Here is a 54,925-nt window from a genome sequence, read left to right as displayed (position 1 = left end):
CATGGGCTCGGAGTCGGGCGTGCTGCCGATTCCTGAGAACAAGATCGTGCGCAAGTGGCGCCTGCAGCCCGGAAAGATGTTCCTGATCGACCTGGAACAAGGCCGCATGATCGACGACGATGAGCTCAAGGCCAACGTCGTCAACACCAAGCCCTACAAGCAGTGGATTGAGAACCTGCGCATCAAGCTCGACAGCATCGACGCGGGTGACACCGCCGCCGCTGCGGCGCCTGCCGACCTGCCCTTGCTGGACCGCCAGCAGGCCTTTGGCTATACCCAGGAAGACATCAAGTTCTTGATGGCACCTATGGCCAAGAACGGCGAAGAAGGCATCGGCTCTATGGGCAACGACAGCCCGCTGGCCGTGCTCTCGGGCAAGAACAAGCCGCTGTACAACTACTTCAAGCAGCTGTTCGCCCAGGTGACGAACCCGCCGATCGACCCGATCCGCGAAGCCATCGTGATGTCGCTCAACAGCTTCATCGGCCCCAAGCCCAACCTGCTGGACATCAACCAGGTCAACCCACCCATGCGGCTCGAAGTGAGCCAGCCCGTGCTCGACTTTGCCGACATGGCCAAGTTGCGCGACATCGAACGCTACACGAACGGCAAGTTCAAGAGCGTCACCATCGACATCACCTACCCGCTGAGCTGGGGGCGTGAGGGCGTGGAAGCCAAGCTGGCCTCGCTGTGCGCGCAAGCCGTGGATGCCATCAAGGGCGGCGCCAACATCCTCATCATCAGCGACCGTGCCGTGAGTGCTACGCAAGTGGCCATCCCCGCGCTGCTGGCGCTGTCGGCCATCCATCAGCACCTGGTGGGCGCAGGCCTGCGCACCACGGCCGGCCTGGTGGTCGAAACGGGTACCGCGCGCGAAGTGCACCACTTCGCCGTGCTGGCGGGCTACGGCGCAGAAGCCGTGCACCCCTACCTGGCCATGGAAACCCTGGCCGAAATGCACAAGGACCTGGGCGGCGACCTGTCGGCAGACAAGGCCATCTACAACTACGTCAAGGCCATCGGCAAGGGGCTGTCCAAGATCATGTCCAAGATGGGCGTGAGCACCTACATGAGCTACTGCGGCGCCCAGCTGTTTGAGGCTATTGGCCTGAATACGGAAACCGTGGGCAAATACTTCACCGGCACCGCCAGCCGTGTGGAAGGTATCGGCGTGTTCGAGATCGCCGAAGAAGCCATCCGCATGCACAAGGCTGCCTTTGGTGACGACCCCGTGCTCGAAACCATGCTGGACGCCGGTGGCGAGTACGCCTGGCGCGCCCGTGGTGAAGACCACATGTGGACACCTGACGCGATTGCCAAGCTGCAGCACAGCACTCGTGCCAACAACTGGAACACCTACAAGGAATACGCGCAGATCATCAACGACCAGAGCAAGCGCCACATGACGCTACGCGGCCTTTTCGAGTTCAAGATCGACCCCTCCAAGGCGATCTCGATTGATGAGGTCGAACCTGCCAAGGAAATCGTCAAGCGCTTTGCTACGGGCGCCATGTCGCTGGGTTCCATCTCCACCGAGGCCCATGCCACGCTGGCCGTGGCCATGAACCGGATTGGCGGCAAGAGCAACACCGGTGAAGGCGGCGAGGACGCGGCACGCTACCGCAATGAACTCAAAGGCATCCCGATCAAGAAGGGCGATACGCTCAAGAGCGTGATTGGTGCCGAGAACGTTGAAGTCGATCTGCCCCTGCAGGACGGCGATTCGCTGCGCAGCCGCATCAAGCAAGTGGCGTCGGGCCGGTTCGGTGTGACGGCGGAGTACCTGTCGTCCGCCGATCAGATCCAGATCAAGATGGCCCAGGGTGCCAAGCCCGGGGAGGGGGGGCAGTTGCCCGGCGGCAAGGTCTCCAACTACATCGGCAAGCTGCGCCACAGCGTGCCGGGTGTGGGCCTGATTTCGCCCCCGCCGCACCACGACATCTACTCCATCGAGGACTTGGCCCAGCTGATCCACGATCTGAAGAACGTGGCACCGCATGCTGGCATCAGCGTCAAGCTGGTGTCCGAAGTGGGAGTGGGAACCATTGCGGCTGGCGTTGCCAAGTGCAAGAGCGACCACGTGGTGATCGCCGGGCATGACGGCGGCACGGGTGCTTCGCCCTGGTCGTCCATCAAGCACGCGGGCGGTCCGTGGGAAATCGGCCTGGCCGAAACCCAGCAGACCCTGGTGCTGAACCGCCTGCGCGGCCGCATCCGTGTGCAGGCAGACGGCCAGATGAAGACCGGCCGTGACGTCGCCATCGGCGCGCTGCTGGGCGCGGACGAGTTCGGCTTTGCCACGGCACCGCTGGTGGTCGAGGGCTGCATCATGATGCGCAAGTGCCACCTGAACACCTGCCCCGTGGGCGTGGCCACGCAAGACCCTGAGCTGCGCAAGAAGTTCTCGGGCAAGCCAGAGCATGTGGTGAACTACTTCTTCTTCATCGCGGAAGAAGTGCGCCAGATCATGGCGCAGCTGGGCATTCGCAAGTTCGACGACCTGATCGGCCGCACCGACCTGCTCGACATGCGCCAGGGCCTGGAACACTGGAAGGCACGCGGCCTGGACTTCAGCCGCCTGTTTGCCCAGCCCAACGTGCCCTCTGATGTGCCGCGCTTCCATGTGGATGTGCAGGACCACAACATCGAGCACACGCTGGACCGCAAGCTGATCGAGCGCAGCAAGCCTGCCATTGAAAAGGGCGAGCGCGTGCAGTTCATCGAGGTGGCGCGCAACGTGAATCGCTCGGTCGGCGCGATGCTGTCCGGCGCGGTCACCCGTGTGCACCCCGAGGGCTTGCCTGACGACTCCATCCGCATCCAGCTGGAAGGCACGGGCGGCCAGTCGTTCGGCGCGTTCCTCACGCGCGGCATCACGCTGTATCTGATCGGAGACGCCAACGACTACACGGGCAAGGGCCTGTCGGGTGGCCGTGTCATCGTGCGCCCCAGCATCGACTTCCGGGGCGAAGCGGTGCGCAACACCATTGTGGGCAACACCGTGATGTACGGCGCCACGACGGGTGAGGCCTTCTTCAGCGGCGTGGCCGGTGAGCGTTTTGCCGTGCGTCTGTCGGGCGCCACGGCAGTCGTCGAAGGCACGGGCGACCATGGCTGCGAGTACATGACCGGCGGTACCGTGGTGGTGCTGGGCAAGACCGGCCGCAACTTTGCAGCGGGCATGAGCGGCGGCGTAGCGTATGTGTACGACGAAGACGGCCAGTTCGACACGCGCTGCAACCTGTCGATGGTGACGCTGGAGCGCATCCTGCCCGCCACCGAGCAGGAATCCACGGTGCCACGCTCGATCTGGCACAACGGCCAGACGGACGAGGCCCAGCTCAAAAAGCTGCTGGAAGATCACAACCGCTGGACGGGTAGCAAGCGCGCACGCGAACTGCTGGATAACTGGGCCGCATCGCGCAGCAAGTTCGTCAAGGTCTTCCCGACCGAGTACAAGCGTGCTTTGGCTGAAATTTATGAACGAAAAGTGCTGGAAGAGTCCGCTACACCTGCGGTAGCTGCTACCAAAAAAGAGGTGGCTCCCGCCAAGTAAGGCGACGCCATCCCCCTTCGCACAGCATTCATAGACAAGGACATCGTCATGGGAAAAACTACCGGCTTCATGGAATACGAGCGCATCGAAGAGGGCTACAAGCCTGTGCCCGAGCGCCTGAAGCACTACAAGGAATTTGTCGTCGGGCTCGATGAGAGCCAGGCCAAGGTGCAAGGCGCGCGCTGCATGGACTGCGGCACACCGTTTTGCAACAACGGCTGCCCGGTGAACAATATCATTCCGGACTTCAACGACCTCGTGTACCACGCGGACTGGAAGAGCGCGATCGAGGTGCTGCACAGCACCAACAACTTCCCCGAATTCACCGGCCGCATCTGCCCCGCACCTTGCGAGGCAGCTTGCGTGCTCAACGTGAACGACGACGCAGTGGGCATCAAGTCCATCGAGCACGCGATCATCGACCGCGCCTGGGCCGAGGGCTGGGTGCAGCCGCGCCCTGCCAAGCACCAGACCGGCAAGAAGGTGGCCGTGGTGGGTTCCGGCCCTGCAGGCCTGGCCGCCGCGCAGCAACTGGCCCGCGCTGGCCACAGCGTCACCCTGTTTGAAAAGAACGACCGCGTGGGTGGCCTGCTGCGCTACGGTATCCCCGACTTCAAGATGGAGAAGTCGCACATCGACCGCCGCGTCAAGCAGCTCGAAGCCGAAGGTGTGGTGATTCGCACCGGCGTGTTTGTGGGCGCCGCCAAGGACGGCCTGGGCAAGGACTCCAAGGTCACCAACTGGGCCAAGGAAACCGTCACGCCCGAGCAGTTGAACAAAGAGTTTGATGCCGTGCTGCTGACCGGTGGCGCCGAGCAATCGCGCGACCTGCCAGTGCCAGGCCGCGAGCTCGACGGCATCCACTTCGCCATGGAGTTCCTGCCTCAGCAGAACAAGGTCAACGCGGGCGACAAGCTCAAGGGCCAGATCATGGCGACGGGCAAGCATGTCATCGTGATCGGTGGCGGCGACACTGGCAGCGACTGCGTGGGCACCAGCAACCGCCATGGCGCGGCCAGCGTGACCCAGTTCGAGGTGATGCCCCAGCCCCCCGAGGTGGAAAACCGCCCCCTGACCTGGCCTTACTGGCCGCTCAAGCTGCGCACCAGTTCCAGCCACGAAGAGGGTTGCGTGCGCGAGTTCGCGATCTCCACCAAGGAGTTCACCGGCGAAAAGGGCAAGGTCAAGAGCCTGACTACGGTACAGGTTGAGTTCAAGGACGGCAAGCTGGTCGAAATTCCGGGCACCGAGAAGCACTACCAGGCCGATCTGGTGCTGCTGGCCATGGGTTTCGTGAGCCCGGTTGCGCCGGTGCTGGACGCCTTCGGCGTCGATAAGGATGCCCGAGGCAATGCCCGTGCTACGACTGATTTCGACGGCGGTTATGCCACCAACGTACCCAAGGTGTTTGCGGCGGGTGATATCCGCCGGGGTCAGTCCCTGGTGGTCTGGGCCATCCGTGAAGGCCGCCAGGCCGCCCGGGCGGTGGACGAGTTCCTGATGGGATATTCGGACCTGCCACGCTGATCCTCCGCATTGCGCACCCTCCAAGTAACGGCGCCCTCGGGCGCCGTTTGTGTTGACAGGGGGCTTTGACGGTGGGGCAATGGCCGGGCGTCAGCCTTCTGAGCGCTTTGTTGGCACAATCAGAGGTTCTGTCAATCCGGGCTTGCCTCGGTCTCGCTCGATCGGGACCAATGGCTGTTGTGCTTTTTCTTTACAAACATACATGAATGTATGTTTGTGTCTTCGGCTACCATCTGCGCTCCATTTTCCGGGGGCAGGTGCCGTTTTGGCAGGCCGGAGTTCCGACACCCATTTCTTGCATGGCCGAATCCACATTTCTTGCCGAGTTGCGCAACGTCACGTTTTCGTACGGTGACCGCGCGATCCTGCGCGATGTGACGCTGGCGGTGCCGCGCGGCAAGGTCACGGCGCTGATGGGCGCGTCGGGCGGTGGCAAGACCACCGTGCTGCGCCTGATTGGAGGTCAACACAGGGCCCAGAGCGGCCAGGTGTTGGTCAACGGTCAGGATGTGGGGCGCATGGATGTGCAGGCTTTGTACGCTGCGCGCCGGCGCATGGGCATGCTGTTCCAGTTCGGTGCGCTGTTCACCGACCTGAGCGTGTTTGAGAACGTGGCGTTTCCGCTGCGTGAGCACACCGATTTGTCCGAAGACCTGATCCGCGACGTGGTACTCATGAAGCTGCATGCGGTGGGTCTGCGCGGCGCACGCGATCTGATGCCCAGCCAGATCTCTGGTGGCATGGCGCGCCGCGTGGCGCTGGCTCGCGCGATTGTTCTGGACCCTGAACTGGTCATGTACGACGAGCCCTTTGCGGGCCTGGATCCGATCTCGCTGGGCACAGCGGCGCAATTGATCCGCCAGCTCAACGACGCCATGGGGCTCACCAGCATCGTGGTCTCGCACGACTTGGAGGAAACCTTTCGGTTGGCAGACCACGTGATCATCCTGGGTGAAGGCGTGGTGGCTGCGCAGGGCACACCCGACGAGGTACGAGCCAGCCGGGATCCCCTGGTGCACCAGTTCGTCAATGCCCTGCCCACGGGGCCGGTGCCGTTCCATTACCCAGGCCCGGCAGTGGCGGAGGATTTCGGGCCGGTGGGAGGGCGCACGCTGTGAGTTGGTACAAGCCCGCCGATGTCGGCTTTGCGGTGCGTCACAAGCTGGCGGATATCGGTATGGGCGCCCGGCTGTTTGGGCGGCTGGTGCGGCTGGTGGGCGCGACCTTTCTGCGGCCCTCGCTGGTACGTGACCAGGTGCATTTTCTGGGTAACTATTCGCTGGCCATCATCGCCGTTTCGGGCCTGTTCGTCGGATTCGTGCTGGGGCTGCAGGGGTACTACACGCTGCAGCGCTACGGCTCGTCAGAGGCTCTGGGCCTGCTCGTTGCCTTGAGTCTCGTTCGCGAGCTGGGGCCCGTGGTCACGGCGCTGCTGTTTGCGGGCCGCGCGGGCACTTCGCTCACGGCTGAAATCGGCCTGATGCGCGCGGGTGAGCAGCTCAGCGCCATGGAGATGATGGCGGTGGATCCGGTGCAGCGCATTCTGGCGCCCCGCTTCTGGGCCGGGGTGATCACCATGCCACTGCTGGCGGCCGTGTTCAGCGCGGTGGGTGTGATTGGTGGCTGGGTTGTGGGCGTGCTCATGATCGGCATCGACCCCGGGGCCTTCTGGAGCCAGATGCAAGGCGGGGTCGATGTGTGGAAGGACCTGGGCAACGGCGTGCTCAAGAGTGTGGTCTTCGGCTTTACGGTGACTTTCGTGGCGTTGCTGCAGGGCTATGTGGCCAAGCCCACCCCCGAGGGCGTGTCGCGCGCGACCACGCGCACCGTGGTCATGGCGTCGCTCGCAGTGTTGGCACTGGACTTCGTGCTCACTGCGCTGATGTTCAGTATCTGAGGCCGGCAGCGCTGGCACTTCAAGGATTCAAGGTATGCAACGCTCCAAAAACGATCTGTGGGTAGGGCTCTTCGTGATGCTGGGCGCGGTGGCCCTGGTGTTTCTGGCGCTGCAGTCGGCCAACCTGCTGAGTCTCAAGTTCCAGGCGGGTTACCGCGTCACCGCGAAGTTTGACAACATAGGCGGTCTCAAGCCCCAGGCCGCGGTGCGCAGTGCTGGTGTCGTCGTCGGGCGTGTGGAGTCCATCACCTTTGACGACAAGACCTTTCAGGCGCGGGTCACGCTGGCCATGGAAGACCGCTATGCGTTCCCCAAAGACAGCTCCCTCAAGATACTGACCAGCGGCCTGCTGGGCGAGCAGTACATCGGGATCGAGGCCGGTGCCGACGAGAAGAACCTGACGGCGGGCGACACGATCACGTCCACCCAGTCGGCGGTGGTGCTCGAGAACCTCATTGGACAATTTCTTTACAGCAAAGCCGAAGACGGCGGAAAGCCTGCTGGGACAGGTGGCAAAAAATGACGAATTCACTCCATTCATTCCGCGCCAGCATTGCTGGCGACAGGTTGTCGATTTTCCGCCTGGCAGCTGGCTTGGCATGGCTGCTGGGGGCTTTATTGCTCACAGGATGCGCCACCGTGGCCAATCCCGACCCCCGTGATCCGCTGGAGTCTTACAACCGTAGCATGACCAACTTCAATGAGCAGGTCGATGCCATGGTGCTCAAACCTGTGGCGACGGCCTACAAGGAGGTCACGCCCGCACCGGTGCGCACCGGGGTCAGCAACTTTTTTGCGAATCTTGGCGACGTCTGGTCGTTCGTGAACAACGTGCTGCAGCTGCGGGGCGAAGCTGCAGCATCCAGTTTCATGCGCGTCAACGTGAACACCTTCATGGGTCTGGGTGGTGTGCTCGACATCGCCAGCGAGCTGGGCATTGACCGCTACAAGCAGGACTTTGGCCTGACCTTGGGGCGCTGGGGCGTGGGTACCGGCCCCTACCTGGTGCTTCCCATCCTGGGGCCCTCCACCGTGCGCGACACCTTTGCTTTGCCGGTGGACATGAAGGGCAACGTGGTGAGCTACGTGGACCCGGTTTCGGCCCGCAACTCGCTGTACGCCCTGCGCGCCGTCGAGGTGCGCTCCAACCTGCTGCGCGCGGGCTCGGTGCTCGACAGCGCCGCCCTGGACAAGTACAGCTTTACGCGCGATGTATACCTGCAGGTGCGCAGCCATGCGGGTGATGCGCAAAACGCGGACGTCAAGGACGACACCAATTCGAGCAACGGCGTGCTGCCTGAAGAGCCGGCCCGCTGATGCGAGGCCGGGCTGGGCACGATGCTCTGCCCCGGGGCATGGTGCTGTTGCACTTGCTTGCAATCCGCAACCGCCGCGACGCATGCCAGCCCGCACCGACCTCCACAATGATTTGACGGGCACGAGCCCGCACCGATGAAAGCCAAGAAGATGATGAACCGACGTTCCCTGGGGCGCACTGCCCTGAGCCTGGCAGCCAGTGCCATGTTGAGCCTTCCGCTGTCCGCCCTGGCGGCCGACGAGGCGCCTGACGCCCTCATCAAGCGTCTGTCATCCGATGTGCTCACTACGGTGAAGTCCGACAAGGCCATCCAGGCCGGCGATCTGAGCAAGGTGATTGCGCTGGTCGATAAAACCGTGATGCCGAACGTCAACTTCCGCCGCATGACGGCAGCCGCCGTGGGCCCCGGCTGGCGCCAGGCCACGCCCGAGCAGCAAAAGCGGCTGCAGGACGAGTTCAAGATCTTGCTCGTGCGCACGTATGCCGGTGCGCTGGCCCAGGTCAATGACCAGACCATCCAGGTCAAGCCCCTGCGCGCGGCGGCAGAAGACAAGGATGTGCTGGTGCGCACCGAGATCGTGGGCCGTGGCGACCCCATCCAGCTCGACTACCGCCTGGAAAAAACCCCGGGCGACGGCGCGGGCTGGAAGATCTACAACCTCAACGTGCTGGGCGTCTGGCTGGTGGAAACCTACCGAGGCCAGTTCGCGCAGGAGATCAATGCCAAGGGCATCGACGGCCTGATCGAGACCCTGGTCGCGCGCAACAAGACCAATGCGGCTTCTGCCAAGGGCTGAGAGTCCTAGCGACCATGCTGGTGCTACCCCCCGAACTCACCCACCGCCAGGCTACGGCCTGCCTGCACATGCTCAAGCAGGGGCTGCGGGCGCACCGCGACAGCGCGGTGGTGGTCGATGCCCATGCGCTCACGGTGTTTGATACCTCGGCCCTCGCTGTGCTGCTGGAATGCCGGCGCGAAGCCTTGTCCGACGGCAAGCAATTTGCGGTGCAAGGCATGCCTGACGCCTTGGCGGGCATGGCGGGGCTGTACGGGGTGGACGCCCTACTGGCTCCGACGCATTGACCGCCTTTGTGAGCGACAAGGCGCGGAGGCGTTGCCAGCGCCTTTGACCCGGGCTGGGGTAGATGCCAAAGGCCATTGCACCAGCCGTCCAGCCCGCCAAGGGCGCAGGCCTTAAAATGGAAGGCTTCATGCCCGCCGTCTCCTTCCAAGCCATCTCCAAGACCTTTGCCACGCCCAAAGGCCCTTTTCAGGCACTGAACCAGGTCAATCTGGACATTGAGGAGGGCGAGTTCTTCGGGCTCCTGGGCCCCAATGGTGCCGGCAAGACCACCCTGATCAGCATCCTGGCTGGCTTGGCGCGTGCCACCAGCGGCCGTGTGCTGGTGCAGGGCAGCGATGTGCAGGCCCAGTACGCCGATGCCCGCCGCAAGCTGGGCATCGTGCCGCAAGAGCTGGTGTTCGACCCCTTTTTCAATGTGCGCGAGGCGCTGCGCATCCAGTCAGGCTACTTTGGCGTGAAGAACAACGACGCCTGGATCGACGAGCTGTTGGAGAACCTGGGGCTGGCCGACAAGGCCAACGCCAACATGCGCCAGCTCTCGGGCGGCATGAAGCGCCGCGTGCTGGTGGCGCAGGCGCTGGTGCACAAGCCGCCCATCATCGTGCTTGACGAACCCACTGCGGGCGTGGACGTGGAGCTGCGCCAGACGCTGTGGCATTTCATCGCCCGCCTGAACAAGGAAGGGCACACCGTGTTGCTCACCACCCACTACCTCGAAGAGGCCGAGGCCCTGTGTGGCCGCATTGCCATGCTCAAGGCGGGGCAGGTGGTGGCGCTCAACCGCACCAGCGAGCTGCTCAAGGCTGCCTCGGGCAGCGTGCTGCAGTTCAAGACCGATACGGCGCTGCCGTCCGCGCTGGCTGCCATGGCGCGGGTCACTGGCCGCATCGTCCAGTTGCCTGCCCACGACGCAGCAGAGATCGAAAACCACCTGGCCGCGTTGCGCGTGGCCGGGGTCGAGGTGCAGGACATGGAGATTCGCAGGCCTGATCTGGAGGATGTGTTCTTGCAGGTGATGTCCGGTACATCGGCGTCCAACATCCCACTCGAAGGTGTCGCGCTATGACCGGCTGGCAGACCCTGTTCTACAAGGAAGTCCTGCGGTTCTGGAAGGTCAGCTTCCAGACCGTTGCGGCTCCCGTGCTCACTGCCGTGCTGTACCTGCTGATCTTTGGCCATGTGCTCGAAGACCATGTGAAGGTCTACGACCGCATCAGCTACACCGCGTTTCTGGTGCCGGGCCTCGTGATGATGAGCGTGCTGCAAAACGCCTTTGCCAACAGCTCGTCCAGCATCATCCAGAGCAAGATCATGGGCAGCCTGGTGTTTGTGCTGCTCACGCCGCTGTCGCATTGGGCGTGGTTCTGCGCCTACGTGGGCTCGTCCATCGTGCGAGGGCTGGTGGTGGGTCTGGGCGTGTTCATCGTTACGCTGGCGTTTGCGAGGCCGGAGTTTGCGGCGCCGCTGTGGATTTTTGCGTTTGCCCTGCTGGGGGCGGCGCTACTCGCCACGCTGGGGTTGATCGCGGGGCTCTGGGCCGACAAGTTCGACCAAATGGCCGCGTTCCAGAATTTCATCATCGTGCCCATGACCTTCCTGTCGGGCGTGTTCTATTCGATCCAGTCGCTGCCGCCGTTCTGGCAGGCTGTGAGCCACCTCAACCCGTTTTTCTACATGATCGACGGCTTCCGCTACGGCTTCTTCGGCCAGAGCGACACCTCGCCCTGGCTCAGCCTGGGCATCGTAGGCATCGCCTGGCTGGCCGTGAGCGCCCTGGCCGTGCACCTGCTGCGCACGGGCTACAAAATCCGTAACTGATTCCGAGCGCCCCACCATGACCGCTGACCAACTCAAAGACCTCATCGCTGCCGGCCTGGCCTGCGAACACATCACGCTCGAAGGCGATGGCCGCCACTGGTATGCCACCATCGTCTCGGCCGAGTTCGAGGGCAAGCGCGCCATCCAGCGCCACCAGCGCGTGTATGCCACGCTGGGCTCCAAAATGCACACCGACGAAGTGCACGCGTTGTCGATGAAGACCTTCACCCCGGCCGAATGGGCTGCCCAGGCGCAGTAGCGCCTGTTTACTCACTTTTTGATAGCTGCTGGCGCATGTTTCACTAGCGCAAGCGGCACTTTTGACTCCTATAGTGGTGATTTGAGATGGACAAACTCCTGATTCGCGGCGGACGCAGCTTGCAAGGCGAGGTGCTGGTCTCCGGCGCCAAGAACGCCGCCTTGCCGGAGTTGTGCGCCGCCCTGCTCACGGCCGAACCCGTGACCCTGCTCAACGTGCCCCAGCTGCAGGACGTGAGCACCATGCTCAAGCTCATCCGCAACATGGGCGTGGCGGCCGAACGGGCCGACGACGGCACTGTGCGCATTGACGCCAGTGCGCTCAGCACGCCCGAAGCCCCGTACGAACTGGTCAAGACCATGCGCGCCTCTGTGCTGGCCCTGGGCCCGCTGCTGGCGCGCTTTGGCGAGGCCACGGTGTCGCTGCCCGGTGGATGCGCCATCGGTTCGCGCCCGGTGGACCAGCACATCAAGGGCCTGGCCGCCATGGGCGCCGAGATCGTGGTCGAACACGGCTACATGATCGCCAAGCTGCCCGCCGGCTGGAAGCGCCTGAAGGGCGCGCGCATCACCACTGACATGGTCACGGTGACGGGCACCGAGAACTTCCTCATGGCCGCCGCGCTGGCCGAGGGCGAGACGGTGCTGGAAAACGCCGCGCAAGAGCCCGAGATTTCGGACCTGGCCGAGATGCTGATCGCCATGGGCGCGAAGATCGAAGGCCACGGCACCAGCCGCATCCGCATCCAGGGCGTGGACCAGCTGCACGGCTGCACCCACCGCGTGGTGGCCGACCGCATCGAGGCTGGCACCTTCCTGTGCGCTGTGGCAGCCACGGGCGGTGATGTCGTGCTGCGCCATGGCCGCGCCGACCATCTGGACGCCGTGATCGAAAAGCTGCGCGAGGCCGGCGCAACCGTGCAAGCGTTGGACGGCGGCATCCGCGTACAAAGCACCGGCGGCGCCGCGCTCAAGGCCCAGGGCTTTCGCACTACCGAATACCCCGGTTTCCCCACCGACATGCAGGCCCAGTTCATGGCGCTCAACTGCATCGCCCAGGGCACGGCCACGGTGACCGAGACGATTTTTGAAAACCGCTTCATGCACGTCAATGAACTGGTTCGGCTGGGCGCAAAGATCCAGACCGATGGCAAGGTGGCCGTGATCGAAGGCGTGCCACGCTTGTCCGGCGCCACCGTGATGGCCACCGACCTGCGCGCCTCCGCCAGCCTGGTCATCGCGGGCTTGGTGGCGGACGGCGAAACCGTGGTGGACCGCATCTACCACCTGGACCGTGGCTATGACTGCATGGAAGCCAAACTGCGCGGCATTGGTGCCGACATCGAACGAGTAAAAGCATGAGCAGCAGCAACATGATCACCCTGGCGCTTTCCAAGGGCCGCATTTTTGACGAAACCCTGCCGCTTTTGGCTGCCGCAGGCATCGAGGTGCTCGAAGACCCCGAAAAATCGCGCAAGCTCATCCTGCCCACCAACCAGCCCAACGTGCGCGTGGTGCTGGTGCGCGCCACGGACGTGCCCACCTATGTGGAATACGGCGGCGCCGACATCGGCGTGACTGGCAAGGACACCCTGATCGAACATGGCGGCCAGGGCCTGTACCAGCCGCTGGACCTGCGCATTGCCAAGTGCCGCGTGAGCGTGGCCGTGCGCAACGACTTTGACTACGCCCAGGCCGTCAAGCAGGGATCGCGCCTGAAGGTCGCCACCAAGTACACCGGCATTGCGCGCGACTTCTTTGCCAGCAAGGGCGTGCATGTGGACATGGTCAAGCTCTACGGCAGCATGGAACTGGCGCCGCTGACCGGCCTGGCCGATGCCATCGTGGACCTGGTGTCCACCGGCAACACGCTCAAGGCCAACAACCTCATCGAAGTCGAGCGCATCATGGACATCAGCTCCTACCTGGTCGTGAACCAGGCCGCGCTCAAGCTCAAGCAGGCACCGCTGCGCCGCATCATCGATGCGTTTGCATCGGCCATTCCCGCCGAAAAGAACTGATCCTAACCTTAAACGTACTATGACTTTGGTAGCTGCTCCCGCCCGTCTGTCAACCGCTGCAGCCACTTTTGAGGCTGATTTTGCAGCCCGCCTGCATTGGTCTGCCGACACTGACGCGGCCATCGAGCAGCGGGTGGCCGACATCCTGGCCGATGTGCAAAAGCGCGGCGACGCGGCCGTGCTGGAGTACACCGCCCGCTTCGACGGCCTCAGTGCCCCCAACATGGCGGCGCTGGAGCTGACCCAGGCCGACTTCAAGGCCGCGTTCGACGCCATCCCCCAGGCCCAGCGCGACGCGCTGCAGGCCGCCGCCAAGCGTGTGCGCAGCTACCACGAAGCGCAGAAGAAGGCCTCGGGCGAGAGCTGGAGCTACCGCGACGAAGACGGCACTTTGCTGGGCCAGAAGGTCACGCCGCTGGACCGCGTGGGCATCTATGTGCCCGGCGGCAAGGCGGCATACCCGTCCAGCCTGCTGATGAACGCCATCCCGGCCCACGTGGCGGGGGTGCAGGAAATCATCATGGTCGTGCCCACGCCCGTGCGCGGCAGCGTGGCGACAGGCGGAACGGGCGAGGGCACGTCGACGAAGGGCGAGCGCAACGAGCTGGTGCTGGCCGCTGCCTACGTGGCGGGCGTCACGCGCGCCTTCACCATCGGCGGGGCGCAGGCCGTGGCCGCGCTGGCCTACGGCACGGCCACCGTGCCCAAGGTCGACAAGATCACCGGCCCCGGCAACGCCTACGTGGCCAGCGCCAAGAAGCGCGTGTTCGGCACCGTGGGCATCGACATGATTGCGGGCCCGAGCGAAATCCTGGTGCTGGCCGACGGCACCACGCCGCCCGACTGGGTGGCCATGGACCTCTTCAGCCAGGCCGAGCATGACGAGCTGGCGCAGAGCATCCTGCTGTGCCCTGACGCCGCCTACCTCGACGCCGTGCAGCGCGAAATCGACCGCCTGCTGCCCACCATGCCGCGCGCCGAGATCATTGCCAAGAGCCTCACCGGCCGGGGCGCGCTGATCCTCACCAAGGACATGGAAGAAGCCTGCGCCATCAGCAACCGCATCGCACCGGAACACCTGGAGGTGAGCAGTACCGACCCGCACCGCTGGGAGCCACTGCTGCGCCACGCCGGTGCGATCTTCCTGGGGGCCTACACCTCTGAAAGCCTGGGCGACTACTGCGCAGGCCCCAACCACGTGCTGCCCACCAGCGGCACGGCGCGCTTCTCGTCGCCGCTGGGCGTGTACGACTTCCAGAAACGCAGCAGCCTCATCGAGGTGAGCGAGGCCGGTGCCCAGGTGCTGGGCATCATCGCCGCCGAGCTGGCCTATGGCGAGGGCCTGCAGGCCCACGCACAAGCCGCAGAGATGCGGCTGACAACGCCGGTCAAGCCGCGCTGATTGCGCCCCGGGGCAGGGTACCCCGTGTGGGTGCCGGTGCCTTGGGTTGAGAAGCTGAGGCGGGTGCAGCGGGTGCAGGTGGATAGGCTGCGCCTGCAACCGCCCGGTGCTGCGCCCAGATCAGCCGCGCCGGCCGGTGGCCTTCGGCGCTGACGCGCAGCCGCACGGGTCCGGCGAACGACAGGCGCTGTCCGGCCTCCAGAAAATAATCCTCCAGCAGACCATCACAGGTCACCCAGACGCGGCCCTGTTCGACTTCGAGCAGGGCAATCTCGCCCGCGCGGAAGTCCAGCACCTGGACCGCCTGTAGCGGCGGCAGCGGCTGGCGCTTCCATTGCAGGGTGAGGGGAACCGCAGGCTGGGTGGGCAGCGTGGGCGACGGCGGGGTGGGGATGTGCAGCGAGTTCATGCCTTCACTGTGCGGCCGCCTGCCGCACGCCACCAGCCACAGGTCTGGACGATCTGGGCCAGTACAGAACAGCGAACGAACCCATCTGTACTGTACGTACTGGGATGCTTCTGTACTGTCTATCGACCAAAGTGCCAGTACAGAATGCAGCATGGCCGCCGATGACGCACCCCCGCTGTACCTTCAAATCGCCGAACAGCTCGCGCAGCTGATCCGCAACGGCACCCTGGCGCGCGGCGAAAAGCTGCCCTCGGTGCGTGAGCTGGCGCGCCAGCACGGAGTGGCGCAGACCACGGTGGTGCAGGCCTACCACTGGCTCGAAGATGCGCGCCTGATCACCGCGCGCCCGCGCTCCGGCTTTTTTGTGGCGGCGCGGCCGGTGAGCCTGCCCGAGCCCAGCACACCGCGCCCGATGCGCCGCCCGCGCGAGGTGTCGGTGGACTGGCTGGGCCAGCGCATTCTGGGACGCAACCAGCCGGTGGACATGATCTCGTACAGCAGCGGCACGCCCGGCCCCGAGCTGTTCAACCCCGACCGCGTGCGCCGCGCCGTGGTGCGCGCGGCGCAGCGGCACCGCAATCTGCTGTGCACCTACCCCGGTTCGTCGGGCCATGAGGACGCGCGCCGCGCCCTGGCGCGCTACGCCGTCAGCCTGGGCTGCAGCCTGGACCCCGAGAACATCGTGATCACCGGCGGCTGTATGGACAGCATTGCGCTGTGCCTGCGCGCGGTGACGCAGCCGGGCGACGTGGTGGCGCTGGAGTCGCCCACGCACTTTTCGTTTCTGGAGGTGTTGCAGGGCCTGCACCTCAAGGCGCTGGAGATTCCCACCCACCCGCGCAACGGCCTCTCGCTGGATGCGCTGCAACTGGCGTTGGACACCCAGCCCGTCAAGGCTGTGATGGTGGTGCCCACGCTCAGCAACCCGCTGGGCAGCTGCATGCCCCAGGCCGAGCGCAGGCGCCTGGTGCAGATGGCGGCGCGGCACGGCATGGCGGTCATCGAGGACGCGATCTACAACGACCTGGTCGAGGTGGACGAGATGCGCCGCACCGTCAAGTCGTACGACACCACCGGCCATGTGATGCTGTGCGACTCGTTCTCCAAGACGTTGGCGCCGGGCCTGCGCCTGGGCTGGCTGGAGGCCGGCCGCTGGGCCGACAAGCTGCGCGCCATCAAGGACCTGCAGGCGGGCGGCCAGTCCGCCGTGCTGGAGCTGGCCCTGGCCGACCTCATCACCCAGGCGGGCCACGCCGCCGCCATGCGCCAGCTGCGCGCGGCGGTGGCGGCGCGCATGGACGAGGTGCGCCATGTGATTGCCGCGCACTTTCCGCAGGGCACGCGCGTGAGTGACCCGCCCGGCGGCCTGCTGCTGTGGCTGGAGCTGCCGCGCGCGCTCGATTCGGTGCAACTGCACGAGGCCTGCCTGGCCCGGCAGATCCTGATCGCGCCCGGCACGGTGTTCAGCGCCAGCGGACGGTTCCGCAATTGCCTGCGCATTGGCGTGGGCGGCGACTGGTCGCCTGCCCACCTGGAGGCGCTGCGCACCGTGGGTGACATGGCGTGCCAGATGCTGCAAAGCGGGGCAACCCGCAAGGCAGCTTGAATGTGGTGTTTTAATCAACACGAAGTTCGTGGTGCACGAAGTTCGTGTAATATTTAACCCATGAAAAACATCACCGTGACCATGGACGACACCGTTGCCGAATGGGTGCGTGTGGAAGCCGCCAAGCGCGGCAGCAGCGTGTCCCGCCTGCTCGGTGAATGGCTGGCCGAAAAGATGCGCCAGGAAGACGCCTACGCCCAGGCCATGCGCGAGGCGCTGAGTTTTGAAAGCTGGGGTGCTTCGAGCGGGCCCTATGTGCCGCGCGAAACCCTGTTTCTGCGCTGAACGGGGCAGAACACATGGCCACCGTCCCCATCTTTGTCGATACCGAAATCCTGCTCGCCAGCGTGGACGACCGCGATGCCGCGCGCCAGGCGCGGGCGCGCGAATGGATCAGCTTTTGCTGGCAGACGCGCAGCGGCCGCATCAGCTCGCAGGTGCTCAACGAGCTGTACAACCAGGCCATCCAGCGTTTTGATGGCCCCCACGTGCTGCAGCAGGTGCGCGCCCAGGTGCGCCGCCTGCGCGTGTGGCTGCCGCCGCACCTGGACTCATACACCGTGGACGGCGCCTGGGACTTGCAGGACCGGTACCGCCTGGGTTACTGGGATGCACTGATCCTCTCGTCCGCCCACCAGCAAGGCTGCCGCTACCTGCTGACCGAGGCACTGCCGCACGATCAGCCGATGGACGCCGTGCGCCCCATCAACCCTTTTCTTGTCACCCCCAACGAACTGGACACCACCGAATGACTACTCCCGCGTCGTCCCCCCTCCAGGCCCTGGCCCGCATCCGCCCTGACGTGTGCGCGATGCATTCCTATGTCGTGCAGCCCTCCACCGGCATGCTCAAGATGGACGCGATGGAGAACCCCTTCCGCCTGCCCGCGCATTTGCAGGCCGCGCTGGGCCAGCGCCTGGGTTCGGTGGCACTCAACCGCTACCCCGGCGACCGCATTGCCGACCTGAAGGCGGCCCTGGCGCAGTACGCGGGCATGCCCGAGGGCTATGGCATCGTGCTGGGCAACGGGTCGGACGAACTCATCACCCTGCTGGCCCTGGCCTGCGCACAGCCCGGCACGGGCCAACGCGCCACCATGCTGGCACCCATGCCCGGTTTTGTGATGTACCCGCTGTCGGCGCAGCTGCAGGGCCTGGACTTTGTCGGCGTGCCGCTCACTCCCGACTTTGAACTGGACGAGCCCGCCATGCTGGCCGCCATCGAACAGCACCGCCCGGCCATCACCTACATCGCCTACCCCAACAACCCCACGGCCACGCTGTGGGACGAGGGCGCGGTGCAGCGCATCATCGACGCTGCGGGCGCGCAGGGCGGCATCGTGGTCATGGACGAGGCCTACCAGCCCTTTGCCAGCCGCACCTGGATCGACCGCATGCGGGCCGAGCCTGCGCGCAATGCGCACGTGCTGCTCATGCGCACGCTCAGCAAGTTTGGCCTCGCGGGCGTGCGCCTGGGCTACCTCATCGGGCCCTCGGCGTTCGTGAGCGAGATCGACAAGGTGCGCCCGCCCTACAACGTGAGCGTGCTCAACTGCGAAGCCGCCCTGTTTGCGCTGGAACATGCCGAGGTTTTTGCCGCCCAGGCCGCCGAGATCCGTGTCGAACGCACCACGCTCATCGCCGCGTTGCGCCAGATGCCGGGAGTCGAAAAGTGCTGGGATAGCGAGGCCAACATGGTGCTGATCCGTGTGGCGGATTCCGCCAAGGCCTACGAGGGCATGAAAAACCGCAAGGTGCTCGTCAAGAACGTTTCTACAATGCACCCATTGCTGGCCAACTGCCTGCGCCTGACGGTAGGCAATGCCGAAGACAACGCGCAGATGCTGGCCGCACTCCAAGCCTCCCTATGACTTCCTCCGCACTCGTACCTTCCGCCCCATCGGCCGACCCGATGGCCGACCGCATTGCCGAGGTCAGCCGCAACACCGCCGAAACGCGCATCAGTGTGCGCATCAACCTCGACGGCACCGGCCAGGCCAAGCTGCACACCGGCATCGGCTTCTTTGACCACATGCTCGACCAGATCGCCCGCCACGGGCTGATTGACCTCGACATCGACTGCGAAGGCGACCTGCACATCGACGGCCACCACACGGTGGAAGACGTGGGCATCACCCTGGGCCAGGCCTTTGCGCGTGCCGTGGGAGACAAGAAGGGTATCCGCCGCTACGGCCACGCCTACGTGCCGCTGGATGAAGCGCTGTCGCGCGTGGTGGTGGATTTCTCGGGTCGCCCCGGCCTGCACATGGATGTGAAGTTCACCGCCGGCAGCATCGGCCAGCTCGATACGCAACTGGTCTACGAGTTCTTCCAGGGCTTTGTGAACCACGCGGGCGTGACGCTGCACATCGACAACCTCAAGGGCGTCAACGCCCACCACCAGTGCGAGACCATCTTCAAGGCGTTTGGGCGCACGCTGCGTGCGGCGCTGGAGCGTGATCCGCGCTCGGCCGGTGTCATCCCCTCCACCAAGGGTTCTCTGTGAATTTTTCAGTCAAATCAGGCGCAAGCGCCTGATTTGTATGCGCTAGCAGCTATGAATATGGAAGCAAAAACAGTGGCGGTCGTGGACTACGGCATGGGCAATCTGCGCTCGGTGTCGCAGGCCGTGCAGGCCGCCGCCGAGGGCACGGGCTGGACCGTGGTCGTCACCCAGCGCCCCGAAGACGTGCGCGCCGCCCAGCGCATCGTGCTGCCAGGGCAGGGCGCCATGCCCGATTGCATGCGCGAGCTGCGCGAGTCCGGCCTGCAGGAATCGGTGCTCGAAGCCGCTGCCACCAAGCCGATGTTTGGCGTGTGCGTGGGCATGCAGATGCTGCTGGACCACAGCGCCGAAGGCAACACGCCTGGCCTGGGCCTGATCCCTGGCGATGTGCTCAAGTTTGACCTGGCAGGCCGCACACAGCCCGATGGCAGCCGTTTCAAGGTGCCCCAGATGGGCTGGAACCAGGTGCGGCAGATGCCCCACGCCCACCACGGCGGCGGCGTGCACCCGGTGTGGGCCGGTGTGCCCGACAACAGTTACTTCTACTTCGTGCACAGTTTCTACGCTGTGCCGCAAAATCCTGCCCATTGCGCCGGGCAGGCCGACTACGGCGGTTTGTTTGCTGCCGCGGTTGCACGCGATAATATTTTTGCCACCCAGTTTCACCCGGAGAAGAGCGCGGAGCACGGCCTGGCCCTGTACCGCAATTTTCTGCACTGGAATCCCTGATCCCTTAACCCCCACCCGTTCGGGCCGAGCTGCGTCTCGCCCTTTTTCACCCGAACTTCACCACCATGCTGCTCATCCCCGCCATCGACCTCAAAGACGGCCACTGCGTACGCCTCAAGCAAGGCGATATGGACCAATCCACCACCTTTGGTGAAGACCCCGCCGCCATGGCGCGCAAATGGGTGGATGCCGGCGCACGCCGCCTGCACCTGGTGGACCTGAACGGTGCGTTTGCGGGCGTGCCCAAGAACTACAGCGCCATCAAGTCCATCCTGAAAGAGGTGGGTGACGACATCCCCGTGCAGTTGGGTGGCGGCATCCGCGACCTGGACACCATCGAGAAATACATCGACGGCGGCCTGCGCTACGTGATCATCGGCACGGCGGCCGTGAAGAACCCCGGCTTCCTCAAAGACGCCTGCAGCGCGTTCGGCGGCCACATCATCGTGGGGCTCGACGCCAAGGAGGGCAAGGTGGCTACCGACGGCTGGAGCAAGCTCACCGGCCACGAGGTCGTGGACCTGGCCAAGAAGTTCGAGGACTGGGGCGTCGAATCCATCATCTACACCGACATCGGCCGCGACGGCATGCTGTCGGGCATCAACATCGACGCCACGGTGAAGCTGGCCCAGGCTTTGAGCATCCCTGTGATCGCCTCGGGAGGCCTGTCCAACATGGCCGACATCGAGCAGCTGTGCGCCGTGGAAGACGAGGGAGTGGAGGGTGTGATCTGCGGCCGCGCCATCTACAGCGGCGATCTGGACTTTGCGGCGGCACAAGCACGTGCCGACGAACTGAACGGCTAAGGACCGCATGCTCGCCAAACGCATCATCCCTTGCCTGGACGTCACCGGAGGCCGTGTGGTCAAGGGCGTCAATTTCGTCGAGCTGCGCGACGCAGGCGACCCGGTCGAAATTGCCGCGCGCTACAACGCGCAGGGCGCTGACGAGCTCACCTTCCTCGATATCACCGCCACCAGCGATGGCCGTGACCTCATCCTGCACATCATCGAGGCCGTGGCCAGCCAGGTGTTCATTCCGCTCACCGTGGGTGGTGGCGTGCGCACTGTGGACGATGTGCGCCGCCTGCTCAATGCCGGCGCGGACAAGACCAGCTTCAACTCGGCCGCCATTGCCAACCCTGAGGTGATCAACGCGGTGTCGGCCAAGTACGGCGCGCAGTGCATCGTGGTGGCCATCGACGCCAAGCGCCGCTCTGCCGAGGACGCCTTGCGCCTGGGTGCCAACGGCCAGCCCGTGGGTGCGGGCTGGGACGTGTACAGCCACGGTGGGCGCAAGAACACCGGCCTGGACGCCATTGCCTGGGCCACCGAGATGGCGCAGCGCGGTGCGGGCGAGATCCTGCTGACCAGCATGGACCGCGACGGCACCAAGGCGGGTTTTGACCTGGAACTGACCCGCGCGGTGAGTGACGCTGTCAGCGTGCCCGTGATCGCCTCGGGCGGTGTGGGCAACCTTGACCACTTGGCCGACGGCATCCAGACCGGCGGCGCCGACGCGGTGCTGGCCGCCAGCATCTTCCACTACGGCGAATACACCGTGGGCCAGGCCAAGCAGCGCATGGCAGAGCGCGGCATCCCCGTGCGGATGTGATCGGCATTTACTCCTGATTTGATAGCTGCAAGCGCATGTAATACTTGCGCTTGTAGTCAAAAACACTTGAAAAGTGCAGGTGCGCGCCCTGGTTGGCACTGGCGCGCCACACGGATCACCGACAATGGCCCCCATGAACTGGCTCAACGAAGTGAAATGGGATGCGCAGGGTCTGGTGCCCGTGATTGCGCAAGAGCAGGGCACGGGCGACGTGCTGATGTTTGCGTGGATGAACCGCGAGGCCCTGGCGAAAACCGCTGAACTGGGCCGCGCCGTGTACTTCAGCCGCTCGCGCAAAAAGCTGTGGTTCAAGGGCGAAGAGTCCGGCCACGTGCAGACGGTGCATGAGATCCGCCTGGACTGCGACAACGACGTGGTGCTGCTCAAGGTCACCCAGCAGGGCCACGAGCCCGGCATCGCCTGCCACACGGGCCGCCACAGCTGCTTTTTCAGCGTGCTCAAGGACGGTGCCTGGCACGCGGTCGATCCGGTCTTGAAAGACCCCGAATCCATCTACAAGTAATGGCAATGGACGACAAGAGCATGAGTTCCCACGATTCCCTGGCGCGCCTGGCCGCCGTCATCGAAAGCCGCAAGCCCGCCAATGGCGGCGACCCGGCCACCAGCTACGTGTCGCGCCTGCTGCACAAGGGGCCCGATGCCTTCCTGAAGAAGATCGGTGAAGAAGCCACCGAGGTGGTCATGGCCGCGAAGGATGTGGACCATGGCGCCGACAAGTCCAAGATCGTCTATGAAGTGGCCGACCTGTGGTTCCACACCATGGTGGCGCTGGCCCATTACGGGCTCACGCCTGCCGATGTGGTGGCCGAGCTGGAGCGCCGCGAAGGCACCAGCGGCATCGAGGAAAAGGCCCTGCGCAAGGTGGCGGAACGCGCTGCCGAAGAAGGCACGCCGTGAGCGACATCATTGACGTGCAGACCAACGACCAGAAGGCCGAGGACCTCAAGGCCATCGGCTGGGTCAGCTATGTGCTGCACCTGATCGTGGCGCTGGGGGCGGTCATCCCGGGCGCGCAGCCCGGCGCTGCGCTGCTGATCGTGGCGCTGGTGATCGACCTGGTGAAAAAGGGCGATGCCGAAGGCACCTGGCAGGCCAACCATTTCTCATGGCGCATCCGCACCGTGATCTGGGCCGGCGTGCTCTACATCGTCACGGCGCCGCTGTGGCTGCTGTTCTTCCTGCCCGGCTGGATCGCCTGGGGCCTGATCTCCATCTGGTTCCTGTACCGCATCGTGCGCGGCATGGTCGCCATGAACAAGAGCCAGACCGTGGATGCATGAAGCAGTCCGTCCCCGCCCGCGTCTGAACCTGGCGCTGCAGGGCGGCGGCTCGCACGGCGCGCTCACCTGGGGCGTGCTGGATGCGCTGCTGGAAGACGGTCAGTGGCAGTTCGACGGTGTCAGTGGCACCAGCGCAGGCGCCATGAACGCGGTGGCCCTGGCGCACGGGTTTGCGCAGGCCGCGCAGCAGCACAAGGACCCCGAAGACGCCCACCTCGCAGGCTGCACCCTGGCCCGCGAGTCGCTCACCCGCCTGTGGGAAGGGGTGGGCGCGCTGGGCAGCCTGACCTGGGGAACGCCGTTGTCTGCCGCCAATCCGCTGGTGGGCATGATGTCGCAGTGGTTCTCGCCCTACCAGACCAATCCGCTGGGGATCAACCCCCTGCGCAAGCTGCTGGAGCGCGAGGTGGATTTCAGCCTGCTGTGCTCCGCCCGCACCGGCGTGGTCGGCCCCAAGGTGTTTGTGTGTGCCACCAATGTGCGCACCGGCCGGGGCGAGATTTTCTTCGGGCCCCGGCTGAGCGCCGATGCGGTGATGGCGTCGGCCTGCCTGCCCATGCTGTTCAAGGCGGTCGAGATCGAGGGAGAGGCCTATTGGGACGGTGGCTATTCGGGCAACCCTGCGCTGCATCCGTTGATCTACCAGACCGACACATCGGACATCCTGCTCGTGCAGATCAACCCCGTGGAGCATCTGGACGTGCCCAGCAGCGCCTCCGAGATCATGGAGCGCATGAACGAAGTCACCTTCAACGCCAGCCTGCTGGCCGAGCTGCGTGCCATCGAGTTCGTTCGCCGCCTGCTCGCCGAGGGCAAGCTCGACGCCCGCCGCTACAAGAGCGTGCGCATGCACCGCATCGACGGCGGCTCGGTGCTGGCACCCTTCGGCGCCGACAGCAAGATGCGCGCAGACCTGTCGTTTGTGCGCCAGCTTTTTGCGCTGGGCCGCACAGCGGGGCAGGACTGGCTGCATGCGCACCGCAAGGACGTGGGCGTGCGCCCCAGCATCAAGATCGCTGACAATGCCTAGCTCAGGCGCGAAGTGTCCTTAGCGTTCTTCCGCGCCTGCAAAACTGATTCCCTTTGCGCCGATCCCTCCCATGCACGATCCGAACTGCCTTTTCTGCAAAATCATCGCGGGCCAGATTCCTTCGAAGAAGGTTTATGAGGACGAAGAAATCTTCGCCTTCCACGACATTCACCCGTGGGCACCAGTGCATTTCCTGATGGTGCCCAAGCTGCATATCCCTTCCATGGCACAGGTCACCCCGGAGCACGCCGGGGTGCTAGGGCGCATGATGGCGCTGGCGCCCAAGCTGGCACTGGAGCAGGGCTGCAACCCGTACCCGGATGGTGGCTTTCGCGTCGTGGTAAACACGGGGCTTGAAGGTGGGCAGGAAATCCACCACCTCCATATCCACGTGATGGGCGGTCCCCGTCCGTGGCTCAAAGGCTGAACCAGGCTGACGATCGTGCCAGATGGAGTTGTGCCGGCATGCCCCGGCACTGAACTCTTGTCACGCCCCCCGTCTAAAATGATTGCAATTCGTTAGGAGATATTTCATGGGCTCTTTTTCCATCTGGCACTGGCTGATCGTGCTGTTGATCGTTGTGATGGTGTTTGGTACCAAGAAGCTCAAGAACATGGGCTCTGACCTGGGGGGCGCCGTCAAGGGCTTCAAGGACGGCATGAAGGACGGCTCTTCGGACTCCGCAGCTGCTGCCACGCCACCCGCTGGCCAGGTGGCCAACAGCCAGGCCGCCGACAAGACCACCATCGATGTCGAAGCCAAGCAAAAGAGCTGAGCTGGTGTTGCTGACCTGCAGCCTTTGCCTTCCTCGCACGGGCGCCTGATCCATGATTGATATTGGTCTGTCCAAAATGGCGTTGATCGGCGCCGTGGCGTTGATCGTCATCGGCCCCGAGAAGCTGCCCCGTGTGGCCCGTACCGTCGGCACCTTGCTTGGCAAGGCGCAGCGCTATGTGTCCGACGTGAAAGCGGAGGTCAACCGGTCCATGGAGCTTGATGAGCTCAAGAAGATGAAGGACACGGTGGAGAACGCCGCGCGCGACGTGCACAACACCATCCAGACCAGCGCCAGCGAGTTCGAGAAAGACTGGACCGATGCCATCGATTCCAGCAACAACGCCGACCTGCGGGAGCAGGCGGCCGTGGTGCCTGCCTACAAGCACCCCGGCAAGAACTGGCGCCTCAAGCGTGGTGCGGTGCCCCAGTGGTACAAGGCCCGCAGTGGTGTGCGCACCAAGGCACAGTCTGGCGCAGCCCGCGTAGCACGTTACCGCCCCCAAAAATTCCACTGACGCAGCCTGCGGCGCCCCGTGCGCTGCATGGGCGGCCCTGACGCCCACGAAAACCCACCATGTCCGAAACCCCCACCAAAGAAGACGAACTGGCCGGCACCGAGCAGCCGTTCGTACAGCACCTCATGGAGCTGCGCGACCGCCTGGTCAAGGCCATGATCGCCATCGCCATTGCGGCAGCGATCCTGTTCTTCTTCCCGGGTCCCGGCGCGTTGTATGACTTTCTGGCCGCCCCTCTGGTAGCCCACCTGCCCAAGGGGGCCACGCTGATCGCCACTTCGGTGATTTCGCCGTTCATGGTGCCGCTCAAGATCTTGCTGATGTCGGCGTTCCTGCTCGCGCTGCCCTTTGTGCTTTGGCAGATCTGGGCTTTTGTGGCGCCCGGTCTGTATTCGCACGAGAAAAAGCTGGTGCTGCCGCTGGTGGTGTCCAGCACGCTGCTGTTCTTCATCGGGGTGGCGTTTTGCTACTACCTGGTGTTTGGCCAGGTGTTCGCGTTCATTCAGAGCTTTGCTCCCAAGAGCATCACGGCCGCGCCTGACATCGAGGCCTACCTGAGTTTTGTGCTGTCCATGTTCCTGGCGTTCGGCATGGCGTTTGAAGTGCCGATTGCCGTGGTGGTGCTGGCCCGCATGGGCATCGTGAGCGTGCAAAAGCTGCGCGAGTTTCGCGGCTATTTCATCGTGCTGGCCTTCGTGGTGGCCGCCGTCGTGACACCGCCCGATGTGGTGTCGCAGCTGTCGCTGGCCGTGCCCATGTGCCTGCTGTACGAGGTGGGCATCTGGGCCGCGCAGATCTTTATCAAGCACACCCAGGCGCCCGAAGAGCCCGGGGAATCCGCTTCCGCATCCTGACCTGCCATCCCCGCAGGCTGGTGGGGTTGCGTTGGGGGTGATGCACAGATCGCGTCCGTGGGGCTCCACCTGGGCGATGAGACAGAAAAAACAATAAAAATAGCTGCAAGCGCTAGTGCGATATGCGCTGGCAGCTATGTTTTTTATAGTGATATGAGGACTGCAGCCCGTCAGAGGAAGGGACACTCCTCACCCACATCTGGCCCCTTCCGGCTGGCCTGTTCTTCACCCCGGCTTGGCCGTGCCAGAGGGGCCCCAAAGCCGACGACCTTCGCCTGCTTCGCCCCCAATCGGCAGTGGTGACGGCTTGTACCCGCCTGGCGATGACCGCGTAGAGCCGGGCTCGCTGAAGGCTCAGCGCCTCACATTGCGCTGAGGTCGGGGGCGTACGCCCGGGTTGATGCTCAGTTCGACCCGCTTGTCGGCCCGCTGCACATCGAACGCCGCAGCCTGGCCCGGCTTGAGTGCCGCCACGGCTGTCAGCAGCTGTGACACATTGCTCACGGTCTTTCCATCCACCTGCACGATCACGTCACCGGGCCGCATGCCGGCCTGTGCGGCGGGGCCGTCCTGCAGCACGCCGGTGATGATCACGCCCTCGGTGGCCTTTTTCACGCCAAAGGTTTCTGCCAGTTCGGGCGACAGCTCATTGGGCTCGACGCCAATCCAGCCGCGTGTGACCTGGCCGTCCTTGACGATGCCGTCCAGCACCATGCGGGCTGTGGAGACCGGAATGGCAAACCCGATGCCCATGCTGCCACCCGAGCGCGAGTAGATCGCGGTGTTGATGCCCATGAGGTTGCCGTTCACATCCACCAGCGCACCGCCCGAATTGCCAGGGTTGATGGCAGCGTCAGTCTGGATGAAGTTTTCAAACGTGTTGATGCCCAGCTGACTGCGGCCCAGTGCGCTCACGATGCCGCTGGTCACGGTCTGCCCCACGCCGAAGGGGTTGCCAATGGCCAGTACCTGGTCGCCCACGTCCAGTGCGTCGGAGTTGCCAAGGACGATGACGGGCAGCTTGTCCAATTCGATCTTGAGGATGGCCAGGTCAGTGTCGGGGTCGGTGCCGATCACACGCGCACGGGCGCGGCGGCTGTCGGTGAGGGTGACTTCGATCTCGTCAGCACCTTCCACCACGTGGTTGTTGGTCAGGATGTAGCCATCGGGGCTGACGATCACGCCGCTGCCCAGACCCGCCTGCGCCTGACTGCCCTGGTCGCCAAAGAAGAACTGGAACCAGGGGTCGTTGCTGCGCGGGTGGCGCACTTCCTTGCTGGTGTTGATGCTGACCACGGCTGGCGCGGCCTTGCGCGCTGCGCTGCTGAAGCTGCCCGCTGCGGGCTGCGACGGGGGTGTGGCGGGCGCCTCCAGCAGCGCAATGCCCGCCCCGGAGCGTGTGGTACCCCGGCCCAGCCATTCGGGCTGGAGCGTGGCGACAACAAAGTAGGCCGCAACGAGGACCGTCACGGACTGGGAAAAGAGGAGCCAAATGCGCTTCATGGTGTCTTGGGGTGACTGAGGGGAAGGACTCAGAGAGGAACGGTTGCCGTGTTGGGCAGCTCGCCAACGATTGTCGCTGAACCGCCGTCCCAGCCGTGCGCCGGTGGAAAACTGGCTGCGGAGTGATATTTGGTGGCTGTGAATTTTTTTTCACGGTCTTTGCAGGTTTCGTCATGGATCGGATGGTGGAAACCCTGTAGGGCTGGCTGCCGCCATGCCGACAATGAAATTGCAACAAAAGATTGCATCAACATCACGGAGACATTCATGACGCATAGCAACACCCCACGCCGTCGCAGCCTGCTCAAAGGCGCCGCCGTCGCTGCAGGCGCATTGAGCGCGCCCATGGTCGCCACCGCGCAGACAACGAGTCTGCGCTTTCAGAGCACCTGGCCGGCCAAGGACATCTTCCACGAGTACGCACAGGATTTCGCGAAGAAGGTGAACGACATGGCGGGCGGGCGCCTCAAGATTGAGGTGTTGCCAGCTGGGGCGGTGGTGCCTGCGTTCCAGTTGCTCGAAGCCGTAGGCAAGGGCACGCTCGACGGCGGCCACGGTGTGGTCGCCTACCACTATGGCAAGAACTCTGCGCTGGCGCTGTGGGGCTCCGGCCCGGCTTTTGGCATGGACCCGAACATGGTGCTGGCATGGCACAACTACGGCGGTGGCAAGGCGTTGCTGGAAGAGATCTACAAGAGCCTGAACCTGGACGTGGTTTCGTACCTGTATGGCCCCATGCCCTCGCAGCCGTTTGGCTGGTTCAAAAAACCCATCGCCAAGGTCGAAGACATGAAGGGCGTGAAGTTCCGCACCGTGGGGTTGGCGGTCGACATGTACACCGAGATGGGGGCGGCGGTGAACCCTCTGCCTGGCGGCGAAATCGTTCCTGCGCTGGATCGGGGGCTGATTGACGGGGCTGAGTTCAACAACGCGTCTTCCGACCGGGTCCTTGGCTTTCCCGATGTGGTCAAGAACTGCATGCTGCAAAGTTTTCACCAAAGTGGCGAGCAGTTCGAAATCCTGTTCAACAAGGGCAAGCTCAACGCCTTGCCTGCCGAACTCAAGGCGATCGTCGATTACGCCGTGCAGGCGGCCAGTGCAGACATGAGCTGGAAGGCCATTGAGCGCAATTCAAAGGACTACGACGAACTCAAGAAGCAGGGCGTCAAGTTCTACAAGACCCCCGATGCCATCCTGCGTGCCCAGCTGGCGGCCTGGGACAAGATCATTGTCAAGAAGGGCGACGAGAACCCGCTGTTCAAGAAGATCCTGGAGTCGCAAAAGGCTTTTGCCCAGCGTGCAGGGCAATGGCAGAACGATTACATGGTGGACTTCAAGATGGCCTACAACCATTACTTTGGCAAGGGGGCCAAGAAGGCATAGGCCATTGCAGTGCATCTAGGGCGCCTACAGGCAGCAGCCTTCAGGCGCCTTTTTTCTGTCCCGAAATAAGTAAGCCATGCAAAAACTACTACTCACCATCGACCGGATATCTACCTGGTTTGGCAAGGCCTGCGCCTGGAGTGTGGTCGGCCTCACGCTGCTGATCACCTGGGAGGTTTTCTCACGCTACGTCCTCAACAAACCCCATGCCTGGGTGCTGGATGCCCAGATCATGCTGTACGGCGTGCTGTTCATGACCGCGGGCGCCTACACGCTGGCCAAGAGCGGCCACGTGCGCGGTGACGTGCTCTACGGTTTCTTCTCGCCGCGCACGCAGGCCTGGGTCGATCTGGTGCTGTACATCCTGTTCTTTCTGCCCGGCATCATTGCGCTGACCTATGCGGGCTGGTTCTTTTTTCAGGATTCGCTCGCCATGCGTGAACAGACGTTCAATGCGGACCCGTTGCCGGTGTACCCGTTCAAGTTTGTGGTTCCCCTGGCAGGAGCATTTTTGCTGCTTCAAGGAGTGGTGGAAATCATCCGCTGCGTGATCTGTATTCGTACTGGGGCGTGGCCGAATCGTGAGGAGGATGTCGAAGAGGTCGATGTGGACAAGCTCAAGCAGATGGTGCATGTCAAAGACGCCGATATCGAAGCGCTGGACCGCCTCGTTCCGCAGAAAGGTGGCCAGTGATGAAGATTCGCAAAGAGCTGTATTTCGGCTTCACCCTGATGGGACTGATCGTCATCGCGGCCCTCGCGATGGTGTTCAGTGTGGACAAGATGACCAACGGCCATTACGGCCTGCTCATGCTGTCGCTGGTGGTGGTGGCCATCATGCTGGGCTTTCCAACGGCCTTCACGCTCATGGGGATGGGCATCCTGTTCGCGTTTTTTGCCTACCATTCCGGCGACCAGACGGCGGCCGGGGCGCTCAAGCAGACGCTTGACCTGATGGTGCAGCGCGCGTTCTCGGTCATGGGCAACGACGTGCTGATTTCGATCCCGCTGTTCGTGTTCATGGGGTACCTTGTTGAACGCGCCAACCTGATAGAAAAGCTGTTCCATAGCCTGCATCTCGCACTGGCGCGTGTGCCCGGGTCGCTGGGCGTCGCTACGCTCGTGACCTGCGCGGTGTTCGCCACCGCCACAGGCATCGTCGGCGCTGTGGTCACGCTCATGGGGTTGCTGGCGCTGCCGCAGATGTTGCGGGCTGGTTATGACGTGCGCCTGTCTGCTGGCGCAATCACAGCGGGGGGGTGCCTGGGCATTCTGATTCCCCCTTCGGTACTGCTGATCGTCTATGGCGCCACCGCTGGAGTGTCGGTGGTGCAGTTGTATGCGGGGGCGTTCTTCCCCGGCATCATGCTGGCAGGCCTGTACATCGTTTACGTGATTATCATGGCCAAAATCAGGCCTGACTGGGCGCCGCCGCTCACCCCTGAGCAACGTGCGGTCCCGCTGCCTGCTGGCCTCAAGTCCATTGGTGCCTCGTCCGACGGCTGGGCCCTGGGTAGCTTGGTCAGTGCATTGAAGGGGTCTCGTAACCGGGGCGTCTCCACCCGCTATCTGCTCGGTCAGCTGGGCATCGCATTGCTGCCCGCCATCCTGTTTGCCGTGGTCGCAGTGGCAAGTTACCAGAACGCGACCCGCGTGGTGGTGGAGGAGGCCTACACCGAATTGCAGGCCATGGGTTCGGGCGCCAATGAAGACACATCGTCTGGCGCAGGTCTGGCAGAGCCAGAAGGCTCTGGCCTGGCTGAACCCCCTGTGGCTGACGCGGTAACCGAACCCCCAGGGGCCGAGTCTGCGGCACAGAACACTACGGGCTCTGTGGCAGAGCCTCCCGCTGCTGCAAGCAATGCGGCCCCGGCTGCTGGGGAGGCTGCCACCGCCAAACCCGCATCCACCGGTTTCTGGATCGGGCTGGGTATTGGCGCGCTGGCCCTGGCTGTCTTCTATGCCATCCTGACCTATGCCCGGCTGGAAGTGTTCAAGATGCTTTTGTCCAGCTTCTTCCCGCTACTGGTGCTGATCCTTGCGGTGTTGGGTTCCATCGTGTTTGGGCTGGCCACCCCCACCGAGGCTGCTGCGGTGGGAGCGTTTGGCGGATTCGTGTTGGCGGCTGCCTACCGGCAGCTCACATTCGGGGTGGTCAAGGAGTCGGTGTTCCTGACCGCCAAGACCAGTGCCATGGTGTGCTGGCTGTTCGTGGGCTCTGCGATCTTCTCGGCCGCGTTTGCGCTGCTGGGCGGTCAAGAGCTGGTCGAGCAGTGGGTGCTGAGCATGAACCTCACCAAGACCCAGTTCCTGGTACTGTCGCAGGTCATCATCTTCATCCTGGGCTGGCCACTCGAGTGGACCGAGATCATCGTGATCTTCATGCCCATATTCATCCCTTTGCTCGACAACTTTGGGGTGGACCCCTTGTTCTTTGGCTTGCTGGTGGCGCTGAACCTGCAGACTGCCTTCTTGAGCCCACCGGTGGCCATGAGTGCTTTTTACCTGAAGGGCGTGGCTCCCAAGCACGTGACGCTCAACCAGATTTTTGCGGGCATGTTGCCTTTCATGGGTATCCAGGTGCTGGCGATCATCCTGCTGTACATGTTCCCCGGCATTGGCTTGTGGCTGCCTGAGGTGCTCTACAAGTAAGCGCGTTTCGCAACGAGCGTGCGCGCGGCAGTCCAACGGCCGTGTGCGACCATCACTCAAGGCGCTCTGGTAGCGCCTTGTTTTTTTGGGGCCACTGCGCGTCCGACCACAATAGGGGTATGACTTCCAACCGCAACGACCCTGATCCTGTCTCCCGGAACGCATTGCACGAGGCGTTCAACGCACTGTTGCAGCCCCATCTGTTCAAAGACTACGGCCCCAACGGCCTGCAGGTCGAGGGCAAGGCCGAGATCCGGCGTGTGGTCAGCGGCGTCACCGCCAGCCGCGCGTTGATTGAAGCCGCCATTGCCGCGCAGGCCGACGCCATTTTTGTGCACCATGGCCTGTTCTGGCGCGGGCAGGACGGCCGTGTGACCGGCTGGATGAAGCAGCGGCTGCAGCTGCTGCTGGCACACGACATCAACCTGTTTGCCTACCACCTGCCGCTCGATGCCCATGCCGAGTTGGGTAACAACGCGCAGCTGGGGCGCGTGCTGGGCTTGGCAGCCGATGCGCGGTTTGGCGAGCAGAACCTGGGCTTTGCAGCGCCTGCGGCGTTTGAAAATGTCCAGGCCCTGGCCGACCATGTCGCCAACGCGCTGAGGCGCCCTGTGACGCTGGTGCCGCCAAGCGATGCTGGTGGTGTGGCTGCTGTGCAGCGCCCCGTGCGTCGCGTGGCATGGTGCACGGGCGGTGCGCAAGGATATTTCGAGTCGGCCATCGCCGCAGGGGCTGACGTTTTCATCACTGGCGAAATCTCCGAGCCCCAGGCGCATCTGGCGCGCGAGATGGGTGTGGGTTTCATTGCGGCCGGGCACCATGCCACCGAGCGCTATGGCGCGCCTGCGGTGGCGGCCCATGTGGCAGGGCTGTGGGGGCTGAGCCACCAGTTCATCGAAATCGACAATCCCGCGTAACCCACCGCACCCCGCTGTACTGCTGTCAGCTGACGTAGGTTGCTCACATATTCATAGCTGGTAGCGCATGGATAACTAGCGCTACCGGCACATTCGGCCTTAAACCCGTAAAGCCCATGCAATCCATGCAACCCATTGCCATCACCCAGGGTGACCCTGCCGGAATCGGCCCCGAGATTGTGGCCAAGGCCTTTCGCGATGCGCCTGACCAGCTACGCCACTGCTTTGTGGCCGGTAACGTGGCCACTTTGCGGCGCGCTGCGGAAGTCATTGCGCGCCCCGGCATGCCCAGTTTGCCTGTGGCGCAGATCCACTCACCGGGCGAGGCAGTGGGTATGCCCCCCCGTTGTATGCCCGTGTTTCCATTGCCTGGTATCCCTGGCCCTCAGCCCTGGGGTCAGATCAGTGCAGCGGCGGGCCGTGCTGCGGCCGACAGCGTGGTCTGGGCGGCGCGTGCAGCCCTGCGTGGGGAAATTGCGGCACTGGTGACGGCCCCGTTGCACAAGGAGGCGCTGTCGGCGGCGGGGGTGGATTTCCCGGGGCACACGGAGCTTTTGCAGGCAGAGGCCGCCGCGCACCAGGGCGTGCCGCTGGACCGGATGCCGGTGCGCATGATGCTGGCGAATGACGAACTGCGCACCGTGCTCGTCAGCATTCACGTGTCGCTGCGCGATGCCATTGCGGCGGTGACGGAGGACAACGTGCTGCAGACGCTGCGCATCACCCACACCGCGCTGCAGCGCAGCCTGGGCCGTGTGCCCCGCATGGGTGTGGCAGGGTTGAACCCCCATGCGGGCGAGGGCGGTCTGTTCGGCCGCGAGGAGCTGGAGGTGATCTCCCCGGCCATCGCAGCGGCGTATGCGCAGGGGCTGGATGTGCACGGCCCGTTTGCACCGGACACGGTGTTCATGCGCGCGCGCAGCACCCCGCAGCGCGCAGGCGAGTTTGACGTGGTTATCGCGATGTACCACGACCAGGGCTTGATTCCGGTGAAGTACCTGGGGGTGGAAAAGGGCGTGAACGTGACCCTGGGCCTGCCGCTGGTGCGTACCAGCCCGGACCATGGCACAGCGTTTGACATTGCTGGGAAAGGCATTGCAGATGCTTCCAGCCTGGTCGAGGCGGTGCGAATGGCGCGTGCGCTGTGTGGATGAGGTGGCGGCTGCAGCCTTGAAACCAAGCGCTGATCGATATCAAATGAATCGTTCAAACATGAGCGCCAGGCTGGTGGCTCAGTCGTGCGAGCAGGCGGCACAAAAACCGACGCCACCGGCGGCTGGCAGTGCCAGCGCAGCTGTGGCGTTTCTTTTTGTGCGGCCAGAAATGCCGCGTCCCCGGGGCGTTACTTCTTCAGGCTGTCGCGAATTTCGCGCAGCAGCACGATGTCTTCAGGCGGGGCGACAGGCGCAGCCGGTTCGGCAGCAGGGGCTTCTCGCTTGAGGCGGTTGATCTGCTTGATCATCATGAAGATGATGAACGCCAGGATCACAAAGTTGACCGCCACAGTCAGGAAGTTGCCATAGGCAAACACCGGTACGCCAGCTTTTTTGAGGGCATCGAGTGTGGTGCCCGTGCCTGGAGGCACATTGCCCAGCACGATGAACAGGTTGGAGAAGTCGAGCTTGCCGAAGACCAGCCCCACCACCGGCATGATCAGGTCCGCTACCACCGAATCCACGATCTTGCCAAATGCACCCCCAATGATGACGCCCACCGCGAGGTCAATCACATTGCCCTTGACCGCGAACTCCCTGAACTCTTGCATCATTCCCATCTTGTTGCTCCTTGTAAAACGGTGATGGGGGAGTATTGCCCGGTTCGCACCCCTGTCAAGCCAGCAAACCACTTGTAAATAACCATTTTCACTCCGCTACAATTCGCGGTTGACCCCAATCTAGCGATGTTCATCGAGGATCCCCATGAGTGACACTCCAATCGACTCCAGCAAGCGGACGTGGATCATCACGTCAGCATGTGCTGGTGCGGTGGGCGGCGTGGCAACCGCCGTTCCTTTCGTGAGTACTTTCCAGCCCTCAGAGCGTGCCAAAGCCGCTGGTGCTGCTGTCGAGGTGGATATCTCCGCCCTCAAACCTGGAGAAAAGGTCACTGTGGAGTGGCGCGGCAAGCCCGTCTGGATCATCAAGCGTACCCCCGAGCAGCTGGCTGAGTTGCCCAAGCTCGACGGCCAGCTCGCCGATCCCAAGTCGGAGCGCAAGCCCGCTGAACTCACGCCCGAGTACGCACGCAACGAGGCGCGCTCGATCAAACCAGAAATTTTTGTGGGTGTGGGCATCTGCTCGCACTTGGGTTGCTCGCCGTCGGACAAGTTCCAGCCCGGTGCACAGCCTTCGCTGCCCGACGACTGGAAGGGCGGCTTCCTGTGCCCTTGCCACGGCTCCACGTTCGACATGGCGGGCCGCGTCTTCAAGAACAAGCCTGCACCCGACAACCTCGAGGTGCCTCCGCACATGTACCTGTCCGATACGCGCCTCGTGATCGGTGAAGACAAGAAGGCTTGACGGAGAACGACATGGCCCACGAATTCAAAGAAATCTCGCCGAACGCCTCCGCAGGCGCCAAGGTCACCAACTGGTTCGAGAACCGGTTCCCGACGGCCTTTGACGCCTACAAGGTGCACATGTCGGAGTACTACGCTCCGAAGAACTTCAACTTCTGGTACATCTTCGGCTCGCTGGCGCTGGTCGTGCTGGTGATCCAGATCGTGACCGGCATTTTCCTGGTCATGCACTACAAACCGGACGCCAACCTCGCGTTCGCGTCGGTCGAGTACATCATGCGCGATGTGCCCTGGGGCTGGCTGATCCGCTACATGCACTCCACGGGCGCTTCGGCGTTCTTTGTGGTGGTGTACCTGCACATGTTCCGTGGCCTCATTTACGGCAGCTACCGCAAGCCGCGCGAGCTGGTCTGGATCTTCGGTTGCGCGATCTTCCTGTGCCTGATGGCCGAAGCCTTCATGGGTTACCTGCTGCCCTGGGGTCAGATGTCCTACTGGGGCGCCCAGGTGATCGTGAACCTGTTCGCTGCCATCCCCTTCATTGGTCCTGATCTGGCTCTGCTGATCCGTGGCGACTATGTGGTGGGCGATGCGACGCTGAATCGCTTCTTCAGCTTCCACGTGATTGCCGTGCCCCTGGTGCTGCTGGGCCTTGTGGTGGCGCACTTGCTGGCGCTGCACGACGTGGGCTCCAACAACCCCGACGGTGTGGAAATCAAGGGCCCCAAGGCTCCCAAGGATGCCAACGGCAAGCCGCTCGACGGCGTGCCCTTCCATCCCTACTACACGGTGCACGACATCTTCGCGCTGAGCATGTTCCTGATGGCATTCACGGCCGTGGTGTTCTTTGCTCCTGAGTTCGGTGGTTACTTCCTCGAATACAACAACTTCATCCCTGCCGATCCGCTCAAGACCCCTGCACACATTGCTCCGGTCTGGTACTTCACGCCGTTCTATTCGATGCTGCGTGCCATCACCACCGAGATGATGTATGTGCTCGTTCTGTGCGTGGTCGCGGGTGCGGGCTTTGGAGTGCTCAAGGCCAAGCTGCCCAGCTTCGTGAAGGCGGGTATCGCCGGTGCGGCCGTGGTGGTCATCGCCATGATGCTGTCCATCGATGCCAAGTTCTGGGGTGTGGTGGTCATGGGTGGTGCTGTGATCATCCTGTTCTTCCTGCCCTGGCTGGATCACAGCCCTGTCAAGTCGATCCGCTACCGCCCCGACTGGCACAAGTACCTGTACGGCGTGTTTGTGATCATCTTCCTGATCCTGGGCTACCTGGGTGTGCAGCCACCATCGCCGATCGGCGAGCGGGTGTCGCAAGTGGGAACGCTGTTCTATTTCGGCTTCTTCCTGCTGATGCCCTGGTGGAGCCGCATTGGCGAAGCCAAGCCCGTGCCCGACCGCGTGACCTTTGTGGCGCACTGAGCCTGGAGATAACAGCAATGAAGAAAATCATCCTCACGTTGATCGCCGCTGTGGGTCTGGTCACCGGTGCTGCCCATGCGGCAGGCGCTGACACCATTGCCTGGGACAAGGCGCCCAACAAGACCAACGACCTGGCCTCGCTGCAAAACGGCGCCAAGATCTTTGTCAACTACTGCCTCAGCTGTCACTCCGCTGCGTTCATGCGGTTCAACCGCCTGCGCGACATTGGCCTGACGGAGCAGCAGATCAAGGACAACCTGCTGTTCACCACCGACAAGGTGGGCGAAACCATGAAGGCGTCGATCGACCCGAAGCAGGCCAAGGAATGGTTTGGCGCCAACCCGCCCGACCTCACCGTGATCGCACGTTCGCGTGCAGGCCACAGCGGTACAGGGGCTGACTATTTGTACACCTTCCTGCGTACCTTCTACCGCGACGACACCAAGGCCACGGGCTGGAACAACCTGGCTTTCCCCAGCGTGGGCATGCCCCATGTGTTGTGGCAAATGCAAGGCGAACGTCGTCCTGTGTTTGAAGAGCACGAGAGCCATGGGCACAAGACCCAGGTGTTCAAAGGCTGGGAGCAGATCACTCCCGGCACGATGACGCCGCTGCAGTTCGACCAGAACATTGGCGACTTGGTGAACTACCTGCAGTGGATGGGTGAGCCCGCGCAAAACATCCGGTGGCGCGTCGGCGTCTGGGTGCTGATTTTCCTGGGCGTGTTCACCGTCATCGCTTGGCGCCTGAACGCCGCGTTCTGGAAGGACGTCAAGTAAACGCCAGATCTATCCCCAGCACCCTGCGGGGGTGCCATTGGATTTATTGCAGAGTGGGCGCTTTTGGCGTCCCACTCTTTTGATTTTTAGGAGCCTCCCACCATGATGGTGCTTTATTCGGGTACGACCTGTCCCTTCTCCCACCGCTGCCGCTTTGTCCTGTTTGAAAAGGGCATGGACTTTGAAATCCGCGATGTGGACCTGTACAACAAGCCCGAAGACATCAGCGTGATGAATCCGTACGGCCAGGTGCCGATCTTGGTCGAGCGCGACCTGATCCTGTACGAGTCGAACATCATCAATGAGTACATCGATGAGCGTTTTCCTCACCCGCAACTGATGCCTGGTGACCCGGTGGACCGCGCCCGCGTGCGCCTGTTCCTGCTCAACTTCGAGAAGGAATTATTCGTGCATGTGAACACGCTCGAATCGCGTGCGACCAAGGGCAATGAGAAAGCGTTGGAAAAGGCGCGAGCCCACATCCGTGACCGCCTGACGCAGCTGGCCCCGGTGTTCCTCAAGAACAAGTACATGTTGGGCGATAACTTCTCGATGCTGGACGTGGCCATTGCACCGCTGTTGTGGCGCCTCGACTACTACGGCATTGATCTGTCCAAGAACGCGGCGCCGCTGCTCAAGTACGCCGAGCGCATCTTCTCGCGCCCTGCTTACATTGAAGCGCTGACGCCGTCTGAAAAGGTCATGCGCAAGTAAGCAGCGGCCTGCAGACTTCCATCCTTCCATCGCCGCCGTAACACCGCCATCCATGACCGCACAGGAATCGACCTCTACGCGCCCCTATCTCATTCGTGCGCTGTACGAATGGTGCACCGACAACGGGCTGACGCCTTACGTGGCGGTGCGTGTGGACGATTCCGTGCAAGTGCCACGCGAGTACGTAAAGGATGGTGAGATCGTTCTGAACATCAGTTTTGATGCGACCAGTGCGCTGCAACTGGGCAATGAATTCATCGAATTCAAGGCCCGTTTTGGTGGCAAGCCCCGCGAAATCCTGGTGCCTGTGGGCCGTGTGATCGCCATTTACGCCCGCGAGAACGGTCAAGGCATGGCATTCCCGCCTCCGGTGGATCTGCTGTCTGCTGCTGAAGGGGCTCCCGCTGCGCTGTCCGTGGCTGCAGATCCCGCCGCAGTACAACCTGAAGAAGTTGCCGCTGCCGTGGCTGCCGAAGACCGTGTGGTGCAACTGGTGGGCGTGGAAGACGGCCACAAGGATGATGGCGGCGATGCACCCCGGCCGCCGCCTTCTCAGGGTGGAGCACGTCCCTCACTGAAACGCATCAAATAGCTGCGGTTTCAAATTTTGGGCGGTTTTTACAGGATAAAATACCGCCTTCGCCGGTTTAGCTCAGTTGGTAGAGCACCCGCCTTGTAAGCGGTAGGTCGTCAGTTCGATTCCGACAACCGGCACCATTTCTCTTGCTTTTTGCATTCCCTGGCACTGACGCTGGCCGTCAGGTTTGAACTTTCAGGCGAATCGCGTTAACCTCCCACCCCCGACTGCGCAGATGCGCCTGCAAAGCAGGCAGCAGTTGGCGTATTTTTGCCGCCGCAGCGTTGCTCTTGACCAGCAGGCACCAGCTGTCCCCGTCAATGGGGCCCGCCTGAACCGCTGGGCGCAATGCGGCGGGAATCAGCAATTCAATGGCCTTGAGCCGATCACTGGAGTCGCGTGTCAGCGCTGTGAGCTTTGCCAGCGTAGGGGATTCCTCACTGGCTTGCTGCAGGGTGACGGCGTAGTGGCGGCGATTCATGGTGTGGCGTCTTCGGGCTAGGAGTATGGGCAGTGCATTTGATTATCACGGACGCCAGACTGGCGCGCAGCCGGGCCATTCATTTGTCTGGCACGCGCCTGGTTCTGGCGGGGCTTGCTGTCTCGCTGTGCCTGATGGTGGTGGCAGCCGGGCTGTACCACTGGGTTTTTTTGAAAGGCGCGCGTGAAGGGTGGCCCATCGTGGGCTCGCTGGTGCGCCTTGTGGTCAAGGATGAGTTTGCCGAGCGTGACCGATTCATGCGCGCCAACCTCGATGCCATGGCCCGGCGTGTGGGCGAAATGCAGGCCCGCATGGTGCAGCTGGAGTCCCTCGGAGACCGTGTGCTGGGCCTGGCAGGCATGGCGCCTGCAGACATTCAGAAGCCGGACGCGCGCGGCGGAGCCCTGGTGAGTGCGCGCAACCTGTCCATGGAAGAGCTGCAGACCACCCTGGATGATCTGGAACGCCTGACCAACCAGCGTGTGGACCTGATGACAGTGCTGGAGTCCCGTCTGTTTGACCAGCACATCCGCAAGAAGATGATTCCCACCCATGCGCCTGTCACGGGGCGTGTCGCAGGTTCGGGTTTTGGCTGGCGTGTCGATCCCATCACGGGGCAATCGGCCTTGCACACCGGACTGGATTTCCAGGCCGACACCGGCACGCCCATCCTGGCTGCCGCTGGGGGCGTGGTCGTGACCCAGGAATTCCATCCCGCCTACGGCAACATGATTGAGGTGGACCATGGCAACCAGCTGGTGACGCGCTATGCCCACGCCTCGCGCGTCTTGGTCAAACAGGGCGACATCGTGCGCCGCGGGCAAAAGATTGCGGAGATCGGTACCACCGGTCGCTCGACCGGGCCGCATCTGCACTTTGAGGTGCTGGTACAGGGGGTTTTTCAGGACCCGCAGAAGTTTCTGAATGCGGGAGGGACGGCCACCAGTGCACAGGTAGCCGCAGTTCGTCCCTCTGCGCTGGCGGGACAGCCTGCCGCACCGGCACCGGGCAGGTAAAATCGCGGGTCCGGCGTTCTCTGCCCGCCGTTGCAATGCTTGCAATATCGGTCGCAGGACCCACCTGAACTCAATTCATCTTAGGGATTTCGGTCGCTTGGCGCGCTGGTTACAGCGGGACAAGCGGTCCTGTTCGCATGGCCACCAACTTCCTCACCAAAATATTCGGCAGCCGCAATGACCGGCTCCTCAAGCAGTACCGCAAGACGGTGACCCGCATCAATGCGATGGAGCCCGAGTACGAGAAGCTGTCGGACGAGCAGCTCCGGGCCAAGACGCAGGAGTTCAAGGACCGCGTGGCCAAGGGCGAGTCGCTGGACAACATCCTGCCTGAAGCCTTTGCCGTGGTGCGCGAGGGCTCCAAGCGCATCATGAAGATGCGGCACTTTGATGTGCAGCTGCTCGGTGGCATGGCGCTGCATTTCGGCAAGATCGCCGAAATGCGCACTGGCGAAGGCAAGACCCTGACCGCAACGCTGCCCGTGTATCTCAATGCCCTCTCGGGCAAGGGCGTGCATGTGGTGACGGTGAATGACTACCTCGCCAACCGCGATGCGCAGTGGATGGGGCGCCTGTACAACTTCCTGGGCCTCACTGTGGGTATCAACCTGCCCAACATGCCCCGTGAAGAAAAGCAGGCGGCGTACCGGGCCGACATCACCTACGGCACCAACAACGAGTACGGCTTCGATTATCTGCGCGACAACATGGTCTACGAGGCCGGTGACCGCGTGCAGCAGGGCCTGAACTTCGCCATCGTGGACGAGGTGGACTCCATCCTGATCGATGAAGCGCGCACGCCGCTCATCATCAGTGGTCAGGCCGAAGACCACACGGCAATGTACATCGCCATGAACAAGGTGGTGCCGTTGCTGGTGCGCCAGGAAGGCGAAGCTGACCCGCGCACCGGCGAAGGTGTCACCAAGCCCGGCGACTTCACGCTGGACGAAAAGACCCACCAGGTGTTCCTGACGGAGCAAGGCCACGAGAGCGCCGAGCGCATCCTCGCCAGCCACGGCCTGATCGCCGAAGGCGCCTCGGTGTACGACCCGGCCAACATCACGCTGATGCACCACCTGTATGCAGCGCTGCGGGCCAACCACCTGTACCACCGTGACCAGCACTATGTGGTGCAGAACGGTGAAATCGTCATCGTGGACGAGTTCACCGGCCGCCTGATGTCGGGCCGCCGCTGGAGCGAAGGCCTGCACCAGGCTGTGGAAGCCAAGGAAGGCGTGAATATCCAGGCTGAGAACCAGACACTGGCTTCCATCACCTTCCAGAACTATTTCCGCCTGTACAACAAGCTCGCCGGCATGACCGGTACGGCCGATACAGAGGCCTATGAGTTCCAGGAGATCTATGGCCTGGAAACCACCGTCATCCCGCCCAACCGTCCCAGCAAGCGCGACGACCAGCTGGACCGCGTGTACAAGACCACACGCGAGAAGTACGAAGCCGCCATCAAGGACATCCGCGAATGCCACGAGCGCGGCCAGCCCGTGCTGGTGGGTACGACGTCGATCGAGAACTCCGAAATCATCGACCAGCTGCTGAACAAGGAAGGGCTGCCGCACCAGGTGCTCAATGCCAAGCAGCACGCCCGGGAGGCCGACATCGTGGCCCAGGCCGGACGCGAAGGCATGATCACCATCGCCACCAACATGGCTGGGCGTGGCACCGACATCGTGCTGGGCGGCAACATCGAGAAGGATGTGGCTGCGATTGAAACCGACGAATCCCTGACCGAATCCGAGCGCGCGGGCAAGGTAGCCGCGCTGCGCGAGCAGTGGAAGGTGGACCACGAGAAGGTCAAGGCGCTGGGTGGCCTGCGCATCATTGCCACCGAGCGCCATGAGTCGCGCCGCATTGACAACCAGCTGCGTGGCCGCTCGGGCCGCCAGGGCGATCCCGGGTCCTCGCGTTTCTATCTGAGCCTGGACGATTCGCTCATGCGCATCTTCGCGGGCGACCGCGTGAAGGCGATCATGGACCGCCTGAAGATGCCCGATGGCGAAGCCATTGAAGCGGGCATCGTGACGCGCAGCATCGAATCGGCCCAGCGCAAGGTGGAGGCCCGCAACTTCGACATCCGCAAGCAGTTGCTGGAGTACGACGATGTGGCCAACGATCAGCGCAAGGTGATCTACCAGCAGCGCAACGACATCCTGGACGCGTCTGACCTGTCGGATGTGATTGCGGCCATGCGCGAAGACTGCATGACCGATCTGGTGCGCCAGTACGTGCCTGCCGAATCGGTGGAAGAGCAGTGGGATCTGGCCGCGCTGGAAAAGGCGCTCGCAGAAGAATGGCAGGTGCCAATCGCGCTGCAGCAGGAAGTGCAGGGCGCCAATGCGATCACCGACGATGAAATCCTGGACAAGGTCTTGCAGGCCGCGCACGCTGCCTTCAATGCCAAGGTCGAGCAGGTGGGCCGCGAAAACTTCACGCAGTTTGAGCGTGTGGTGCTGCTGCAGAACTTTGACTCCAACTGGCGCGATCACCTTAGCGCACTCGATTACCTGCGCCAGGGCATCCATCTGCGCGGCTATGCGCAGAAGCAGCCCAAGCAGGAGTACAAGCGCGAGGCCTTCGAGCTGTTCCGCCAGCTCATCGACCAGGTCAAGAACGAGGTCACCAAGATCCTCATGACCGTGCAGGTGCAGTCGCAGGCGCAGCTCGACCAGGCCGCGCAAGACATGGAACAGCGCGCCGAGAGCATTGCCAACGTGACCTATACCGCACCCACCGAAACCGGCGAGGTGGAAACCACGGTGGATGCACAGACCGTGGCCCAGCAAGCGCTGCCCGAAGGTATGCGTGTGGGCCGTAACGACCCCTGTCCCTGTGGCAGCGGCAAGAAATACAAGCAGTGCCACGGCAAGCTGGCTTGATTTCCTGATCCAGACAACACGGGCTTCGGCCCGTGTTTTCATTGGCGCGCCACGGTTTTCCGGATAATCGGCCGCAGTTTTTTGAGAAAGACCTTCATGCCCGTCAATCTAGTCGCTCCCGTTGCTGCCGATCTGCACCCCATCGCCGGTGTGCGCATCGGTGTTGCCGAAGCTGGTGTCCGCAAGGCCCACCGCAAGGACCTCACCGTGTTCCTGCTGGACGAGGGCGCCAGCGTGGCTGGCGTGTTCACGCAGAACCGCTTTTGCGCAGCGCCGGTGCAGATCAGCCGCGAGCATTTGAGCAGCGGCCAGTCCATTCGCGCCATGGTCATCAACACGGGCAACGCCAATGCGGGCACCGGGGCTGACGGCCTGGCGCGTGCGCGCGCCACCTGCATTGCGCTCGCTCTTCAGCTGAGCGTGGCGCCCGAGCAGATCCTGCCGTTCTCGACCGGCGTGATCATGGAGCCGCTGCCCAACGACCGCATCGAAGCGGGGCTGCCCACCGCCATCGCCGATGCGCAGCCCGGCCATTGGGCCCGTGCCGCCGAGGGCATCATGACGACCGACACACTGCCCAAGGCGTTCTCTGCGCAGGTGCAGATCGGTGGCGCCACAGTGTCCATCACGGGCATCAGCAAGGGCGCGGGCATGATCCGCCCCAACATGGCCACCATGCTGGGCTTCCTGGCCACGGACGCTTGCGTGGCGCCCGCCGTCATGCAGCAACTGGCGCGTGATCTGGCTGACGGCTCTTTCAATCGCGTCACCATTGACGGTGACACATCGACCAACGATTCGTTCGTGGTCGTTGCCACCAACAAAGCAGCGCATGCGCCCGTGACCTCGCTCGACAGCGCGGACGGCCAGGCCCTCAAGGCTGCGATGCTCTCGGTGTCACAAAAGCTGGCGCAGGCGATCGTGCGGGACGGCGAGGGGGCGACCAAGTTCATTACAGTGCGGGTCGAAGGCGGCAAGACTGGCGACGAGTGCCGCAAGGTGGCCTACGCCATTGCCCATTCGCCGTTGGTCAAGACGGCCTTTTTTGCCAGCGACCCCAACCTGGGCCGCATCCTGGCGGCCGTGGGCTACGCCGGCATTGACGACCTGGACCAGACCGGCATCGACCTGTACCTGGACGATGTGCACGTGGCGCTGCAAGGGGGGCGCAATCCTGCCTATCGCGAAGAAGACGGTCAGCGGGTGATGAAGCAGAGCGAGATCACCGTGAGGGTGCTACTAGGGCGCGGTACCGCAGCGGACACGGTGTGGACCTGCGACTTCAGCCACGAGTACGTGACCATCAACGCCGACTACCGCTCGTGAGTTGGGTTTGCTATCTTTGTGATAGCTGTTGAGCCATATTCAACTTGCGCATGTCGCCACAATGAACGAAAAATTTGAACGTTTGGTCGAGCGTGCCGAGCAGCTCATCGCCCGCATCGAGTCGGTGCTGCCCCAGCCGCTGGGAGCGCCTGACTGGTCCGCCTCCATTGCCTGGCGCTACCGCAAGCGCAGCAGTGGGCATGGCACGCTGGAACCCGTGCGCCACGTGGGAGCGATGCGGCTCGCAGACCTCAAGGAAATCGATCCGCAAAAAGAAAAAATCGAGCGCAATACGCAGCAGTTTGTACAGGGCAAGCCCGCCAACAACGTGCTGCTGACGGGTGCGCGTGGTACCGGCAAGTCGTCGCTGATCAAGGCCTGCTTGAACGCTTACGCAGCCGAAGGCCTGCGCCTGATTGAAGTGGACAAGGCCGACCTGACCGACCTGCCGGACATCGTGGACGTGGTGTCTGACCGGCCCGAGAAATTCATCGTCTTCTGTGATGACCTGAGTTTTGAGGACGGCGAGCCAGGCTACAAGGCGCTCAAGTCGATCCTGGACGGCTCGGTGGCGGCCGCCACGCCGAACGTGCTGATCTATGCCACCAGCAACCGGCGCCACCTGCTGCCGGAGTACATGGCCGACAACCTCACGTACACCCACACCGAAGACGGCGAGGTGCACCCGGGCGAGGTGGTGGAGGAGAAGATTTCGCTGTCGGAGCGTTTTGGCCTGTGGGTCAGCTTCTACCCGTTCAGCCAGCAGGAGTACCTGACCATCGTGGCGCAGTGGTTGTCGTCGTTCGGTGTGCCCGCACAGGCCATTGAGGAGGCGCGGCCTGAGGCCCTGGTCTGGGCGCTGGAGCGTGGCTCGCGCAGTGGCCGTGTGGCGTACCAGTTTGCGCGTGACTATGCGGGGCGACATGGCGGCTGAACATCTCGCTCCAGACGGCGTCCCTGCCACTGCCGAACGCAAACACACCGAAGTGGCCGTGGGCATCCTGCTGCGCGCAGACGGCGCGATGCTGCTGTCCACCCGCCCGCCGGGCAAGCCCTACGCGGGGTACTGGGAGTTTCCGGGTGGCAAGCTGGAGGCGGGCGAGACCGTGGAGCAGGCACTGCGCCGCGAACTGATCGAGGAGCTGGGCGTGACCATCGGCCCGGCCAGCGTCTGGAAAGTGACCGAACACGATTACCCCCACGCACTGGTGCGGCTGCACTGGTGCAAGGTCTGGGAGTGGACTGGCGAATTCGAGATGCGTGAAGGCCAGGCCATGGCCTGGCAGCAAATGCCGATCACGGTGTCCCCGGTGCTGCCCGGTGCCTATCCGGTGTTGCAATGGCTGGCTGAGGAGCGGGGTCTGCAGTCCGCGGTGGAGTGAGACTCCCGCCTGTGTGGGACTGATTTGCTATTGAATTAGTAGCTTCTCAGGCATGCAGCACTAGCGCTACCGCTGGTTTTTGGCGAAATCGCTCTTGAATGGCGCCTCTGACCTTGGTCAATGCTGCTGGCGCGGGTCGCCATGGGGGGCGTCGTCTGGCGGCGCTTCGGTGGGCATTCGAAAGCTTTCGCTGGCCCATGCGCCAAGGTCTATCTGCTTGCAGCGCTCGCTGCAAAACGGACGGTACACATTCGCGGCGCTGTACACGCTATCTCCGCCACAGCTGGGGCAGGTGACGATGCGCGCCTGCGAGGAAGGGGCTGGTGAGGGGGGCATCCTGGGGTGATCCTCTTGCTCAAGTCGGCCCGCCCGATCTTTAGCGGGCTTTGGCGCGATTCAGTCTCTGGGCTAGGGCTGGCTAAGGCCTACGCGCACAGGGTCAGTTCAAACGCCGCATCTTCGTTGCGGGCGTGCAGGCGTCCATCGCCTTCCAGCCGCATGAGCCGCACCGAGACAATCAGACGGTTGCCACTGATTTCCGGGATCAGGTTCAGCGCTGGGTCGATGCGAAGCCGCAGCAGCTGGAAGGTGCGGCCCTGGGGCAGATTCTGCTGAAACTGTCCGCGTTCTGCAGCGACTTTTTGGGGCACGCCTGAATCGCGCAGCAGCTTGAGCAGCACATAGATCGACTCAGCGAGGGGTGCCAACGTGGAGGCCCATTCTTCCAGAGCCTGCTGACGCACCGCCGGGGGATGGTGTTGCCACGCGTAATAGGCTGGCAGGTCAAAGCCACAGGTCCCGCCCGGAATGCCGATGCGGCTGCGGATGCTCATCAGCCAGTCGTTTTCCGTCAGCGCATGGCCCGACTTGCCGCTTTGGGTGTTGAGTGCCACGAAGCAGCGGTCCAATTGGCTGATCACCGCATCCAGTGCGGCTTCTGAAATGGACGGGTTGCCCCGGTATGCGTCGAGCTGGTGCTTGTGTTTTTCGATGTCCTTGAGTACATCCGACTTCAGATCGGCCCGGGCGGCTACATCCATGATCTCGAAAATCGTCACCAAGGCGAAATGGTGGTCCAGTGCATGGGGGCGGGGGATCAATTCCCCCAAGCGGCGGAACAACTGCTCTAGCCGCAGATAGGTTCTGAGACGCTCGTTAAAAGGGTATTCGTAAAGGATCACGCTGGCGGGTTCCTGGGGGCTCAGGGAGCATTCTGACGCCGGTGGCGCACGGCATGGGGTGAAAGCACAAACGGTTTCGCTCGCATCATAGCCCGAACAGTGCGGCCACTTGCCGCACCTCGGCCTGCAGTTGCTCTAGTGTGCAGTGGGCATCGTTGGCAATCACCACATCGGCCACCGCCCTGCGCGCTGTGCGCGATGCTTGTGAAGCGATGATGCCCCGTACCGCGTCTGCGGACAGACTGCTGCGCAGCATGACCCGCTCGATCTGGGTCTGCTCGGCGCAGTCCACCACTACGACGGTGTCGAGCTGGCGTGCCCACCGCCCAGATTCCGCCAGCAGTGGGATGTCTTGCACGATCAATCGGGCGCCAGTCTGTATGGCCTGTTGAATCCGTTGCTGGCTGTGCAAGGCCACCATGGGGTGCACGATGGCCTCCAGCTGGCTGCGCGCCTGTGGTTGGCTGAAGGCCAGTTGCCGCATGCGCGCTCGATCCAGTGCGCCCGATGCATCGACATACGCGTCGCCAAAGGTACTTTGAATGGCAGGCATGGCAGCACCACCTGGCCCAGTCACCTCCCTGGAGATCTGGTCGGCATCTATGAGGGCTGCGCCGAAGGACGCCAGCATCTGGCCTACGGTGCTCTTGCCGCTGCCAATGCCGCCGGTCAGACCCAGGCGCAAGGGCTGTCGGTAGGTTGCCATGAGAGTCCGTCAGAGCCCCAGGAGCCCCAGCACCGTACCCAGAATGGCGTTGGGGCCAAACACCATCGCTGTCAGCCCTGCGCCCACCAAGAAGGGACCGAACGGAATGTAGCCACCCTCACGCAAGCTGCTGAAAATTTTCATCGCGATCCCGATGATGGCGCCAATCACGGAAGACATCAAAATGATGGGCACCAGCGCCTGCCAGCCAAACCATGCGCCCAACGCGGCAAACAGCTTGAAGTCGCCGTAGCCCATGCCTTCCTTGCCGGTCGCCAGCTTGAAGCCCCAGTACACCAGCCAGAGCGACAGGTATCCTGCCGCAGCACCCATGACAGAGGCGTACAACGGCACGTTCGTCCATTGCATTGCCGACGCCAGCAAACCTGCCCAGAGCAAAGGCAAGGTAATGTCATCCGGCAATAGTGTGGTGTCCCAGTCAATGAACGCAAGAGCCAACAGGGCTGCCGAAAAGCCGCACCATGCCAACCCCGCAGGCGTTGCACCCCAGCGGTGGATGCAGAAAAAGAAAAGTGCGCCCGTCGCCAACTCGACCAGCGGGTAGCGGAGGCTGATGCGCGTTTTGCAGGACGAGCAACGCCCACGCAAAAACAGATAACTCAAAACCGGGATGTTTTCGTGCCACCGCACAACGTGTCCGCACGCTGGACAGCGAGACCGAGGCGTCATGAGGTTAAAGGCGGGTTGCGTGTCTTCGGGCGGCTCTTTGCCCTGATTGGATGCCTCTACTTGCGCGAGTTCTGCCGCCCATTGCCTTTCCATCATTTTGGGAAGACGGTAAATCACCACATTCAGAAAACTGCCGAAAAGCAACCCAATCACGCCGCCAAAAACGGCGTCCCACCACGCGTCCAGCACCATTACACAACCTGACCGAGCTTGAAGATGGGAAGGTACATGGATACCACGATACCGCCGATGAGCGTGCCCAGAAACACGATGATGATGGGCTCCATCAGGCTGGACAGGCCGGCCACCATGTCATCCACCTCGGCTTCATAAAAGTCCGCAGCTTTACCGAGCATGTGGTCGATAGAACCGGACTCTTCGCCAATCGCGCACATCTGCAACACCATGGAGGGGAAGATATTGGCATTGCCCATGGCCGCCGTGAGGCTGGTGCCTGTAGAGACTTCCTGCTGGATCTTGTCAGTGGCCAAGGAGTACACCGAATTGCCCGCAGCTCCACCTACCGAATCGAGGGCCTCCACCAGGGGTACACCTGCCGCGAACATGGTGGACAACGTCCGGGTCCAGCGTGCGACACAGGATTTGTCGATCAAGGCGCCAAACACGGGAATCCGCAACAGAAGCCGGTCCATGAACATCTGTACCTTTTCACTGCGGCGCCATGCTTGCATGAAAAAGTAGAAGCCTCCACCGATGACACCAAAAATCAGCCACCACCATTTGACAAATACCTCGCTGATGGCCATCACAAACAAGGTGGGGGCGGGGAGGTCGGCACCGAAAGACGTGAAGACCTCCTTGAACGCTGGAATGACGAAAATCATGATGACGGTCACCACCACGAAAGCCACGATCACCACAGAAATGGGGTACATGAGGGCCGACTTGATCTTCGATTTGATCGCCTCGGTTTTCTCCATGTATGTGGCCAACCGATCCAGCAGGGCCTCCAAAATACCCGCAGCCTCGCCCGCCTCTACCAGGTTGCAGTAGAGACTGTCAAAGTACATCGGGTACTTTCTGAAAGCTCCGTTGAGCGATGTCCCTGTCTCGATATCGGACCGGACGTCATTGAGCAGCTTGGTAACGCTGGCATTGGTATTGCCCCGACCCACAATGTCGAAGGCCTGCAACAGCGGTACGCCGGCCTTCATCATGGTCGCCAGCTGGCGGGTAAACAGCGCAATATCCTTGGGCCTGATTTTTTTGCCCGAACGCATGCGGCGCTTCTTGATTTTGGTGGGGAAAACCCCTTGGCGACGCAAGGTCGCCTGCACCTGGTTTTCTCCGACCGCACGGATTTCGCCTCGAACGATCTTTCCGTTGCGGTCCTTGCCCTCCCACTCGAAGACAAAATCCTTGATATCTTTGGTTGATGCTGCGGTCGCCATGGTGCCCTCGTCCGTGGATGCTATTCGTTGGTGACGGCCAGAACTTCCTCAAGGGAAGTGAGGCCCAATTTGGCTTTGTAGAGCCCGGATTCGCGCAGTGAACGGACACCCTCGGCGCGCGCCTGCTCTGCAATCTCCAGTGCGCTCCCGTCGCGCAGGATGATGCGCTGGATTTCCTCGGAAATAGGCATCACCTGATAGATACCGAGTCGTCCTTTGTAGCCGTTGTTGCAGGCCGAGCATCCTACGGGGCGGTAGGTCACCCATGAGCCGTCGATCTCGTGCTCCTCGTATCCCGCATCCACCAAAGCCTCATGGGGAATATCTGCGGGAGCTTTGCACACGGGGCACAGCCGACGCGCCAACCGCTGTGCGGTTATGAGAATCACGCTGGATGCAATGTTGAACGGCGCAATGCCCATGTTGCGCATCCGCGTGAGCGTTGTGGGGGCATCATTCGTGTGCAGGGTGGAAAGCACCAAGTGGCCCGTTTGCGCCGCCTTGATGGAGATATCTGCAGTCTCCAGATCTCGGATTTCCCCGACCATGATGATGTCCGGATCCTGACGCAGAAACGACTTCAGGGCCACTGCAAAGGTCAGACCTGCCTTTTCATTGACGTTCACTTGGTTGACGCCAGGCAAATTGATTTCAGAAGGGTCTTCGGCTGTCGCGATATTGACGCCCGGTTTGTTCAGTAGATTCAGACATGTGTACAAGGACACGGTCTTACCAGAGCCTGTAGGGCCCGTCACCAAAATCATTCCATAAGGGCGACCAATCGCCTGGAGCAAGCGTTCCTTCTCCACGGGTTCATAGCCAAGCGCATCGATCCCGAGCTTGGCGCTGCTCGGGTCCAAAATACGGATCACGATTTTTTCGCCAAACAGGGTCGGCAAAGTGCTTACCCGAAAATCGATCACGCGATCCGGCCCCACCTTGAGCTTCATGCGACCGTCTTGGGGAACGCGCTTCTCGGAAATATCCAGGCGTGAAATCACCTTGATACGGGACGCGAGCTTGTCTTTGATGGCAATCGGCGGGGAAGCTATTTCGCGCAGTTCTCCGTCAATACGGAACCGAACGCGGTATTGGTGTTCGTAAGGCTCAAAATGCAAATCAGAGGCGCGCATATTGAAGGCGTCAAGCAGCATTTTGTGCAGAAACTTGACGATAGGCGCATCTTCTACTTCTGTTGTTCCTGTATCCGCTTCTTCAGGCGCATCTTCAATTGCAACGTCATCAAAAGCGAAGTCTCCCCCACCACTCACCAGCGTATCCATGGATTCGCTGGTGGATTTGGTTGTGGCTTCTACCAGTCGGCTGAGTTTGTCGTATTCCGCAATAATCCAATCCACACCCATTTGGGTTGTGAATTTGATTTTCTCAGCAGCTTCCTGGTCGGTTGGGTCGGCCGTTGCGACGATCAGCCGGTTGTTGCGCTTGCTCAGGACCACCACGCGATACGCCTGGCATATCTTGTTGTCCAGCAATTCCTTGGGCAGGCGTAAAGGATCAATGGCGTCTAAGTCAAGCAATGGTGCGCCAAAAACTGCAGACACCGTGTGCGCCAGATCCGCTGCAGAAACAGCCCCAGAGCCTGTCAATTCGGCAATGAAACTGGTTCGGCTTATTTGTGATTTTTTGTAAATGTCTTCAGCCGACTTTTGGGTCAGTTTGCCCGCAGACATCAAGGCGCGGCCAAGCCCGGGCAGGGCTACTGCAGAGGCTTCTTTGAGGGCAGTATCAACAGCGGCCATGTAACCGGAAATGTGTTAGGTGTGGAAAAGAAACCATCCTATCATCACCGATCAACCATGGGCTGTACAGCGGCGCTTATTGGCAACGGCGCCACAAACGGGTGGGATTTTGGTAGGTGACCATACTGCGATATATGGTCGGGGTGAGAGGATTCGAACCTCCGGCCTCTACGTCCCGAACGTAGCGCTCTACCAGGCTAAGCTACACCCCGCAGCTTGCAATGGCATTCGTGAACGAATCTAGTGCATCTTTCAATTCCGCCGCGCAAGCAGTTGTGCGGCTAATTCTAGCAAACCCTCCGAGTAGGCATTTGCGGGTAATAGGCGGGCAGCAGCCATGGCGCGGTGCGCTTCAGCAAAGGCTGCGGCGCGGGTGATATCCAAGGCTCCGGTCGAGCGGACGATGCTCACGATTTCTGCCAATTGTTCTGTCGAACCTTGTTCTATGGCTCTGCGAACGATTTCCGCCTGGCTGGGGCTGCCTCGTTCCATGGCGGCGATCAGGGGGAGTGTGGATTTGCCTTCGCGCAAGTCGTCTCCCAGATTTTTGCCCATCTCCGCGGTGTCGCCGTCGTAGTCCAGCACGTCGTCGATGATCTGGAATGCGGTACCCAGTGCCTGGCCGTAAGTTGCGCATGCCTCTTCCACTTCGGGGGGGCTGTTGGCCAGAATGGCGCCGAGGCGGGCGCTGGCTTCGAACAGTTTGGCCGTTTTGGACCGGATGACGCGCAGATAGCCTGCCTCATCCAGTGAGGCATCGTGCATGTTCATGAGCTGTAGCACTTCACCCTCTGCAATCACATTTGTGGCCTCGGAGAGGATTTCCATGATGCGCATGCTTCCCGCCTCGACCATCATCTGGAACGAGCGAGTGTGCAGAAAGTCGCCCACAAGGACGCTGGCAGGGTTGCCAAAGGTTTCGTTGGCCGTGGGGCGGCCGCGGCGCAGGGTGGATGCATCCACCACATCATCATGCAGCAGTGTTGCTGTGTGGATCAACTCGACCACTGCGGCCAAGCTGTGCCGATGTGTGCCACGGTAGCCCAGGGCGCCACACACCATCAGCAGCAGGGCAGGGCGAAGGCGCTTGCCACCGGCGGCAATGATGTACTGAGAGATCTGGGCCACCAAGGGGACGCTGGATGTCAGGCGCTGACCGATGACCGTGTCGACCTCGTGCATGTCTTGTGCAACGAGCGTGAGGGGGGAAGCTGCGGGGGCGGTATGGTCAGTCAAGATGGTGGTCACAGAAAGTGCCCGAATTATAGGAAGGCCCGCTACAGGGCCGACGATGGCGGTGGCGTGCTGGTCACGCTGGATTGACTGATGCACACGAGGCTGGCGGAGTGATGCTAGATGCGCTATACTCGCGGGCTCTGCGGAAATTCGTCTGCAGAACTCATATCAAGAGGTCAACATGTACGCGGTCATAAAAACCGGCGGCAAGCAGTATCGCGTTGCTTCCGGCGAAAAAATTAAAGTAGAACAGATTGCTGCGGACGTAGGCCAGGAAATTGTGATCGACCAAGTTTTGGCTGTCGGCAACGGCGCTGAACTGAAGGTTGGTACGCCCCTGGTGTCCGGCGCAACCGTGAAAGCCACTGTCGTGGCCCACGGCAAGCACGACAAAGTGCACATCTTCAAGATGCGCCGTCGCAAGCACTATCAAAAACGCCAAGGCCATCGCCAGCAGTTCACTGAGCTGCAAATCGGTGCGATTGCTGCTTAATCGAAGGAGCTAGTCATGGCACAGAAAAAAGGCGGCGGCTCTACGCGAAACGGGCGTGACTCCAAGCCAAAGATGCTGGGTGTCAAGGCCTTCGGCGGTGAACTGATCAGCGCTGGCTCGATCATCGTGCGCCAACGTGGCACGCGTTTCCACCCCGGCACCAACGTCGGCGTGGGCAAGGATCACACCTTGTTTGCCTTGGTGGACGGCCACGTGTCGTTCGGCACCAAGGGCGCATTGTCCAAGTCCACGGTCAATGTGACTCCCGCCTGAGGATTGCTCCTCCGGCAACCATCGAAGCCCCGCTTTGCCGGGGCTTTGTTGTTTGGTCTGTACGCGTAGCTGATGCGCTTTCGATCTGTAGTGTCTGGAATGCACCTCGCTCTTCCGCCACAATCGATCGCCAGCCGACGGTACGGTCCCTTTTGTAAACTGGATACCCCATGAAGTTCGTCGATGAAGCCTTTATTGACATTGCCGCTGGTGATGGTGGCAATGGCTGCGTGTCGTTCCGGCACGAAAAATACAAGGAATTCGGCGGCCCCAATGGTGGTGACGGTGGGCGTGGGGGGCATGTATTCGCTGTGGCCGACCCCAACCTGAATACCCTGGTGGACTATCGTTACTCCCGCCGCCACGAGGCCAAACGGGGTGAGCACGGCATGGGCTCCGACATGTTCGGTGCTGCGGGTACAGACATTACGCTCAAGATGCCGGTCGGCACCATCATCACCGACGCCGAGACGGGCGAGGTGCTGTATGAGCTGCTGACCCCGGGCGAGGTTATCACCATCGCCAAAGGCGGTGACGGCGGCTTTGGCAATATGCGTTTCAAGAGCGCAATCAACCGGGCTCCGCGTCAGAAAACACCGGGCTGGCCTGGCGAGAAAAAGAATTTGAAGCTGGAGCTGAAGGTGCTGGCCGATGTGGGTCTGCTCGGCATGCCCAATGCGGGCAAGTCCACCTTCATCACGGCAGTTTCCAATGCGCGGCCAAAGATTGCTGACTACCCGTTCACCACACTACACCCCAACCTGGGCGTCGTGCGGGTGGGGCCCGAGCAAAGCTTCGTGGTGGCTGATATCCCTGGGCTGATCGAGGGTGCCTCTGAAGGCGCGGGCTTGGGCCACCAGTTCCTGCGCCATCTGCAGCGCACGCGTTTGCTGTTGCACATCGTGGACCTGGCGCCGTTTGACGATGCTGTGGATCCAGTCGCTCAGGCCAAGGCCATCGTGAACGAGCTCAAGAAATACGACAGTCAGCTTTACAACAAGCCGCGCTGGTTGGTGTTGAACAAGCTGGACATGGTCCCTGCTGATGAGCGTGAGGCGCGTGTGAAGGATTTTGTGAAGCGCTTCAAGTGGAAGGGGCCGGTGTTTGAGATCTCTGCGCTCACGCGCGAGGGCTGTGAGCCACTGATACACGCCATCTTCCGCCATGTGCAGTCCGAGCAGCGCACGGAGAACGAGCCAGTAGAGGTGGATCCCCGGTTTGCCGGCGACACACCCGCCTGACGTGTTGGGCTCGGATCACAGTTGTTGCTATATTTTTAATAGCTACTCGGGCACGAAACAGTAGCGCTATCGGCATCAAAGACATCAAAATGGTTTCCAGCGTATTGAGAGATGCCCGCCGCATCGTGGTGAAGGTGGGC

At 62.5% G+C, this 54,925-nt stretch carries 61 protein-coding genes and 2 tRNA genes (2 of these 63 only partly in view); 50 read left to right on the top strand and 13 right to left on the bottom strand.

What is annotated here, in order from left to right:
• From AC1Q64_RS07070 to hisD, 14 genes are all read left to right on the top strand, one after another.
• Positions 1–3,556, top strand: the 3' portion of a protein-coding gene (locus AC1Q64_RS07070; protein WP_492250872.1) for a glutamate synthase-related protein. 1,178 nt of this gene lie to the left of the window's left edge; only the last 3,556 of its 4,734 coding nucleotides appear in the window; the start codon falls outside the window, past its left edge; the stop codon is at positions 3,554–3,556.
• A 48-nt stretch (positions 3,557–3,604) separates the two neighbouring features.
• A complete protein-coding gene (locus AC1Q64_RS07065; RefSeq protein WP_492250871.1) occupies positions 3,605–5,083 on the top strand; it encodes a glutamate synthase subunit beta in 1,479 nt (492 codons plus the stop codon).
• A gap of 299 nt (positions 5,084–5,382) precedes the next feature.
• Positions 5,383–6,201: an ABC transporter ATP-binding protein gene (locus AC1Q64_RS07060; RefSeq protein WP_492250870.1), complete on the top strand. Its 819-nt coding sequence runs from the start codon at positions 5,383–5,385 to the stop codon at positions 6,199–6,201.
• Positions 6,198–6,980 carry a lipid asymmetry maintenance ABC transporter permease subunit MlaE gene (mlaE, locus tag AC1Q64_RS07055; protein WP_492250869.1) on the top strand — a complete coding sequence of 261 codons (783 nt, stop codon included), beginning with the start codon at positions 6,198–6,200 and terminating at the stop codon, positions 6,978–6,980. The genes AC1Q64_RS07060 and mlaE overlap by 4 nt, the downstream gene beginning before the upstream one ends.
• A gap of 34 nt (positions 6,981–7,014) precedes the next feature.
• Positions 7,015–7,503: an outer membrane lipid asymmetry maintenance protein MlaD gene (gene mlaD, locus AC1Q64_RS07050; protein WP_291434751.1), complete on the top strand. Its 489-nt coding sequence runs from the start codon at positions 7,015–7,017 to the stop codon at positions 7,501–7,503.
• Entirely contained in the window at positions 7,500–8,297 is a 798-nt protein-coding gene (locus tag AC1Q64_RS07045; protein WP_492250868.1) for an MlaA family lipoprotein, read from the top strand. The genes mlaD and AC1Q64_RS07045 overlap by 4 nt, the downstream gene beginning before the upstream one ends.
• 150 nt (positions 8,298–8,447) lie before the next feature.
• Positions 8,448–9,095, top strand: a complete 648-nt coding sequence (locus AC1Q64_RS07040) for an MlaC/ttg2D family ABC transporter substrate-binding protein (RefSeq protein ID WP_291434822.1) — start codon at positions 8,448–8,450, stop codon at positions 9,093–9,095.
• Between the two features lie 14 nt (positions 9,096–9,109).
• The gene (locus tag AC1Q64_RS07035; protein WP_492250867.1) at positions 9,110–9,382 is read left to right on the top strand and encodes an STAS domain-containing protein; all 273 of its coding nucleotides are present in this window, start codon (positions 9,110–9,112) and stop codon (positions 9,380–9,382) included.
• A gap of 128 nt (positions 9,383–9,510) precedes the next feature.
• Positions 9,511–10,449 (top strand): ABC transporter ATP-binding protein, encoded by a 939-nt coding sequence (locus AC1Q64_RS07030; protein WP_492250866.1) that lies wholly within the window; start codon positions 9,511–9,513, stop codon positions 10,447–10,449.
• Positions 10,446–11,201: an ABC transporter permease gene (locus AC1Q64_RS07025; RefSeq protein WP_121943715.1), complete on the top strand. Its 756-nt coding sequence runs from the start codon at positions 10,446–10,448 to the stop codon at positions 11,199–11,201. The genes AC1Q64_RS07030 and AC1Q64_RS07025 overlap by 4 nt, the downstream gene beginning before the upstream one ends.
• Before the next feature lie 16 nt (positions 11,202–11,217).
• Entirely contained in the window at positions 11,218–11,460 is a 243-nt protein-coding gene (locus AC1Q64_RS07020) for a BolA family protein (RefSeq protein WP_291434741.1), read from the top strand.
• Between the two features lie 86 nt (positions 11,461–11,546).
• The gene (gene murA, locus AC1Q64_RS07015; protein ID WP_492250865.1) at positions 11,547–12,821 is read left to right on the top strand and encodes a UDP-N-acetylglucosamine 1-carboxyvinyltransferase; all 1,275 of its coding nucleotides are present in this window, start codon (positions 11,547–11,549) and stop codon (positions 12,819–12,821) included.
• Between the two features lie 11 nt (positions 12,822–12,832).
• Positions 12,833–13,480 carry an ATP phosphoribosyltransferase gene (gene hisG / locus AC1Q64_RS07010; RefSeq protein WP_056641761.1) on the top strand — a complete coding sequence of 216 codons (648 nt, stop codon included), beginning with the start codon at positions 12,833–12,835 and terminating at the stop codon, positions 13,478–13,480.
• A 19-nt stretch (positions 13,481–13,499) separates the two neighbouring features.
• Positions 13,500–14,882, top strand: a complete 1,383-nt coding sequence (gene hisD / locus AC1Q64_RS07005; protein WP_492250864.1) for a histidinol dehydrogenase — start codon at positions 13,500–13,502, stop codon at positions 14,880–14,882.
• Here the strand turns inward: hisD and AC1Q64_RS07000 are convergent.
• A complete protein-coding gene (locus AC1Q64_RS07000; protein ID WP_492250863.1) occupies positions 14,869–15,291 on the bottom strand; it encodes a DUF2917 domain-containing protein in 423 nt (140 codons plus the stop codon). The genes hisD and AC1Q64_RS07000 overlap by 14 nt on opposite strands.
• A 151-nt stretch (positions 15,292–15,442) precedes the next feature.
• Here AC1Q64_RS07000 and AC1Q64_RS06995 point away from each other — a divergent pair, with 151 nt between their 5' ends.
• The 16 genes from AC1Q64_RS06995 (at position 15,443) to tatC (ending at position 26,223) form a co-directional block, all read left to right on the top strand.
• The gene (locus AC1Q64_RS06995) at positions 15,443–16,897 is read left to right on the top strand and encodes an aminotransferase-like domain-containing protein (protein ID WP_492250862.1); all 1,455 of its coding nucleotides are present in this window, start codon (positions 15,443–15,445) and stop codon (positions 16,895–16,897) included.
• Between the two features lie 60 nt (positions 16,898–16,957).
• On the top strand, positions 16,958–17,182 hold the full coding sequence (locus AC1Q64_RS06990) for a CopG family transcriptional regulator (protein ID WP_069103652.1): 225 nt from the start codon (positions 16,958–16,960) through the stop codon (positions 17,180–17,182).
• A 14-nt stretch (positions 17,183–17,196) separates the two neighbouring features.
• Entirely contained in the window at positions 17,197–17,649 is a 453-nt protein-coding gene (locus tag AC1Q64_RS06985; protein ID WP_492250861.1) for a PIN domain-containing protein, read from the top strand.
• Positions 17,646–18,767 carry a histidinol-phosphate transaminase gene (gene hisC, locus AC1Q64_RS06980; RefSeq protein ID WP_492250860.1) on the top strand — a complete coding sequence of 374 codons (1,122 nt, stop codon included), beginning with the start codon at positions 17,646–17,648 and terminating at the stop codon, positions 18,765–18,767. The genes AC1Q64_RS06985 and hisC overlap by 4 nt, the downstream gene beginning before the upstream one ends.
• The gene (gene hisB / locus AC1Q64_RS06975) at positions 18,764–19,402 is read left to right on the top strand and encodes an imidazoleglycerol-phosphate dehydratase HisB (RefSeq protein WP_094286521.1); all 639 of its coding nucleotides are present in this window, start codon (positions 18,764–18,766) and stop codon (positions 19,400–19,402) included. The genes hisC and hisB overlap by 4 nt, the downstream gene beginning before the upstream one ends.
• A 51-nt stretch (positions 19,403–19,453) precedes the next feature.
• Complete coding sequence (gene hisH / locus AC1Q64_RS06970; protein WP_108497078.1) at positions 19,454–20,131, top strand: imidazole glycerol phosphate synthase subunit HisH; 678 nt, start codon at positions 19,454–19,456, stop codon at positions 20,129–20,131.
• 65 nt (positions 20,132–20,196) lie between these two features.
• On the top strand, positions 20,197–20,937 hold the full coding sequence (gene hisA, locus AC1Q64_RS06965; protein WP_492250859.1) for a 1-(5-phosphoribosyl)-5-[(5-phosphoribosylamino)methylideneamino]imidazole-4-carboxamide isomerase: 741 nt from the start codon (positions 20,197–20,199) through the stop codon (positions 20,935–20,937).
• Positions 20,938–20,944: 7 nt separating this feature from the next.
• Complete coding sequence (gene hisF / locus AC1Q64_RS06960; protein ID WP_056747261.1) at positions 20,945–21,745, top strand: imidazole glycerol phosphate synthase subunit HisF; 801 nt, start codon at positions 20,945–20,947, stop codon at positions 21,743–21,745.
• A 124-nt stretch (positions 21,746–21,869) separates the two neighbouring features.
• A complete protein-coding gene (hisI, locus tag AC1Q64_RS06955; protein ID WP_082522382.1) occupies positions 21,870–22,268 on the top strand; it encodes a phosphoribosyl-AMP cyclohydrolase in 399 nt (132 codons plus the stop codon).
• A 20-nt stretch (positions 22,269–22,288) separates the two neighbouring features.
• Positions 22,289–22,663, top strand: coding sequence for a phosphoribosyl-ATP diphosphatase (locus AC1Q64_RS06950; RefSeq protein ID WP_043566048.1), 375 nt, complete (start codon positions 22,289–22,291; stop codon positions 22,661–22,663).
• The gene (locus AC1Q64_RS06945) at positions 22,660–23,046 is read left to right on the top strand and encodes a DUF4870 family protein (protein WP_060984277.1); all 387 of its coding nucleotides are present in this window, start codon (positions 22,660–22,662) and stop codon (positions 23,044–23,046) included. The genes AC1Q64_RS06950 and AC1Q64_RS06945 overlap by 4 nt, the downstream gene beginning before the upstream one ends.
• Positions 23,039–24,076 (top strand): patatin-like phospholipase family protein, encoded by a 1,038-nt coding sequence (locus AC1Q64_RS06940; protein ID WP_492250858.1) that lies wholly within the window; start codon positions 23,039–23,041, stop codon positions 24,074–24,076. Before AC1Q64_RS06945 ends, AC1Q64_RS06940 begins: the two co-directional genes overlap by 8 nt.
• A 70-nt stretch (positions 24,077–24,146) precedes the next feature.
• On the top strand, positions 24,147–24,503 hold the full coding sequence (locus tag AC1Q64_RS06935; protein WP_015012693.1) for a histidine triad nucleotide-binding protein: 357 nt from the start codon (positions 24,147–24,149) through the stop codon (positions 24,501–24,503).
• A gap of 106 nt (positions 24,504–24,609) precedes the next feature.
• Positions 24,610–24,852 (top strand): Sec-independent protein translocase subunit TatA, encoded by a 243-nt coding sequence (gene tatA / locus AC1Q64_RS06930; protein ID WP_492250857.1) that lies wholly within the window; start codon positions 24,610–24,612, stop codon positions 24,850–24,852.
• A 52-nt stretch (positions 24,853–24,904) separates the two neighbouring features.
• Positions 24,905–25,369 carry a Sec-independent protein translocase protein TatB gene (gene tatB, locus AC1Q64_RS06925; protein WP_056060260.1) on the top strand — a complete coding sequence of 155 codons (465 nt, stop codon included), beginning with the start codon at positions 24,905–24,907 and terminating at the stop codon, positions 25,367–25,369.
• A 59-nt stretch (positions 25,370–25,428) separates the two neighbouring features.
• Positions 25,429–26,223, top strand: coding sequence for a twin-arginine translocase subunit TatC (gene tatC, locus AC1Q64_RS06920; protein ID WP_056060263.1), 795 nt, complete (start codon positions 25,429–25,431; stop codon positions 26,221–26,223).
• A 354-nt stretch (positions 26,224–26,577) separates the two neighbouring features.
• Here the strand turns inward: tatC and AC1Q64_RS06915 are convergent, their stop codons facing one another.
• Positions 26,578–27,726, bottom strand: a complete 1,149-nt coding sequence (locus AC1Q64_RS06915; protein ID WP_492250856.1) for a Do family serine endopeptidase — start codon at positions 27,724–27,726, stop codon at positions 26,578–26,580.
• A 29-nt stretch (positions 27,727–27,755) separates the two neighbouring features.
• Positions 27,756–27,995 carry a hypothetical protein gene (locus AC1Q64_RS06910; protein ID WP_492250855.1) on the bottom strand — a complete coding sequence of 80 codons (240 nt, stop codon included), beginning with the start codon at positions 27,993–27,995 and terminating at the stop codon, positions 27,756–27,758.
• On the opposite strand from AC1Q64_RS06910, the gene AC1Q64_RS06905 reads away from it, so the two are divergent.
• The 5 genes from AC1Q64_RS06905 (at position 27,994) to pdxA (ending at position 33,832) form a co-directional block, all read left to right on the top strand.
• A complete protein-coding gene (locus AC1Q64_RS06905) occupies positions 27,994–29,109 on the top strand; it encodes a TRAP transporter substrate-binding protein (protein WP_291438118.1) in 1,116 nt (371 codons plus the stop codon). The two genes, AC1Q64_RS06910 and AC1Q64_RS06905, sit on opposite strands and share 2 nt — an antisense overlap.
• A 76-nt stretch (positions 29,110–29,185) precedes the next feature.
• On the top strand, positions 29,186–29,803 hold the full coding sequence (locus tag AC1Q64_RS06900) for a TRAP transporter small permease subunit (RefSeq protein WP_492250854.1): 618 nt from the start codon (positions 29,186–29,188) through the stop codon (positions 29,801–29,803).
• Positions 29,803–31,761 (top strand): TRAP transporter large permease, encoded by a 1,959-nt coding sequence (locus AC1Q64_RS06895; RefSeq protein WP_492250853.1) that lies wholly within the window; start codon positions 29,803–29,805, stop codon positions 31,759–31,761. The genes AC1Q64_RS06900 and AC1Q64_RS06895 overlap by 1 nt, the downstream gene beginning before the upstream one ends.
• A gap of 119 nt (positions 31,762–31,880) precedes the next feature.
• Positions 31,881–32,678: a Nif3-like dinuclear metal center hexameric protein gene (locus tag AC1Q64_RS06890; protein ID WP_291438115.1), complete on the top strand. Its 798-nt coding sequence runs from the start codon at positions 31,881–31,883 to the stop codon at positions 32,676–32,678.
• A gap of 125 nt (positions 32,679–32,803) precedes the next feature.
• Entirely contained in the window at positions 32,804–33,832 is a 1,029-nt protein-coding gene (gene pdxA / locus AC1Q64_RS06885; RefSeq protein WP_492250902.1) for a 4-hydroxythreonine-4-phosphate dehydrogenase PdxA, read from the top strand.
• A gap of 188 nt (positions 33,833–34,020) precedes the next feature.
• Here pdxA and mscL read toward each other — a convergent pair whose 3' ends face one another.
• Complete coding sequence (mscL, locus tag AC1Q64_RS06880; protein ID WP_291438114.1) at positions 34,021–34,452, bottom strand: large conductance mechanosensitive channel protein MscL; 432 nt, start codon at positions 34,450–34,452, stop codon at positions 34,021–34,023.
• Between the two features lie 145 nt (positions 34,453–34,597).
• Between mscL and petA the strand changes: the two genes are divergently transcribed.
• From petA to AC1Q64_RS06850, 6 genes are all read left to right on the top strand, one after another.
• Entirely contained in the window at positions 34,598–35,197 is a 600-nt protein-coding gene (gene petA, locus AC1Q64_RS06875; RefSeq protein WP_274112703.1) for a ubiquinol-cytochrome c reductase iron-sulfur subunit, read from the top strand.
• Between the two features lie 11 nt (positions 35,198–35,208).
• Positions 35,209–36,624 (top strand): cytochrome b, encoded by a 1,416-nt coding sequence (locus tag AC1Q64_RS06870; protein ID WP_056747267.1) that lies wholly within the window; start codon positions 35,209–35,211, stop codon positions 36,622–36,624.
• A gap of 17 nt (positions 36,625–36,641) precedes the next feature.
• Positions 36,642–37,403: a cytochrome c1 gene (locus AC1Q64_RS06865; protein ID WP_492250852.1), complete on the top strand. Its 762-nt coding sequence runs from the start codon at positions 36,642–36,644 to the stop codon at positions 37,401–37,403.
• Between the two features lie 102 nt (positions 37,404–37,505).
• Positions 37,506–38,117 carry a glutathione S-transferase N-terminal domain-containing protein gene (locus AC1Q64_RS06860; protein ID WP_005794209.1) on the top strand — a complete coding sequence of 204 codons (612 nt, stop codon included), beginning with the start codon at positions 37,506–37,508 and terminating at the stop codon, positions 38,115–38,117.
• Between the two features lie 52 nt (positions 38,118–38,169).
• A complete protein-coding gene (locus AC1Q64_RS06855) occupies positions 38,170–38,709 on the top strand; it encodes a ClpXP protease specificity-enhancing factor (protein WP_291438111.1) in 540 nt (179 codons plus the stop codon).
• A 49-nt stretch (positions 38,710–38,758) separates the two neighbouring features.
• Positions 38,759–38,834, top strand: a tRNA-Thr gene (locus AC1Q64_RS06850).
• 41 nt (positions 38,835–38,875) lie between these two features.
• Here AC1Q64_RS06850 and AC1Q64_RS06845 read toward each other — a convergent pair.
• Entirely contained in the window at positions 38,876–39,175 is a 300-nt protein-coding gene (locus AC1Q64_RS06845; RefSeq protein WP_056060290.1) for a hypothetical protein, read from the bottom strand.
• A gap of 32 nt (positions 39,176–39,207) precedes the next feature.
• On the opposite strand from AC1Q64_RS06845, the gene AC1Q64_RS06840 reads away from it, so the two are divergent.
• The 5 genes from AC1Q64_RS06840 to AC1Q64_RS06820 all read left to right on the top strand — a co-directional run bounded on the left by AC1Q64_RS06840 (position 39,208) and on the right by AC1Q64_RS06820 (position 45,793).
• Positions 39,208–40,191 carry a M23 family metallopeptidase gene (locus tag AC1Q64_RS06840; protein WP_291438110.1) on the top strand — a complete coding sequence of 328 codons (984 nt, stop codon included), beginning with the start codon at positions 39,208–39,210 and terminating at the stop codon, positions 40,189–40,191.
• Between the two features lie 137 nt (positions 40,192–40,328).
• A complete protein-coding gene (secA, locus tag AC1Q64_RS06835) occupies positions 40,329–43,085 on the top strand; it encodes a preprotein translocase subunit SecA (protein ID WP_492250851.1) in 2,757 nt (918 codons plus the stop codon).
• 96 nt (positions 43,086–43,181) lie between these two features.
• Entirely contained in the window at positions 43,182–44,411 is a 1,230-nt protein-coding gene (gene argJ / locus AC1Q64_RS06830) for a bifunctional glutamate N-acetyltransferase/amino-acid acetyltransferase ArgJ (RefSeq protein WP_492250850.1), read from the top strand.
• A gap of 61 nt (positions 44,412–44,472) precedes the next feature.
• Positions 44,473–45,345 carry an ATP-binding protein gene (locus AC1Q64_RS06825; protein ID WP_056060299.1) on the top strand — a complete coding sequence of 291 codons (873 nt, stop codon included), beginning with the start codon at positions 44,473–44,475 and terminating at the stop codon, positions 45,343–45,345.
• Positions 45,323–45,793, top strand: a complete 471-nt coding sequence (locus tag AC1Q64_RS06820) for an NUDIX domain-containing protein (protein WP_199737563.1) — start codon at positions 45,323–45,325, stop codon at positions 45,791–45,793. The genes AC1Q64_RS06825 and AC1Q64_RS06820 overlap by 23 nt, the downstream gene beginning before the upstream one ends.
• 117 nt (positions 45,794–45,910) lie before the next feature.
• Here AC1Q64_RS06820 and AC1Q64_RS06815 read toward each other — a convergent pair whose 3' ends face one another.
• The 8 genes from AC1Q64_RS06815 to AC1Q64_RS06780 all read right to left on the bottom strand — a co-directional run bounded on the left by AC1Q64_RS06815 (position 45,911) and on the right by AC1Q64_RS06780 (position 52,724).
• Positions 45,911–46,129: a DNA gyrase inhibitor YacG gene (locus AC1Q64_RS06815; RefSeq protein ID WP_492250849.1), complete on the bottom strand. Its 219-nt coding sequence runs from the start codon at positions 46,127–46,129 to the stop codon at positions 45,911–45,913.
• An 89-nt stretch (positions 46,130–46,218) separates the two neighbouring features.
• Positions 46,219–46,974, bottom strand: coding sequence for a cell division protein ZapD (gene zapD, locus AC1Q64_RS06810; protein WP_492250848.1), 756 nt, complete (start codon positions 46,972–46,974; stop codon positions 46,219–46,221).
• A gap of 85 nt (positions 46,975–47,059) precedes the next feature.
• Complete coding sequence (gene coaE / locus AC1Q64_RS06805) at positions 47,060–47,680, bottom strand: dephospho-CoA kinase (protein WP_492250847.1); 621 nt, start codon at positions 47,678–47,680, stop codon at positions 47,060–47,062.
• A 9-nt stretch (positions 47,681–47,689) separates the two neighbouring features.
• The gene (locus tag AC1Q64_RS06800) at positions 47,690–48,562 is read right to left on the bottom strand and encodes a prepilin peptidase (protein WP_291437155.1); all 873 of its coding nucleotides are present in this window, start codon (positions 48,560–48,562) and stop codon (positions 47,690–47,692) included.
• Positions 48,562–49,782, bottom strand: a complete 1,221-nt coding sequence (locus AC1Q64_RS06795; protein ID WP_492250846.1) for a type II secretion system F family protein — start codon at positions 49,780–49,782, stop codon at positions 48,562–48,564. The genes AC1Q64_RS06800 and AC1Q64_RS06795 overlap by 1 nt, the downstream gene beginning before the upstream one ends.
• Positions 49,783–49,802: 20 nt before the next feature.
• Positions 49,803–51,542 carry a type IV-A pilus assembly ATPase PilB gene (gene pilB / locus AC1Q64_RS06790; RefSeq protein WP_291437159.1) on the bottom strand — a complete coding sequence of 580 codons (1,740 nt, stop codon included), beginning with the start codon at positions 51,540–51,542 and terminating at the stop codon, positions 49,803–49,805.
• Between the two features lie 135 nt (positions 51,543–51,677).
• A tRNA-Pro gene (locus AC1Q64_RS06785) sits at positions 51,678–51,754 on the bottom strand.
• Positions 51,755–51,794: 40 nt separating this feature from the next.
• Positions 51,795–52,724 (bottom strand): polyprenyl synthetase family protein, encoded by a 930-nt coding sequence (locus AC1Q64_RS06780; protein ID WP_492250845.1) that lies wholly within the window; start codon positions 52,722–52,724, stop codon positions 51,795–51,797.
• Between the two features lie 235 nt (positions 52,725–52,959).
• On the opposite strand from AC1Q64_RS06780, the gene rplU reads away from it, so the two are divergent.
• From rplU to proB, 4 genes are all read left to right on the top strand, one after another.
• On the top strand, positions 52,960–53,271 hold the full coding sequence (gene rplU, locus AC1Q64_RS06775; RefSeq protein WP_005794184.1) for a 50S ribosomal protein L21: 312 nt from the start codon (positions 52,960–52,962) through the stop codon (positions 53,269–53,271).
• A gap of 15 nt (positions 53,272–53,286) precedes the next feature.
• Positions 53,287–53,544: a 50S ribosomal protein L27 gene (gene rpmA, locus AC1Q64_RS06770; protein ID WP_005794180.1), complete on the top strand. Its 258-nt coding sequence runs from the start codon at positions 53,287–53,289 to the stop codon at positions 53,542–53,544.
• Positions 53,545–53,714: 170 nt separating this feature from the next.
• Positions 53,715–54,785, top strand: a complete 1,071-nt coding sequence (cgtA, locus tag AC1Q64_RS06765) for an Obg family GTPase CgtA (RefSeq protein WP_291437168.1) — start codon at positions 53,715–53,717, stop codon at positions 54,783–54,785.
• A gap of 89 nt (positions 54,786–54,874) precedes the next feature.
• Positions 54,875–54,925, top strand: partial view of a glutamate 5-kinase gene (proB, locus tag AC1Q64_RS06760; RefSeq protein WP_291437170.1) — the 5' end (the start) only. Its footprint extends 1,092 nt past the window's final position; 51 of the gene's 1,143 nt are visible here — the first part of the coding sequence; its start codon is at positions 54,875–54,877; its stop codon lies beyond the right edge, outside the window.

The organism is Acidovorax sp. GW835-FHT14G06, assembly GCF_058793595.1.
The sequence above is the reverse complement of the archived record's forward strand: the minus strand, read 5'-3'. Positions and strand labels throughout refer to the sequence as shown.

Coding starts and splice junctions, on each gene's coding strand:
- AC1Q64_RS07065 (WP_492250871.1), top strand. CDS start 3,605: ATGGGAAAAACTACCGGCTTCATGGAATACGAGCGCATCGAAGAGGGC.
- AC1Q64_RS07060 (WP_492250870.1), top strand. CDS start 5,383: ATGGCCGAATCCACATTTCTTGCCGAGTTGCGCAACGTCACGTTTTCG.
- mlaD (WP_291434751.1), top strand. CDS start 7,015: ATGCAACGCTCCAAAAACGATCTGTGGGTAGGGCTCTTCGTGATGCTG.
- AC1Q64_RS07045 (WP_492250868.1), top strand. CDS start 7,500: ATGACGAATTCACTCCATTCATTCCGCGCCAGCATTGCTGGCGACAGG.
- AC1Q64_RS07040 (WP_291434822.1), top strand. CDS start 8,448: ATGATGAACCGACGTTCCCTGGGGCGCACTGCCCTGAGCCTGGCAGCC.
- AC1Q64_RS07035 (WP_492250867.1), top strand. CDS start 9,110: ATGCTGGTGCTACCCCCCGAACTCACCCACCGCCAGGCTACGGCCTGC.
- AC1Q64_RS07030 (WP_492250866.1), top strand. CDS start 9,511: ATGCCCGCCGTCTCCTTCCAAGCCATCTCCAAGACCTTTGCCACGCCC.
- AC1Q64_RS07025 (WP_121943715.1), top strand. CDS start 10,446: ATGACCGGCTGGCAGACCCTGTTCTACAAGGAAGTCCTGCGGTTCTGG.
- AC1Q64_RS07020 (WP_291434741.1), top strand. CDS start 11,218: ATGACCGCTGACCAACTCAAAGACCTCATCGCTGCCGGCCTGGCCTGC.
- murA (WP_492250865.1), top strand. CDS start 11,547: ATGGACAAACTCCTGATTCGCGGCGGACGCAGCTTGCAAGGCGAGGTG.
- hisG (WP_056641761.1), top strand. CDS start 12,833: ATGATCACCCTGGCGCTTTCCAAGGGCCGCATTTTTGACGAAACCCTG.
- hisD (WP_492250864.1), top strand. CDS start 13,500: ATGACTTTGGTAGCTGCTCCCGCCCGTCTGTCAACCGCTGCAGCCACT.
- AC1Q64_RS07000 (WP_492250863.1), bottom strand. CDS start 15,291: ATGAACTCGCTGCACATCCCCACCCCGCCGTCGCCCACGCTGCCCACC.
- AC1Q64_RS06995 (WP_492250862.1), top strand. CDS start 15,443: ATGGCCGCCGATGACGCACCCCCGCTGTACCTTCAAATCGCCGAACAG.
- AC1Q64_RS06990 (WP_069103652.1), top strand. CDS start 16,958: ATGAAAAACATCACCGTGACCATGGACGACACCGTTGCCGAATGGGTG.
- AC1Q64_RS06985 (WP_492250861.1), top strand. CDS start 17,197: ATGGCCACCGTCCCCATCTTTGTCGATACCGAAATCCTGCTCGCCAGC.
- hisC (WP_492250860.1), top strand. CDS start 17,646: ATGACTACTCCCGCGTCGTCCCCCCTCCAGGCCCTGGCCCGCATCCGC.
- hisB (WP_094286521.1), top strand. CDS start 18,764: ATGACTTCCTCCGCACTCGTACCTTCCGCCCCATCGGCCGACCCGATG.
- hisH (WP_108497078.1), top strand. CDS start 19,454: ATGAATATGGAAGCAAAAACAGTGGCGGTCGTGGACTACGGCATGGGC.
- hisA (WP_492250859.1), top strand. CDS start 20,197: ATGCTGCTCATCCCCGCCATCGACCTCAAAGACGGCCACTGCGTACGC.
- hisF (WP_056747261.1), top strand. CDS start 20,945: ATGCTCGCCAAACGCATCATCCCTTGCCTGGACGTCACCGGAGGCCGT.
- hisI (WP_082522382.1), top strand. CDS start 21,870: ATGGCCCCCATGAACTGGCTCAACGAAGTGAAATGGGATGCGCAGGGT.
- AC1Q64_RS06950 (WP_043566048.1), top strand. CDS start 22,289: ATGAGTTCCCACGATTCCCTGGCGCGCCTGGCCGCCGTCATCGAAAGC.
- AC1Q64_RS06940 (WP_492250858.1), top strand. CDS start 23,039: ATGCATGAAGCAGTCCGTCCCCGCCCGCGTCTGAACCTGGCGCTGCAG.
- AC1Q64_RS06935 (WP_015012693.1), top strand. CDS start 24,147: ATGCACGATCCGAACTGCCTTTTCTGCAAAATCATCGCGGGCCAGATT.
- tatA (WP_492250857.1), top strand. CDS start 24,610: ATGGGCTCTTTTTCCATCTGGCACTGGCTGATCGTGCTGTTGATCGTT.
- tatB (WP_056060260.1), top strand. CDS start 24,905: ATGATTGATATTGGTCTGTCCAAAATGGCGTTGATCGGCGCCGTGGCG.
- tatC (WP_056060263.1), top strand. CDS start 25,429: ATGTCCGAAACCCCCACCAAAGAAGACGAACTGGCCGGCACCGAGCAG.
- AC1Q64_RS06915 (WP_492250856.1), bottom strand. CDS start 27,726: ATGAAGCGCATTTGGCTCCTCTTTTCCCAGTCCGTGACGGTCCTCGTT.
- AC1Q64_RS06905 (WP_291438118.1), top strand. CDS start 27,994: ATGACGCATAGCAACACCCCACGCCGTCGCAGCCTGCTCAAAGGCGCC.
- AC1Q64_RS06910 (WP_492250855.1), bottom strand. CDS start 27,995: ATGAATGTCTCCGTGATGTTGATGCAATCTTTTGTTGCAATTTCATTG.
- AC1Q64_RS06900 (WP_492250854.1), top strand. CDS start 29,186: ATGCAAAAACTACTACTCACCATCGACCGGATATCTACCTGGTTTGGC.
- AC1Q64_RS06895 (WP_492250853.1), top strand. CDS start 29,803: ATGAAGATTCGCAAAGAGCTGTATTTCGGCTTCACCCTGATGGGACTG.
- AC1Q64_RS06890 (WP_291438115.1), top strand. CDS start 31,881: ATGACTTCCAACCGCAACGACCCTGATCCTGTCTCCCGGAACGCATTG.
- pdxA (WP_492250902.1), top strand. CDS start 32,804: ATGCAACCCATTGCCATCACCCAGGGTGACCCTGCCGGAATCGGCCCC.
- mscL (WP_291438114.1), bottom strand. CDS start 34,452: ATGGGAATGATGCAAGAGTTCAGGGAGTTCGCGGTCAAGGGCAATGTG.
- petA (WP_274112703.1), top strand. CDS start 34,598: ATGAGTGACACTCCAATCGACTCCAGCAAGCGGACGTGGATCATCACG.
- AC1Q64_RS06870 (WP_056747267.1), top strand. CDS start 35,209: ATGGCCCACGAATTCAAAGAAATCTCGCCGAACGCCTCCGCAGGCGCC.
- AC1Q64_RS06865 (WP_492250852.1), top strand. CDS start 36,642: ATGAAGAAAATCATCCTCACGTTGATCGCCGCTGTGGGTCTGGTCACC.
- AC1Q64_RS06860 (WP_005794209.1), top strand. CDS start 37,506: ATGATGGTGCTTTATTCGGGTACGACCTGTCCCTTCTCCCACCGCTGC.
- AC1Q64_RS06855 (WP_291438111.1), top strand. CDS start 38,170: ATGACCGCACAGGAATCGACCTCTACGCGCCCCTATCTCATTCGTGCG.
- AC1Q64_RS06845 (WP_056060290.1), bottom strand. CDS start 39,175: ATGAATCGCCGCCACTACGCCGTCACCCTGCAGCAAGCCAGTGAGGAA.
- secA (WP_492250851.1), top strand. CDS start 40,329: ATGGCCACCAACTTCCTCACCAAAATATTCGGCAGCCGCAATGACCGG.
- argJ (WP_492250850.1), top strand. CDS start 43,182: ATGCCCGTCAATCTAGTCGCTCCCGTTGCTGCCGATCTGCACCCCATC.
- AC1Q64_RS06825 (WP_056060299.1), top strand. CDS start 44,473: ATGAACGAAAAATTTGAACGTTTGGTCGAGCGTGCCGAGCAGCTCATC.
- AC1Q64_RS06820 (WP_199737563.1), top strand. CDS start 45,323: ATGCGGGGCGACATGGCGGCTGAACATCTCGCTCCAGACGGCGTCCCT.
- AC1Q64_RS06815 (WP_492250849.1), bottom strand. CDS start 46,129: ATGCCCCCCTCACCAGCCCCTTCCTCGCAGGCGCGCATCGTCACCTGC.
- coaE (WP_492250847.1), bottom strand. CDS start 47,680: ATGGCAACCTACCGACAGCCCTTGCGCCTGGGTCTGACCGGCGGCATT.
- AC1Q64_RS06800 (WP_291437155.1), bottom strand. CDS start 48,562: ATGGTGCTGGACGCGTGGTGGGACGCCGTTTTTGGCGGCGTGATTGGG.
- AC1Q64_RS06795 (WP_492250846.1), bottom strand. CDS start 49,782: ATGGCGACCGCAGCATCAACCAAAGATATCAAGGATTTTGTCTTCGAG.
- pilB (WP_291437159.1), bottom strand. CDS start 51,542: ATGGCCGCTGTTGATACTGCCCTCAAAGAAGCCTCTGCAGTAGCCCTG.
- AC1Q64_RS06780 (WP_492250845.1), bottom strand. CDS start 52,724: ATGCACGAGGTCGACACGGTCATCGGTCAGCGCCTGACATCCAGCGTC.
- rplU (WP_005794184.1), top strand. CDS start 52,960: ATGTACGCGGTCATAAAAACCGGCGGCAAGCAGTATCGCGTTGCTTCC.
- rpmA (WP_005794180.1), top strand. CDS start 53,287: ATGGCACAGAAAAAAGGCGGCGGCTCTACGCGAAACGGGCGTGACTCC.
- cgtA (WP_291437168.1), top strand. CDS start 53,715: ATGAAGTTCGTCGATGAAGCCTTTATTGACATTGCCGCTGGTGATGGT.